Consider the following 57671-nt stretch of genomic DNA (forward strand, 5'->3'; position numbering starts at 1 on the left):
AAGATCGTATTCAACTGTTTTTAAAGCAATTATCACAAGGCGTTCAGTCGAGAGAGTATAGGGGTGGCTGTCCATTTATTACTCTTTATATTCAAAGTCCTGCAAAGGCCACACAAATAAAAGAAAAAATAGGACTTTTTTTCACAGGATTACAAGAGAAAGTTTCTCTATTACTGAAACAAGGGGTAGAGAATGGGGAATTCAGAGATACGATTCAGATTGATGAGGTGGCATCCCTTTTTATGACAAATCTTGAAGGAGCGTTATTTATTTCAGAAACATTGAAGGATGCAACTGTCATCACAAAAACAGCAGATCATTTATTTAACTTGCTTCGATAAAGAAGCATTTTTTTTACAACAAATTAGTACTGATTAGTACTAAAAAGGAGACCTCAGATGAAAACAGTATTTTTAATTGGTGGAACGGGCTTTATTGGGAAGCAATTAGTCGAGGAATTAGCGAAAGAGGATGTGAACATTCTTCTTTTAGTAAGGTCAAAAAGTAAAGCAACACGCATTTTTCAAGAAAGAGGCATTTTAAAAGAGGGAGTGATGCACTTTGTTGAAGGTGATTTGACGAAAGTCGATTTGGGTCTAAGTCCTGAAGATCAGGAGAGGGTATTGAAAACGGATGTGATCATTCACGCAGGAGGCCCGATGGATATTCAAGCAACCAGTAAAGAGGCAGCTTCTGTTTTTTTAAATGGCGCCAAACACATTAGTGAGTTAGCTAAAAGTATTCATCAATCGAAGGGTTTGCAGCAATTTATTCATGTTGTCGGTTATATGAGTCCCTTTGATGATCAAAATAGCAAGATTGCCATCGACGTGTTTGAAGAAGGAAACGATTACTTGAAAATAAAAAATCCTTATGAGAGAACAAAGTTTTTAGCAGATCTTTATATTCGTCAACAGGCATCTTCAGTAGGTTATCCGCTTTCTGTCATTAATCCGCCAACTGTCGTTGGTAGTAGTCAAACAGGGAGTACAGAGCAAATTGCAGGATTGGGTTTGCTTGTAAAGAGTATGCGAAGAGGGCTCATGCCGGTGATTCCTGGAGGTAAGGACTATCGGTTACCACTTATTTCAAACGATGAGTTTGCGAAGTTTATTGTACAGGTTTTCAAGTTGGAGCAGCCGGCTATTCAAACATATACACTTGTTGAAGACAAAGAGCACGATCAGAGCGTTGCTGGACTATTAAGTATGATGTCAGAAAGTATGAATATGAAGGCACCTAGCATCTCTGTCCCAATGCCACTGATGAAAGCTGTCATGAATAGTGGTGTAAGTAAACTCACAAACATTCCTTCTGACGGATTGAATTTTATGACAAAACGAACGTTTTCAAATATTTCAGCGAAAAAAATAATGGGAGAAGATTGGTTTAAGAAGACGAGTGTCATGACATTTTTCCCTGCTGTAGTAGCTGATCTAGATTATCGAATGATGGCTCAAAATGGTGAGCACCAACATTTATTTAAACGAACATTATGCGATAATAACACCCTTTACCAATTACAAGGAGAAGGGAAGCCGTTTATTTTATTACATGGTTTATTGAGTGATGGAGAAGATTTATTCCCTTTAGCACAAGAGCTTCATGAGAAAACAGGTCAACCTGTATGGATTTTGGACCTTCCTGGTTTGGGGCGTTCTCCATTTAAACGAGAGAAACATCTTCTAGATATCTATTTAAATGTAGTGAAAAAAGTAATAGAAAAAGCGACGAATGGTGCACATCTAATCGGCCATTCATTCGGTGCGTATATTCTTCTAGAAGCTTTGACACAAAAGTACATAGATAAGAAGTATTCCATCACTTTACTTCAGCCGCCTGTTGCTAAACAAAAGGCAAAATCACTTCATGTTCCTCAATTTCTGAACAAATGGACATTAAGATTGGCAACGACTCATTTGATAGAGCGTTATGTGTTAAGAAATGGTTTGTTTGAAAGCACGGAGAGCATCCCTAAACATTATATTGAAAAAATCAGAAACAGCTTTACTTCTCCTAGAATTTTAAATACGACGGTTCAGCTTAACCATTTATTACTGAAAACCGATCAAGGTGACTTTAAAGAAGTCACAAAGGATCATCTTCACATGATTTGGGGGGAGTATGACAGAGGCTATTCTGCGCCATCGCATCTTGGGAAGGTTGATTTTGTTCCGTATGGCCACCATTTCCCTCTTAGCCATCCGAGTGAAACGGCAGCATTAGTCATCAATAATATTTGTACTAGCAGATAGGAGTCACCCCAAAACGAAAAAATAAGATTGATGACAAGTGAGCAAAATTTTTCGTTCTGGGTCTTGAAAAATAGAGGTTAACGAGGTGCATAAAACGCATCTAAGGTTTTCGTCATATCATCAGATGCAGATTTTAAGATAGTCCTTTGATCTAAAATCGCTGTTCCTTGTGCCCGGACTATATGAAATTGTTGAAAACCCATCAAGTTTTGGAATATTTCCTTTAGATAATAATATGAAAATTCCAGTGGTGTGTACCGATCGTTATTTGTGAAAATTGAGCCACTTGCTTGAAGCAAAAGTACACGAAAATCGTCAGTCATCAGACCAACTGACCCATTTTCTGTATACTTGAACGTTTCTCTAGCAATGAAGATATTATCTATATAATCTTTCATACGTGACGTCACATTGAAATTATGAACAGGTGATACAATCACAATTCGATGATGTGCTTTGAATTGAGCCAATAGAGCAGATGAAGCAGCGGCGATTTTTTCTTCGGTAGCCGTTAATGCTTGTTCGGATGCTTGCTTATCCCAAATTCCTAGCAGTTGTTCTTTTTCGATACGAGGAATTTCAGTTTCATGTAAATATAAAATTGTTGGTTCTTCATGAGGGAATCTTTCTTTAAACTGTTTTAAAAAAAGTGTTTGCAGTTTGTTTGAATAACTTTCTCGATGAGTGAAATCTGGGTGCGCGTTAATGATTAATGTTTGCATATACATGCTCCTTTTCTTTTGATAAGCTGAGTATAAATGATAAAGGTGACAAAAGAAGTCACCTTTTTAAGAGGGAAGGCAAATGAAAAAATCAGAACGATTAAACCAAGAACTTATTTTTTTAAGCGATAAACACTCTTTTCAGTTAAAGGACTTACAATCCGAATTTGGCATTTCTAAACGTACAGCTTTAAGAGATATAGAAGAGCTAGAGTCCATGGGCTTAGCTTTTTATGTTGAAAATGGCAGACATGGAGGATATCGGCTCGTGAATCAATCCTCATTGGTTCCGATCTATTTTCAAATAGATGAAGTTCAAGCCATTTTTTTCGCTCTTAAAGCCTTAGATCTGTTGTCAGCAACACCATTTAAAAAGTCTTACTCACAGATTCGCCAAAAACTGTTTGCTACAATGTCTGATGAGAGAAAACATCGGATCACGGAGATTTTGGATGTGATTCATTACTATCATGTCGCGCCAGTGAGTGAACAAAATCATTTGGATTTGATATTGCAGGCAATGATGGAAGATCAAATCGTGAAGATGACATACACTCAATATGAACATAAAAGGATCAGGCTACAATTTCTTGAGTTGTTTTATCGAAATGGGATTTGGTTTACCGAAGCATATGATGTTCAGAATAAAAAGTGGGGCATCTACAGATGTGATTGTATGACGGACATGATGATCGAAGAAGAAACGAAAGACACTTTTACGAAGGAAGAATTAAAAGCACTGCAGCTCAAATACGAAAAAACCTATCATGATATCTCTTTTAAATGTCGATTAACGGAACAAGGGAAAGAGAAGTTTTTGAAGAATCATTATCCGAATATGAGATTGGAGACCATTGATGATACGCCTTATATAGTGGGTGGGTACAACCAAGAAGAATTATCGTATATGACTCACTATTTGATCTCATTTGGGAAACATGTGAAAATTGAATACCCCGATGAATTAAAAGAAAGTTATCTGACTCAATTGCAAGAAATGATGGATCAATATATAAAATGAACGGATTGTATCTGAATCACAAAAACTCAACACATGAAAAAAGGCGAACTGTCGTAATTCGCCCTTTTTCTATTACTTCTACTTCGCTGCCTGAAATGTATTTGTTTTCGATTGGTCATTGACCTTCCCATACGTCAGCTGACGCCAGATAAATTCCATCGGTCCAGACTTAAATCGCTTTAACCATAACGTACTGAAAAGGACAAGGAAGGCATACACGCCAATTGCCATGAAGAACGTGCCAGCCGGTGAAAGATGATCGGCAAGTCCAGCTCCGTACTTGAGAAATAGCATTGTTCCAATAATGGAGTGAAGCAAATAACAGGTCAGGGACATTCGTCCGACTTTGGTGAACACCATTAAAGCACCTCGCAGCTGAGGAATGTGCAGAAACAGCATCGCAAGTGAACTCATATAAAACATACTGCCAGTCAATCCCCCATTTTGCTCAAGTGCAGAGACAATGTTCATCCATGGCGTATTTCCAAAAGAGTTGACCGCCGTCATAATCGTACTGGCTAGTGTGATAAGAAAAGCAATTGTACAAATCATCCAGATCCGATTCCAAATCGCTTTTTTCGTCTCCATGTTTTTGAAAAACGACATTTTCACAAAATACACACCAAGTAAAAACATGAAGAACATGGAATAGACGGTGGAAAATGAGCTCGAAGCCATCGTGAACATATCCGTCCACCGGTCACCTATCGATGCTAAATAAGTCAGACTGTTGTGACTGTTCAATTCAAAATCGGCAAAATCCGGCTTGCCTGATGATCCTGTACTGATGGTATTGAGCAGCATGGTGAAAAGAGGCGTGAGCAATTGAATCACAAAGAGTGTGATGAGCCAGTACTGGATGGTTTTGGCTGTGCGTTTGTAAAAGAAAAGCAGTAAAAAGCCCGCGACAGCATAATAGGTTAAAATATCTCCAATCCATACAAACGTGACATGCAGAAGACCAATCCCTAAGAGAATGGTTAATCTGCGAGCAAACAACTTGTTCGGGCTGTCCACCTTTTGAGCGGCTCGATCCATAAATATCATAAAACCAACCCCGAATAGAAAAGAAAATAACGTAATGAATTTCCCCGAGGCAAACCAATTCACAATGTGGTGAAAACCATCATTAGACTTCATCTCAAATCCCTTGACCGAATCCACAATCAAAAAATAGTTGACCAAAATAATCCCCATTAAGGCGAATCCTCGTACGATGTCCAAGAAATGCACCCGTTCTTTGAGACTCATTGGTTGTCCGTGTTCTACCTTGTTTACATTCATATCTATGCTCCTTTTCGTGTATTGGATCTAAAGATAAATCCTTCAATGAATCAATATACAGGTCAATTCTTAATCATTTATGAAGATCCAATTTTTTGAAAATAAATGTGACAACTTGATGGCAATTGATCATATTCATAAACACTTAAGATTTATGGTGTATCTTTTCACATAGCTAGATGATATATAGTAATAACATATAAGAATGAACATCATGAAGGATGAGGTGATTGAGACATGACCCATCGAATATTAGTTGTAGAGGATGATCAGGAGATCGGTGATCTTTTGCAGGAATCTCTGACACGTGCAGGGTATGAGGTGCTGAGAGCCATGAATGGCAAGCAGGCATTGTATGTTGTAGATGATTCGCTTGATTTGGTGATTTTGGATGTTATGATGCCAGGTATCTCTGGGATCGAAACGTGCCAGCAAATAAGAGCCACCTCAAATGTGCCAATTTTATTTTTGACCGCCAGATCTAGTACATGGGATAAAACCGAAGGATTACTCGCTGGCGGAGATGATTATATGACAAAACCTTTTTCAGAAGAGGAGCTTCACGCTAGGGTCATGGCGCAATTGCGCAGATATACCATCTATCAGGAAAAAAAGGAACAGGAAGAAACCTATTTAGTTGGCGGTAGCCTGAAGGTGAGTGAAGAATTTAATGAAGTGTGGAAAAATGGGCAGCAAATCAAGTTATCTGATTTAGAATATCGGATATTAAAACTGCTCATGAACAAACGAAACAAAATATTTTCTGCTCAAAATATTTATGAAAGCGTGTGGGGCCAGCCTTATTTTTATTGTTCAAACAATACGGTCATGGTGCATATCCGAAAGCTGCGTGCCAAAATTGAAGATGACCCGGCTCGTCCCGTGTATATCAAAACAGAATGGGGGAGAGGATACCGGTTTGGCACATCGTAAATATACGCTGACCAAAAAGCTGTCACTGCTCATTTTGGTCGCTGCTATCGTAAGTGGTGTTGTCTTTTTGACACTGCAAAAGATCACAGATCACCTGATTGAAGGATATTTGAGTTCGGATGAGTACTATAAGGAAGAATCTGCCAGATACATTCAAACATTCAGCCGTTACGTTTCAGAACATGAGCTGACTTCAACGGATCGAAAAGCATTCGGTGAGTGGGTGAAAAAAGAAGATTATATTAATCTCACTGTTTACAAGGATGAAGTGCTTCAATATGACTCGATTTACTCTGCCGCTGACGAATCGGCCTATGGGAAAGAAAAGGTGACCGACTACGCAAAGCGTCATTCTTACCCGGTTCAATTTAGCGATGGAGAAGGTAGGGTTATGGTAGACGGGTTTTACTCCTCTCGATATCACGATCTCGCCTTTACACTAGAACTGCTTGGTGCAACACTCATTTTTCTCCTGATTGTGCTTGTTGGCATTCGCCGAAGTCTGCGTTACTTGCAAACGATCCGTGAAGAGATTCATATTCTTGAAGGCGGTGAGCTCGATTATGAGATGACAGTGAAGGGGCATGATGAATTGGCCATGATTGCAAAGAGCATTGAGGATTTAAGAACAGCCTTTTTGGACAAGCTTCACGCCATTGATGATCTGCAGGAAGAGAGCCGCAGTTTGGTGACCGAAATGTCGCATGATATGAGGACCCCGCTGACATCACTCATCATGAATCTGGAATTTGCGAAAAAAGAGGAGGCTCTAGCGGATACCCGCAAGGAGCAATATATAGCGAGTGCGTATGGAAAAGCCCTGCAATTAAAGAATCTGTCTGACAATCTATTTGCCTATTTCCTGCTAGATAAAGAGCACGAGTCAGAGCTTGAAACCGTTGCAGTGAAAGAAGTGATTTATGATCTTCTATCAGATCAGGTCGCCCTGCTGCATCAGGAGAATTTCACGGTCCATATTGTAGGCGAAATGCCGGATAGCTATATGAACGTAAACGTCGAGGAACTTGGCAGAGTGTTTGATAATGTGATGTCAAATTTACGTAAATACGCAGATCCTGAAAAGAACATTCAGATCACTTTTTTATCCGACCAAGATGTCTTTGAAATCCATGTGAACAATGCGATAAAAAAGACAGACATCATACCGGAAAGCAATGGACTCGGAGAACGAAGCATCAAGCGGATGATGTCCCGAATGCATGGACAGTTTGAAAGTGGAGAAAAGAACGATACCTACTACATCGTGCTGCGATTTTGGAATACCAAAATGTAGAGAGCAAAAACAACATCATGGAATGGGGAACAATCTGATGAAACGATTCAAGAATTTCCAAAAGGTACCTGATCTTCTGCAAGCCCTTCTGAATATCTGCCTGTTCTTTCTAGCGATTGCGCTAAGCGTACTCTTAATTAGTGAAACATGGTACATCGTACAATTCGTCTATAAAACAGTGTTTAACAAAGGAGAAAGCTATTATGGAATGCTTGGCGAGCTGCTGATCTTCTTTATGTATTTTGAGTTTATCGCCTTAATTATTAAATACTTTAAATCCAACTTTCATTTTCCGCTACGTTATTTTATTTATATTGGCATCACAGCTGTCATCCGTTTGATTATCATTGATCATGAACAGGCCGTATCGACATTCTGGTGGGCACTGGCCATTCTTGCGATGACCTGTGCACTCTTTATCGCGAGCAAAAGAGATACTGCTCATGAGCATGAGGAAGTGAAGTGAGGAAGAAGAAGGACGAGTGGTCAACACCCGTCTTTTTTGTGTTTAAATGAACAGTTTTTGAATATGTGTTGATTAATGAACAATGATTGAAAGATTGACAATTGATGATGATGGATCTAGAAAATATAATATAAATAGACAGGTGTTCATAAATGAATAGATGTATAGAAAAAGTATTCTGTCCAAAGCAGTTAACGGATTCACAAGTTCTTATGTTATGCTTTAGAAAAAGAGAAACCATTCTTTTCCTAGACATTGATTGTCATCATTCTATCTATAGGGGTCGATCGTATGCGAAGTATTCAAAGTTTGTTTGTTGAATGGTTACTTGTACTTACAAAGAAGAAACTGAATGTTGAGGGGTATTTAGAAGAACGAAGAATGGCGAATCAATTACCTTATGTGCTGCCTGAGAAGTTGAAAAAGAAATATCGCATCACCAAAAGCAGCACGTTTTCAGTCGATACGTACATGTTGAAATCAGATGTGCAGCCAGATGATCATCAGGTGCTATTTTTACATGGAGGAGGCTATATTGAGCAGCCGCTCGTATGGCATTGGCGTTTCTTGGATCGATTGACGAAGCAATTAAATAGTACGGTGTATGTGCCAGTTTATCCTAAAGCACCGAATCATCAGTATATGGATGCAATCGAGAGTGTTCTCCCAGTTTACCAAGCTCTTTTAGAAAAAGGAACGCCAGAAAAAATCGTCATCATGGGTGATTCTGCTGGCGGCGGTTTATCGTTGGCCTTTGCTCAATACTTAGCAAAAAAAGGTCTTCCGCAGCCTGGAAACATGATTCTATTATCACCATGGCTTGATGTGACATTAAGTAATCCTGATATCGCTAAAATGGTTCCAAAAGAGCCAATGCTCAACCTAGATTTACTAATCGAATCGGGCAAAGCCTATGCAGGTGATACAGATGAAACACATCATTTGATCAGCCCGATCTATGGAGAAATCAAATCGTTAGGACGAATTTCTGTTTTTATTGGCACTCATGAATTCTTTCTCCCAGATGCCCGGAAATTCAAAGAGATGGCAGACAAGCAGGGTGTTCCCATCAACTATATCGAATACCCAAAAATGAATCACGTCTTTCCTGTCTTCCCTATTCCCGAAGCGAACCAAGCGTTAAAACAAATTGTCGCTATTATTGAGAGTAAGACGTTCCCTTTGAGGGATATGACAAAATAGGATGCGAACATGAGGATGGCCAGCAATGCTCTAGCCATTCTCGTGTCTAATTGGAGGATCAAAAGTTAATTATGAACGAAACAGAACCGTTCTCATTTACAAGTATGCAGGAAGCAGCTCCTGTAGCTATTCCAGATAGACAGTTCATTCAATCACATGACGGCATACGTCTTGCTTATTATCCGTTTTTATCAGAAACAAACACGCAGACCAATGTGATCATCATTCATGGTGGAGGCGCTCACAGCTTGGCTGGTTATGAGCATATCGCCTATACATTGCAACATGATTTTCACGTGAATGTGTTTTTGCTGGATTTGAGAGGCCACGGATATTCTGAAGGAAAGAAGGGGGATACACCCAAAGTCACTGACGTGTGGCAAGATATTTCGCAAGTTGTGGATGTCATCAAACAGCAGCACGAAGGAGCACTTTATCTTTGTGGTCATTCCTCTGGAGCTGGATTGCTGCTTCAATATCTATCTTGGGATGAAAAAAGAAAAGTAGACGGTTACTTTTTTATTGCTCCTGAATTTGGCTACAAATCTGACACAGCGAAGTCTAATCAAGTCCCTTTTGCCACAGTTCAAGTTTGGAAATTCATGCTATCTGCGATGACAAAAGGAAGGCTGATGGGGCATTCAGAAGCTGTACGATTTCACTACCCAGCATGGGTGATTGCACAAGATCCACTTCTTTTAACAGGCATTACCATCAATATGTCTCTTGCCTTAACGCCATCTGCACCTCAAAAACAATTTGCAAGGCTGGACCAGCCTTATGGCATGTTTGTTGGAAGCGAGGATGAGTTATACGACGTAGACAAATTTCATCCATATCTGGCGCTTCCAAATCAGCAGGTGAAAAATCAATCTGTTTACCAAGTGATAGAAAACCATACTCATTTGTCCATTTTACTAGAATCGGGAAAAAAGATTGGGCGTACCATCCAAATGTGGAAAAGTTCCAATTAACCTGAACAACTAGTCAACACTCTACCTTTTTCTTAAAAATTTACATTGACACCATCCTTTTCTATGATAAAATCATAGTGTGATAATGAGAATCGTTATCAAACGATATGACTACATATAGAATGGATAGGTGAGGTACATGTTCAAAAAATCTTTTTGGTCGCTATTAGTTGTGCTCTCCATCGTATTACTTGCGGCTTGTGGCAGTAATAGCAGTGAAGGCAAGTCAGATAGTAATGAGAAAACAAGAACCGTTGAAAGCGCTATCGGTTCAACTGAAATTAAAGGATCGCCTAAACGTGTGGTGACGTTGTATCAAGGAGCAACAGATGCAGCCGTCGCTATGGGCATTAAACCAGTGGGTGTTGTAGAATCTTGGCTTGAAGCACCTACGTATAAATATTTAAGAGATGATTTAAAGGGTGTCAAAATTGTTGGGCAGGAAACACAACCAAACTTAGAAGAAATTGAAAAGCTGAAGCCAGATTTGATCATTGCATCAAAAATCCGTCACGAGCAAATTTTTGATCAGCTGAAAGAAATCGCTCCAACTGTTGCAACAGAAACAGTGTTCACTTTTAAAGACACAGTGAATTTAATGGGTGAAGCGTTAAACAAGCAAGACAAATCAAAAGAATTGCTGACGAAGTGGGATGACCGCGTCGCTGACTTCAAAGAAAAAGCAAAGAAAGACATTAAAAACTGGCCAATGAGTGTGTCTGTGGTGAACTTCCGTGCAGATCATGCAAGAATCTATCAAACTGGGTTTGCAGGTTCAATTTTAACAGAGCTAGGCTTTGAAGGTCCTAAAAATGTCAAAGATAAAAAGCAAGATATCATTACACTTACAGACAAAGAGAGCATTCCACAAATGGATGCAGATGTGATCTATTACTTCATGGATGATCAGGATAAAGCAGTTGAAAAAGCATATAAAGAGTGGACAAGTCATCCTTTATGGAAGCAGCTTGATGCAGTGAAAGCGAAACAAGTGCATAAAGTTGATGAAATCACTTGGAACATGGCTGGCGGTATCACCGCTGCAAACATGATGCTTGATGATATTTATGATCGTCTAGGGCTTGATAAATAAGTGTAGCAGAGGAGAAAATGTGAAAAACCATTTTCTCCTTTTTCCATAACAGATTGAAAGCGGGAATCAGATGAGAAGTTTATTAAAAAAGGATTCGAGCAAGGCACTGCTATTTGCTGGATTCATCGTGTTGATGTTGGTCTTTTTTATGCTCAGTATTTCTCTTGGGCAAACCTCAATTTCCCTCAAAGCCACCATCCATGCGTTTCTTCAGTTTGATGAGTCAGATCCAAACAGTGTGATTGTCATGACATCCAGATTATCAAGAGCTTTAATTGCGACGGTTGTTGGATCAAGTCTAGCGATTTCAGGTGCACTCATGCAGGCATTGACGAGAAATCCGCTGGCTGCACCAGATCTTTTAGGTATTAATGCAGGTGGACTCTTTTTTATTGTGATTTCGATTGTTTTCTTTTCTACCGAGTCGTTAACAGGATATATGTGGACGGCCTTTTTAGGCGCTGCCATTGCAGGTATGCTTGTCTTTCTTCTAGGCTCCATTGGAAGAGACGGACTGACACCGGTCAAAATTGTACTCGCAGGTGCTGCGATATCTGCTCTGTTTGCGTCCTTTACTCAAGGACTTTTAATCGTGAATGAACAGTCCATTCAAAGCATCCTGTTCTGGATGGCTGGTTCAGTGTCAGGAAGAAGTATAGATATGCTGCTGCCTGTGCTGCCTTATATTCTTGGGGCGACTGTGGTGGCGCTGCTTCTTGGCCGCTCGATCAATGTCCTTTTATCGGGTGATGATATTGCGAAAGGGCTTGGCCAGCGTACGTTGCTTTTGAAGATGACGATGGGGGTACTTGTCGTCTTTTTAGCAGGAGGTTCCGTCGCTGTCGCAGGATCCATTGGATTTGTTGGTTTTCTTGTGCCGCATATTGTGAAAAAGCTTGTTGGACCTGACCACCGCTGGGTACTGCCGTATTGTGCCGTTGTAGGGGCGTCGCTTTTACTTGTCGCAGATCTTGCCGCTCGTTTTCTGATCATGCCGCAGGAAGTACCGATTGGTGTCATGACGGCAATTGCAGGAGCGCCTCTATTTGTTTATCTCGTGCGCAAGGGGTTGAAGACAGGTGGCTAAAACATATACAGTGCGTTCAAAGGGCGGGCGCATTTCATTTCAATTTTCAAAGCGGACGTTTTTGATTTTACTATTATTGACAGGCGTTGCCTTTGGTTTATTTATTCTGAGCCTTTGTATGGGCAGCCGCTTTATTCCGCCTACTGATGTGCTGCTGCATATCTTCGGACAAGGCGAGGGAAATACGTTTGTATTAAATACGTTGAGGATTCCAAGGACCCTGCTTGCGGTTTTAGTGGGAGCGGCACTTGCGGTATCGGGGCTTATTTTACAAGGTCTCATTCGAAATCCGCTTGCATCGCCTGACATCATAGGAATTACGAGCGGTGCGTCGTTTGGCGCCATTATGTTCATCGTCTTTTGGATGGGCACTGTGCCTATTGCTTATCAGTCGTTGTGGGCCATTGCAGGCGCTTTTGCGGTATCATGCCTCATTTATTTGCTTTCATGGAAAAAAGGCGTCAAGCCGATCACGCTCGTCTTGATGGGGATTGGGATTTCCGCCATTATGAAGGCGTGTGTGACGTTTACTCTTGTGCTCAGCGATACGATGACCACGACCAAGTCATACATCTGGCTGACGGGCAGTTTATATGGTTCTACAATGAAGGACGTCATCGCAATGCTTCCTTGGGTATTAATTATTTTACCGATTGTCATGGTGCTGGCAAGAACGATGAATGTGAAGGAGCTTGGAGATGATCTTGCAACAGGTCTCGGGGTCAAGGTTCAGGCGAAGCGGTTATTCTTTCTACTGATGAGTGTGACATTAGCCGGTATTGCCGTTGCATTCGCAGGTGGTATTGAATTTGTCGGACTGATGGCGCCACATGTGGCACGGATGATCATCGGTCGTTCCTTTATTGCGCTTGTTCCAGCATCTGCGCTTGTTGGAAGTATTCTCGTGATGCTGGCAGACTTAGTTGCGAGAACGGCTTTTCTCCCGTTAGATGTCCCGGCAGGTGTTTTTACGGCGGCAATTGGTGCACCGTTCTTTATTTATTTGTTATATCAACAACGAAATCGTTAAACGAAAGATGGGGGTTTTGATATGAAGCCAGAGTGGGTTGAGAGAGAATTACTTGATTTCGGGGTACACATCACAAATGGACCAATGACATCTGATCGCACACTGGCTGCGCTTTTTTCAGAAGCATCTATCAGACGTTTATTAGAAGCTGAAAAGGAAGCGATGCATGCACCGAATATAGCAGTGGCGGCGTCCATGTTTTCAAAACGCTATGCCTATTTAGCTGTTAGTTCTACTTTGTACTTGATGACGATGTATGACAGCATCTATCGGTTTTCACCAGAGGCGTGTGTCTTTAGAGAAGATCGTAAAATTGAGCTAGATGAAACGCTCTGTTCATATGTTCAGTTAGAAGGAGATCGTCATGAGTGGAGAGAGCAGGTCGTCCGCATGCTATTTACGCAGTGTGTCACACCTCTTTTAGATGTATTGAAACGTACTTCAAGACTTCCGTATTCAATTTTATGGGAAAATGTAGCGGTACGTATCAATTCTCTTTACCGTAGCATGATGCGAGAAACGGAAGAGCCTAAAATGAAAGAGCGCGTACGGGAGGATTATTTGTTTCTGAAGAAGGCATCGGGTGATCTTTTCGGAGTGAAGCAAAATCCTTTTCAGCACAGCTTAAATTTAGATGAAAGTTTGCTAGACACATCAAATCGAAAGACTTGCTGTATGTATTATAAGCTTGAGAAGAAATCGGAAAGTCTTGATTATTGTCTCGTCTGTCCGCTTGAAAAAAAGAAAGGCACTGCTTGTTCATAGCAGTGCCTCTCTTTTTTATTCCCAAATATCGCTTACCCATTCAGGGTGATCAATAAAAGGATTGCGATTGTGCTGGTACGTTTGATAGATGATTTCGTTACGATTCCGTTCGATTTGATCGACTGGATCTTGCTTGTGCCATTTCAATAGGACAGACATTTTGCCGTGGAGAGGGGCGCTTCCATTATTCACTTTGTTGTTCAATTCTAAATCTGGGAAGTGGTCATCGCCTTCATATCGGACGGCCATATAAAAGAGCATTCTTGCTACATCTCCTTTCACCCGGCTATGAGGTTCAAATGAGTCGCTGTCGTAGAAGTTGCCCGGCGCTCCCTTGTATTCATTTCCGCCTATATCAAAATCTAAATTTCCTCGTGTGCTATTCGTTTGTACGTCTGTTGCCCGAAGGTGATGGAGATCTGTACCAGGTCCCTGGCTCGTCCCAAAATTGCCGTGAGATTTAGCCCACACATGCTCCCGGTTCCACTGTCCCACGTTTCCTCCATTTGCTTGCTTTGACCTGGAGATACCGCTATAGAGCAAGAGCACATTGCTTGGATTTTTTGGATCTTCATCCGTTTTCTTTAATGCATCCCAAACCTGGCTGTAGGATAGCTGCGTATGATCATCAATAATATCGTGTAATGCTTTCTTAAGAGCAGGCCCAGATTTGCCAGCAGCAGATTGGTAATAGGAATCAATTTGACTTGAAGCAGTTGTTTTCGCATGTTGAGCAGATGTTTCGGTTTGTAGCTGTAACGGGGAAAAGGTGATGGTTTGACTCGGTTCATTCAGAGTAAAGCCTTGAGCATTTGCAGCGGGAGGCAGCGGAGCGGCAAATGTACCGAAAATCATAATTCCGGCGGCCACAGTTCCAAATAAAGATCTTTTCATTCTATTTCCTCCTTCATAGGGAATGTATACTCTTTAGTTCTATCATATTGCCATAAAGAAATAAATGGATTTATCGTAAATTTTATGTAACCAATTCGTAAGAAAAGAGATTGCTATTTTATCAGCATTGCTGTATAAGTGGGCATATAAGGATGGACACAGCAAGGGAGAGGATGGATAACGTGAAAGAACTACACACACCTACTAGAACCATTATGACACCAGGACCTGTCGAAGTAGATCCGAGAGTCCTTCGAGTGATGAGTACACCAATTCTTGGTCAATTTGATCCTGCATTTACAGAGATCATGAATGAAACGATGACCTTATTACGATCACTTTTTCAAACAGAAAATGAATGGGCTTATCCAATTGATGGAACGTCGCGCTCAGGACTTGAAGCTGTGCTTGCCAGTGTGATCGAGCCCGGAGATGTGATGCTTGTTCCGGTCTTTGGACGCTTCGGTCATTTGCTGATTGAAATTGGACAGCGCTATGGTGCTGAGGTACATACAATGGAATGTGAATGGGGAACGGTTTTTAAGCAAGACGACATCATCGCAGAGATGTATCAAGTCAAGCCGAAAATTGTTGCGATGGTTCATGGTGAAACATCTACCGGAAGATTACAGCCGCTTGAGAAAATTGGTGAAGCATGCCGAGCGCTTGATGCGCTTTTTATTGTAGACGCTGTGGCGACAATTGGTGGTGTCGAGGTCAAGGTAGACGAATGGAAAATCGATGCGGCAATTGGGGGCTCGCAGAAATGCTTGTCTGTTCCATCAGGGATGTCACCGATCACATATAATGAACGAGTGGCTGACGTCGTACAATCGAGAAAGAAAGTAGAAAAAGGGATTGCAACACAGGACGAACTGCAAAAACAGGTAGACATTTCTCCAATCAAAAGCAATTACTTTGATCTAAGCCAGCTGCAAGATTATTGGAGCCCGAGGCGGTTAAATCATCATACAGAAGCGACAACGATGCTTTATGCACTGAGAGAAGGGGTTCGACTTGTGCTAGAGGAAGGTCTGGAGGAACGTTTTCAGCGCCACTTGTTTCATGAAAAGGCTTTAATGGCAGGACTTGAAGCGATGGGGCTTGAATTATTTGGTGATCCAGACTGCAAAATGCCGGTCGTGACGTGTATCGTCATTCCAAGTGATATCGACGGAGAAACGGTCCGGGCTGATCTTCTTCATCATTTTGGAATTGAAATTGCGAGTTCATTTGGGCCTCTTGCAGGACGGATATGGAGAATTGGCTCAATGGGCTATAGCTGCCGAAAGGAAAATATTCTATTTGTTTTAGCAGGCCTTGAAGCCATCTTGATGAAATACGGCGCAGCCATCAATTGTGGCGCTGGGTTACAGGCGGCTCTTTCCATCTATGAACAAGCTGAATAAAAAAGGGATTCTCAAAATACTCGCCACCAGCGGGTATTTTTTATTTGGGAAAAAACGCTGTTTTTTGAAAAACTAGACTTATAGAGAGCGATATCGCTATACTGAAGAAGTTCTTATCATTTTTGTCATCATTTTCATTTATTTTGAAGAAAGAGGTTTTAATATGAAAAAAATGGGCAGATTGTACATTTTGATGCTCAATATTTTTATTGCCATGCTTGGATTTGGTCTGATCGTTCCTGTCATGCCAAGTTATATTGAAGCCTTTGGCGCAACTGGGAAAACACTTGGTTTCCTCGTTGCTGCAACTGGCCTCACACAATTTGCTTTATCACCCGTCGCTGGAGCGCTGACTGATCGATTTGGACGCAGAAAATTGATTATTGCTGGGATTGCCGGCTTTACGATTGCCCAGTTTATTTTTGCATTTGCGGATCAGCTTTGGATGCTGTTTGTGTCTCGGTTTTTTGGTGGTGCTGCCGGAGCTTTACTCATGCCCGCCATGTTTGCATACATCGCTGATATCACAAGTGAGAAGGATCGAGGGAAAGGAATGGGGCTATTTAGTGCAGCAATGACGTTAGGCTTTGTCATTGGACCGGGTGTTGGGGGTTATTTGGTTGAGTTTGGGATTGCTTTTCCTTTCCTCATCGCTGGTTCCTTTGCAGCCCTGTCGACGCTGTTGTCTTTCTTGTTCTTACCTGAAACTTTAACAAAGGAAAAGCAGGAAGAAGCACGATTGAATAAAGAGCTTCATTTCAATCCTTTTACGCAGATGATTCAGGCTTTAAAAACACCATACGGTTTTTTGTTTATCTTGGCCTTTGTTTTGAATTTCGGAATCATTCATTTTGAATCGATCTTTGGCTTATATGTGGACCAAAAACATGGCTTTACACCGAAGGATATTGCATTTGTCATTACGGTAGCTGGACTTGCGGGTGTCATCGTTCAAGGTGCTTTAGTGAATACCTTTGTGAAACGATTTGGCGAAATGCGTGTCGTCCGGTATGCCCTTTTAGCTGCGGCGTTTATGCTGATCGCCTGCCGCTTTGCCCCTTCCTTTTGGCTGATTTTTACGGGCTCCATTTTGTTTTTATCGGCCACCTCGTTTGTTCGCCCAGCCCTCAATACATTACTATCTAAAATGGCAGGGAATCAGCAGGGGGTAGCAGGCGGCCTCAATACCTCCTTTATGAGCCTTGCGAATATCGTCGGGCCAAGTCTTGCGGGTATTTTATTTGATGTGAATATTGAGCTGCCATTTATGTTTGGAACGCTGGTGCTTTGTATGAGTTTCATTGCTTCTATTTTATGGGCGAAAAAAGCGCAGCAACATTCCCATGCCGTATCGTAAAGACAGCATAGAAAAAACCGATCAGCACAAATGGATCGGTTTTTTTCGTCATCGCTCATACTTCACGACTGGTGATTTTTCTTTATGCAGCGCATGAATCAATGCATCGTCTACATGCAAATGCTCCTTCACTAATTGAGGAGGGGTTAAGGCCATCCATTGGTTCAATGAAATATCAGCAAATCGATCGCTTTTAAACATTTCTAGAAACCAAAGGCTCGTTTGCCCGATATTTTGTATGTAATGCCCCATCCCGAAAGGAACATAACCAACATCACCTGCTCTGTAATTAAAGGTGCGAGCTGTCCCGCCTGCTCCAAAAACCGTCATTTTGGCTGTACCGGTTAAATAGTATTGCCACTCATCATTATTCGGGTGCCAGTGCATTTCTCTCATCCCGCCAGGTTTTACCTCCACAAGTGCAGCAGCAATGGTTTTAGATACTGGAAAATTGCGTGAGTCGACGATTCGCACGGTTCCACCAGAGGTCACGATTGGTTTTTGACGAAGGAGCTGGTGGGTAAATGGCGGTTTGATGCCGCCGTATGGATCAGAGACTGTTTGGCTTTCAATGGATGCCGGTTAAGAGCCTTGAAACATATAGCGCTGTTTATGTGGAATGCGGTCAAACAGCTTGATTGGCACGCCGAAATTAGCAGAAAGAATGTCTTTTGGTGTATGAGCAAACCAGTCTGTGATGGTGAACGTATCAAATTCAGAAAAAGCACCATCATCAAACACAAGGAGAAACTCACAGCCATCCTCAAGACCTTGAATGGAGTGCGGAATACCGGGCGGGAAATACCACAAGTCTCCTTCTTCTACATCAGCGATCATATTCCGTCCTTCTGCATCTACAGATGTGATCCGGGCTTTGCCTAAAATCATATATGCCCATTCCGCCTGCTTATGCCAATGAAGCTCACGAACACCTCCGCGCGTAAGCCGCATGTTCACACCAGCAATCGTTGTTGAAACAGGCAGCTCTCGCTCGGTAATTTCCCTCGACCAGCCGCCATGATTCAAGTGCATATGTGTATCAGAATATGAAAATTTTAAATTAGGAATCGTCCCCGCATCCGTTTTAGGGGGAACGAACATATCTAGGTTCTCCATATCGCGCAGAACGTCTCGCGGGCCTAAATCGGTTGCGCCGGCCCCATCGTCTCGAATCGGTTGCGGGATGTGACGAATCTCATCATCCATTTGACACCACTCCTTGTCATTCACACTTCTCCTCCAAAATATATGAGGCGTAAGAAAAAAAGATTCAATTGGAATCGGGTGAAAGGTGCTTTTGAATCCGCAAAGCTAATCGCAAGCGCAATGTTGCGTCAGGATCTTTTAGGCTGATCTGGAGCAGTTCTTCACATTTCTCCATTCGATATATCACGGTGTTGCGATGAACAGATAAACGTTTGGCTGTTTCTGAAATATGGCAATGTGTTTCGATATAAACAGATAAGGTGTGGAGAAGGTTCGGATCGACTTGTGATTGTTCATATAATGGGTGGAGGTACCGCTCATAGAATGTTGTTAAATCTTTTGATGGGATGAGCTTCAGTAAATCTGACACATCTTTTGCTTGATAGAACTGAATATATTCAGCTCGTAATGAGAGCTGGCCTGATTGCAGAGCATGGGCAGCTTCACTGAATCCTTTTGGCAGATCGGTGATGAGATAACCGCTTAAGCTTACACCAAAGGAAATGGTGGCATTCACATGCTGTTTAATAAGGATCTGCATTTGTTTTAAAAAAGAGCAGATCGATTTGTTCATTGCCTGCCAGCCGCCAGTCTCTTCTATAAGGAAGATGCCGATATCTCCTTTGACAAAAAGAAAGGCGGGAAATGGACAGTGCGAAAGGGTGCTTTCAAGTAAAGCAAACACATCATCTACAAGGGTTTGCTGCTTAAGGAAACAAGTGAAATGACTGCTCTGATCAAGTTGACAGACGATACATAAATAGGGAATCGTTGTGTTTAATCCAAACATGCGTGCCAGACAGGCAACATCTTGTTCTGAGGAAATCGTGCCCTCCACCCATTTGCGAAACCATTCATTTTTGGCTCGCTCTGTCGATTGCTTGATGGCATGTTGTTTGATGCGTGAAATGGACATGGCATGTACAGCTTGTTCAATTATCAAATGCAGCCCCATGTCGTCTTGAGGATGAATGAAGGCGGGAACGACTAAATAATCATAAGCTTGTTCGTTTATATAGATAGGAAAAACAGAAACGCTTTCTTTTGAATGAACCATAGAAAAATAATGCTGCTGCGTACTGTGAAACAAGCGGAGCATTTGTATCCAATCTGGATTTGTCATACCTTGGGGTGAGGTGAAAAGAATACGTCCATACTGATTGATCAAATAGACAGGCTGATGAATTCTTTGGGCCACTTTTTGCAATGCTTCAACATGATGATCGACAATGTTCATATCCACTCATTCTCCTTTTTTTAGAGCTGAAGCCTTTGGTGAAGATGAATAAAAAAATGGACAATCGCTGTCAAAGTCTCTGATATCAATTTTATGTTATCAGCTCCATTCAATTTAGATAGAAAGTTGTGATGTAATATCACAAAAAAGATGGCAGGGCAAAATCACGTCACATCAGTCATCTTCATTCAGAAAAATGGGTAAATATGATATGTTGTAGACAGAAGAATTTCTTTCAGAAAGATGGGTATCCCAAGAAACAAAGACTTTCAATGGGAAAATCCGTTTAGACAAGCAAGTGGCAAGAGGTGAGATAGATGATTTATATCGGATTAACTGGCTGGGGAGATCATGACAGTCTGTACCCGCCGAGAATCGGCAGCTCTCAAAAGCTGTTTCACTACGCATCAACGTTTCCCATTGTGGAACTGGATGCAAGCTTTTATGCTGTTCAGCCTGAGCGGAACCATGAAAAATGGATAAAAGATACGCCAGACGCCTTTCAATTTGTTGTGAAAGCATATCAAGGAATGACCGGGCATCAAAGAGGCGAGATCCCGTTTGCTTCAAAGGAAGAAATGTTTGATGCCTTTATTCTTTCACTGAATCCTCTCATTCGAGCAGGGAAACTGGCGATGGTTCTGTTTCAATTTCCACCATGGTTTGATTGCAAAAAGGAGCACGTCCACTATTTAAGATGGTGTAAGGAGAAGATGGGGGACATTCCTTGTGCACTCGAATTCCGAAACCGAACTTGGTTTTCAGACGAGTTTTATGAACAAACCTTATCCTTTATGGAGAAAGAAGGGTGGATTCATTCCGTCTGTGATGAACCGCAAGTCGGAGAAGGGTCTATACCGCCAGTCATAAAAGCCACACACCGTGACAAAACATTGGTCCGTTTCCACGGAAGAAATAAACAAGGTTGGCTTCACCCGGCAGATCATGAGAACTGGCGTGAAGTTCGTTACTTATATTTATATAATGAAGCTGAACTAAAGGAATGGAAAAAGAACCTCGACATCCTGCATCAACAATCGAAAGATGTATATGTCGTATTTAATAATAACTCAGGCGGAGATGCGGCAGCGAATGGCCAGCAAATGATTGATTTGCTGGATTTGACGTATTCAAGCTTATCCCCGAAGCAGTTAGATTTATTTAGTTAAACGAGAGCTGTGGCTTTCAATTTGAACGAGACGGTTCAGTGACAACTTGAGGGAGAGATCAACATGCTGCAGAAGCTATGGTTATATCATACAAACGACTTGCACAGCCACTTTGAAAACTGGCCAAAAATCGCAGCTTATATTGAAGAAAAGCGTCAAGTTCACGATCAGATGCTCTTATTTGATATTGGCGATCATATGGATCGAGTAAACCTTGTATCAGAAGCGGATTATGGAAAAGTGAATGTCAAACTTCTCAATCAGCTTGGCTATGATGGAGTCACAATTGGTAATAATGAAGGCATTACGTTGCCTCATGAGCAGCTCGACCAATTGTACAAAGACGCGCAATTCCCGGTGATTTTATCTAATTTATTTGAAAAAGGCAAAAGACCATCGTGGGCAAAGCCTTATGAAGTGATCACGTTGAAAAATGGACTGAAGATCGCCGTCTTAGGGGTGACCATTGCGTATACACCTGTCTATGAAAAGCTGGGCTGGGACATTACAGACCCATTTGAGAGCATACGGGAGATGCTACAAGAAGTGAAAGGACAAGCCGATGTCATTGTTCTTCTTTCCCATCTAGGCATCATCCATGATCGAGAGGTAGCCCATGACTTCCCAGAAATCGACATCATCTTAGGCTCACATACGCATCATCTTTTAGAACAGGGCGAGATGGATAATGGCGTTCTTCTTGCATGTGCTGAAAAGTATGGGCATTATATTGGCTGTGTCGAGCTGACCATTGACACAGCGAGTAGCGAGCTCATCGAGAAAAAAGCGACGGTGCAATCAGTGGACCAGCTGATCAGTGAATCCGATGAAGCGATCACGACTTTACAGAAAGCAGAAAGACGAGCGAAGTCACTCATGCAGGAAAAAGTGACATCCATTAAATCAAAGCTCGAAACAAAGTGGTTTGATGACTCTCAGCTTCCGCAACTTTTAACAGATGCCATTAAAGAATGGTGCGAGGCAGATATCGGCATGATGAATGCTGGGATGGTGCTTGATTCATTAGAGGCTGGCATCGTCACAAGAGAAGACATTCACCGGATATGCCCGCATCCCATTAATCCAATCAGGGTGACACTTACTGGGAAGCAATTGGTCGAAACAGTGTCTCGTGGCTGTGAAGAAAAAATGGAACAGCTACGCATCAAAGGCTTTGGCTTTAGAGGCGAACTGATGGGGAAAATGCTATACAGCGGTTTGACTTATTCATTAGAAGAGGGCGAAGCCAAACGAGTAAAAGAGGTCTATGTAAACGGCGAGCTGATCCAAGAGGACGTGTCCTATACAGTTGGCACAGTGGATATGTATACACTTGGCTCTCTTTTTCCTCATATACGTGACCATGAACACATTGAATATTTTATGCCGGAATTTTTACGTGATGTCCTGAGCTGGCGATTGAAGGATGCAAAGTGAAATCCGCTCCAGCCTAACAACACTTGCCCTCCCTTCACATAGATTGTGTTGAAGGGAGTGAAGGGATATGGTGAATTTAACACCTATTACAATTGATGGCCATTCCTTTACAGCCGTCACCGTCAAACTGCCAAAGACCAATTTCATGGCAGTGACAAATGAGCATGGTTATATTATGTGCGGTGCACTTGATGTCGGGCTCCTAAATGAAAAGCTTGCAGATAGAGGAATCATCGCAGGAAGAGCAGTCGGTGTAAGAACCATCGAGCAATTGCTAGATGCACCTTTAGAATCTGTGACATATGCCGCTGAGTCGCTCGGCATTCATGCTGGCACAATTGGAAGAGATGCATTATTAAAAATGGTGAAATAAAATGAACAGATGATTCCTATCCCCCCGCCTGTCTGCATACACTTGTAATGGAGAAGGGGGGATTTTTTATTGAGATTGAACCGCCGTTATCGCCCCTATAAAAAGGGCCCTCTGCCATTTCGTTATGTCATGCTGCTTGCCATATTATTTTTTGTGCTCTCAACTGTCATTAGCCTATTCTTCATCAATCGTTCCATTAAACCAACGTTGATTCACATTGCTGAGCTAGAAACAGAACGAATCGCCAATCATCTTATCCAATATTCTGTTCAGGATTTTGCAGATGATCAGGAGAATATGAAGGATATGGTTGTGATGAATACCAGTGAGAACGGAAAAGTGACAACTATCGACTTCAATGCGCAAGCAACATCGAAAGCAATGGCTGACCTGTCACGTCACCTTCAAAAAAATCTAGAGGACATTGAAAAGGGGAATTTTCAAAAAGAGGCAAAAGAAGCATTAAAGGATCAAACAGATGGACATGACGGCATTATATATAACATTCCGCTTGGGCAAGCGTCCGGAAATGCACTTATCGCCAACCTAGGACCAAAAGTGCCTGTACGATTCAGTGTCATTGGTGACCCGCATACGGACGTTGAAAAAAACATTAAGCCTTATGGCATCAACAATGCCTTGATTGATATTAGTGTGCTCATTGAGGTGAAGGTGAGAGTCATCATCCCATTCGCCTCAGAAACCATCGTCGTCAAAAACTCCGTGCCTGTCTCCATTCAAGCCGTTCAAGGAGATGTCCCAGATTATTATAATGGCAGCGGAACAAATTCAGGCGCTCCATCGATTGTTCTGCCAGAAAAAAAGGAGAAGAAAGAATAACAGCCCAATGGACGAATTGGGCTGTTTTTTTCATATGCTGTGATTGCATATAGTGTTTTTGTGATGCACGTTTTATTGTTACGAAACAGACAGTCTTGTCCTTGCATCATTTTCATCGGTGATATAGGTCACGTCTTCAAATCCACATTCAACTGCATTCTTGTATAGCCATTCGAGTGTTCCCTTATTTTTGCAATAGATCGTGACATAGGAGCAATCGGCCACTAAAAGAACAAGCTCGCATTGGCTTTCAATAAATTCTTCATAGGTCTTAATATGAGTCAATGTCCCTTTTGGATATGCTTGTAAATCGGCGAAAATCATATAATACGTCTTGTTTTCAATGAGGTGTTTGAGTTCTATACCGTCCATTTCTGTTTTACCTTCAGGAAAAAGTTCTTCATCTTTTTGGCCATCAACAGTATATTCGAGTCTTCGGTATCGATTCGCCAGCTGAATTTGGTGATGTCGATCGGTTTTAGCACTTCTCCAAGGAAGACTCCGTATTCATTTGGAATGGTAAAAGTCATTCCTCTTTTCAAAAAACAACCCCCTAACTCTTTGTGAAGTAATCTTTCATTGGCTGCCATGCTTAGACTTTTTTTCATGTGATCTGTTCATCTTATCCTAATTAACCACTTGATTCCATACGGATCACGTGCCATGATAAATGTTCATTGTTTTCCTTTTCTGAATAGTGGAAGCTATCCTGAAGACTGATTTTTCACGATCGTCTGTTATGAAAGTGAGAGGAGGATTTGATTGATATGAAGAAAATTCATGTAAGCGGGTTTTGTTTTTTGGTATTTGCCATTGTATTTAGTGCTAAGTATATGTCAGCATCGATATTATTAGCTGGGAGTGACAGTTTGAGTGTCGACTTATTTAGAGGGATGTTTGACATGATTCCACTTGAAGTAACAGTTGTGTATCTCCTTTTTTTCCTCATGGGTATTCTTTTTTTAGTTTTAGGATTGAAAGAGAAGCATAAGCAGTAACAGTAGACAAGTGATGACCGGGGAAATGTTGATACATATCAAAAGGAGAAGCAAGCGGTATCGCTAAACTTCTCCTTTTATTTATCGACGTTTCCGCTCGGCTCTTTCCCATGCCCTTAAATGAGGATAAGGATCAAACGACCATTCAGTTCGTCCATTGTCTTTATACATGCCGTAATGAAGGTGCGGCGGGAATTTTCCTGCTGTGCCAGGTGGACCGTAACCGGAGCTTCCGACTGATCCGATGACTTGACCAGGTTCTACAATCTGCCCAGCTTTGAGTCCTTTTGCAAAGCCATTTAAGTGGGCAAAATAATGATAATGATTGTGAATATCTCGAATGCCGATCCGCCAGCCGCCAAAGCGATTCCAGCCTTTCATTTCAATCACGCCGTACGATGTCGCACGAACAGGAAGACCGTAATGAGCAAAAAGATCAGTGCCCTCATGAATTCTTCTGCCTCCAAAGCCTCTCGCATCACCCCATGTACTCCTGTAGCTGTAGTCAGCGCCAACCGGAAGAGGAAATGCATGCTTTCCAAGGTCAAGATGGCCGTAATGCTTATAGAGCTTCATAAAAGATGAAATGATTCCAACGGTTTGATCGCGTCCGTAATAATCCCACAGCGCAATTTTTAATTGATCGATGCTGCTGCCGTAATGGAGCAAGTATTGAGCAAACGTGAACAGGACATCTTCATCGTTATCGATTTCCGCTTTTCCATCCCCATTACCATCAAGCCCAATACCGTCGAACACTTTAATGCTTAATGGAGAGGTATCCTGCTTATTGGGATTTTCTGGTCCCATCCACATTTCCCGGGGAATGTAGATGCCAATCACACCTGTTTGTTTTGGTAAATCTCTTCTGCTTTTGCGTATATTGTGTTCATACTGATCAACCGCAGCAAGTACATACCACGGGACCTGTGTGGTGATGGCGATCTTTTCATACAGTGCCATTCGCTGTTTTAATTCATCGGGCTGCTTGTTTGCCCCTTGTGCATGGACTGATGCGGGAATCATTGAAAGAGCGATGATGATCGCTAAAACCACCTTCACAAACGTCCATCTCCTTTCTTCGAACATACCTTCTACCGTTTAGTGTGGTTTGATCACGTTATTTCATAAGAAGAAAATGTTAGTAATTTTCTTCTGTTATTTTAGGAGGCTTTTGGGTATTTTTGCAGCTCATTCCCTTGTTGTTCAATCTGTACTATGTTAAAGTGTCTAAAGAAAAGGCCTTAGGCCGAAGATTCATTTTTTTGCGGCAACAGCTGCATCCATCGTATATAGCAGGAAGATGATTGTATATGCACCTTTAACGAATTCATATGGAGATGATGGAATTGGCAAAGAAGGAAGAGCACGTAAGAAAACCGGACTGGCTTAAAATTAAGCTGAATACGAATGAAAACTATACCGGTTTGAAAAAAATGATGCGGGAAAACAACCTGCATACCGTTTGTGAGGAAGCGAAATGTCCGAATATTCACGAATGCTGGGCAGTGAGAAGAACTGCTACATTTATGATCCTCGGATCTGTTTGTACGCGCGCATGCCGTTTCTGTGCGGTGAAAACCGGACTTCCTACTGAGTTAGACTTGCAAGAGCCAGAACGCGTGGCAGATTCAGTGGCTTTGATGAATTTAAAGCACGCTGTGATAACAGCGGTTGCAAGGGATGATCAAAAAGATGGCGGAGCAGGCGTATTTGCTGAAACTGTTCGTGCCATTAGAAGAAAAAGTCCATTCACAACAATTGAAGTTCTCCCTTCAGACATGGGTGGCAATTATGATAATTTGAAAACGTTAATGGATACACGCCCTGATATTTTAAATCACAATATTGAAACAGTTCGCAGGTTAACACCAAGAGTTCGTGCACGGGCTACATACGATCGTTCATTGGAATTCTTGCGTCGTGCAAAAGAAATGCAGCCTGACATTCCAACGAAATCAAGCATTATGATTGGACTTGGTGAAACGAAGGAAGAAATCATTGAAGTCATGGATGATCTTCTTGCCAATAACGTCGACATCATGGCAATTGGTCAGTATTTACAGCCTTCGAAAAAGCATTTGAAAGTGCAAAAATACTACCATCCAGATGAGTTTGCAGAGCTGAAGGAAATTGCCATGTCAAAAGGCTTTAGCCACTGTGAAGCTGGACCGCTTGTCCGTTCTTCTTATCATGCAGACGAACAAGTAAACGAAGCGTCTAAGAAGCGTCAGGCGCAAGCATAACAAAGAAAACGCCAGAGCTCTCTGGCGTTTTTTCTCGTATTAATTTTGGCCGTAAGGTGCGTTTCGTCTCATGGTCCGATCGGAATTCGTCATGCCATTGGCATCTTCTTTCGTTGAAATATCTCCGCCTTGAGGAGAGTATTTCATTTGTTGAATCGTTTTCGTTAAAATTTGATCAAAATCACGTGAGTTGGTTTGAAGACGTGAAAAATTGGCAATGGATTGAAAGTGCTCTGGGTTATCAGAGACGTACACATGATAATAACGAGGGAGAACAGAAACCGCTGTTTTTTTCACTTGATCGGCTGATTCATCTCGTTTTTTGTTGCCTGTTCGATACACAATGAGGGCATCCTCGTCTGTGACAAGTGTTGCTGCATCCTTTATATTTGGCAGCTGAATGGCTAAACTTGTAATCACGTGGGCAAGATGCTCACGATTTAAAGCAGGGGTTCTTTCCTTCTGATCGGTTACTTGCTGGCGCTGATAACGAACATAGCCTGCTCGATTCGTATCTGCTTCTGGCATGTTGGAATTATTTCCTTCATGACGATCAGACAGGCGAATTGTCTTACTGGAAGAATCTTCATCCACTTGCCGGTTCATGCCGGATTGAAAGCCGCACCCGCCTAAAAGCATGCATAGGAGAATAGTGGCTGTCAGTTGTTTCATCATAAATGTGACCTCCTTTTTTCTTTAGCTTCGGCTAAATCGGAAAAAACATGCTTTAGCAATTGATGGAGTTGTTCCAATGAATTATCATTAAAGGTGGATCGTTTAAAAAGAGGTGAGAAGATGATCGTCATTCAGAATGCTACCTTTGATCTTGTCAGAGAAATCAAAGACGGCTTTGATGAGGAAGCGTTTAAAGCAAGGTACTCAGATATTTTAAATAAGTATGATTATATTGTGGGGGATTGGGGCTATAACCAGCTTAGGCTGAAGGGGTTCTTTGATGACCAAAACCAAAAGGCCACATTCGATACAAAAATCAGTACACTCGATGAATACATTTATGAATACTGTAATTTTGGCTGTGCCTATTTTGTCTTAAAGCGGATTAGAAAATAACGCAAAGGGGAGCGTCATGATGTATTTCGTAGACAGAAAGAAGATTGAAGAGACATTACGTTTTTTTGAGGAGCAATATAATTTGATGCGCAGTCATCAAACATGGTCAAGCCCTTTAGAAAAAAAAGCGCTGGAACGAATTGTTCATTTGCTCGTCGAATGTATTCTTGATACAGGAAATGATATGATTGACGGCTTTATCATGCGGGACCCAGGAAGCTATGACGACATCATGGATATTCTTGTGGACGAAAAAGTTGTACCAACAGAAGAAGGCACTCACCTGAAAAAACTGGTCTCGTGCCGTAAAACACTTGTTCAGCAATACCAAGAAGTGGTTCATCACGATTTGTTGCAGGTCATCAGTGAGGTAGAACAGGCGCTGCAAGTCTTCCCGAATCGAATTCGCACTTACTTGGAGCAGGAGCTTGGACCAGTATCAGCGTTTAAATAAACCATTGGAGTTGTATGCAGCATGAAATACAAAGGCTATTTAATTGATTTAGACGGGACGATGTATAAAGGAACAGAAAAGATCGAAGAGGCGGGGCAATTTGTTCACAAGTTAAATGAGTTGAACATCCCTTATTTGTTTGTCACGAATAACTCTTCACGCACGCCGAAGCAAGTAGCAGAAAAACTGGTTTCATTCGATATTCCAGCAACGGAAGAACAAGTCTTTACAACCAGTATGGCGACGGCAAACTATATCGCAGAACAAAAGAAAGATGCCTCGGTGTATGTGATCGGAGAAGAAGGCATTCAGCAGGCCATCGAAGAAAAAGGACTGTCGTTTGGTCAAGAAGACGCTGATTTCGTTGTCGTTGGAATAGACCGCAGTATTACATATGAAAAACTAGCGGTAGGAGCCATTGCGATCCGTCAAGGTGCACAATTTGTTTCAACAAATGGAGATATTGCCATTCCGACAGAAAGAGGGCTGTTACCTGGAAATGGATCGTTAACATCTGTGCTGACGGTTACGACAACAGTGCAGCCAACATTTATCGGGAAGCCAGAGTCTATCATTATGGAACAGGCCATGCGGGTGCTCGGGACAGATGTGTCAGAGGCGCTCATGGTGGGCGATAACTATGATACCGATATTATGGCAGGGATGAATGCAGGGATGGATACACTGCTTGTCCATACAGGCGTCACGACAAAAGAGCTGCTTCAGAAATATGACAAACAGCCAACCTATGTCATTGATTCATTATCTGAGTGGATTGAACGATTATCTTAATGAAAAGAGGACAAGCGTCAGACGCACGTCCTCTTTTGTGTTTTATTCTGCATTTCTTGCACTATGTGCCAGTCTACTTGATGCTGCCGCAGCAATAGCACCGACAATGTCATCTAAAAAGGTGTGGCATTCGCCTGAGGATTTATCGTTGAGTTTCCCAAGAATCCCTGGTTTTTCTTTATCGATATATCCGTAATTCGTAAAGCCGATGGAGCCATAAATATTAACGATGGCAAAGGATAAAATTTCATCCACACCATATAGACTTTCATCTGTTTCAAGAATGGATTGCAGCGGTTCTGTCAGCTTTTTTTGCTCAGCGAGAACATCTAGTTCAACGCCTGTTAAGATGGCATTTTGGACTTCACGTTTTGCGATGACACGTTCCACATTGTGGATGCACTCTGTCATGTCTAAGCCAGGATGATATTTTTCCTGTAAAAAGAAGACAAGGTCTGCTATATCTTGAATGGTTACGCCTCGTTCTTGTAAACGGCGTCTTGCTGTTTTTTCTACTTCGTTCATCTCATGATGATGCGGCATGTTCCTCACCCAATCCTCGTAATTTGTCCACAACGTGTGAAATAGCTTCGGATAGTAAATAGTATTCATAAATCCCTCAACCTGCGACTACGATATGATAAGAGACTGATTTTATGAACGCAGGTGAAATCATGAAAGAAACCATTTATCACACATTTGGTATTGATGTGCGTCAATTTATGCCATATGGCAGTTATCAGAGCTTTCAAACGGCGAAAGCTCTCTTCATCATTGTTCCCGTGTCTCATTTGCGAGAAGAAGAACTCACAGAGCTTTATCATATCAGTCAGTATTTACTGAATGACGGTGACCCATACGTTGCCGTGTTTGAATTAACAAACGAAGAGAAACCGACTTTTACCCATGGAAAAGAACTGTACGCTCTATTAAAGGCAGCACCGCGGGTCACAAGCCGCTCATTTCAGCACGCATCAGAGCTGGCGGCCTTTCATGTCAGGGGGAGAGGGTTTCCTTATGAGGTGTCTGAAACAAAACGTGTCGGAGCTTGGAAGGAATTATGGGCAAAACGGTTAGACCAGCTGGAAGGCTTTTGGATGCAGCAAATGCATCAAAAACCACTTGAACGATTTGAAAAGAAATTTATTGAATCCTTTCCGTATTATCTCGGATTAACGGAAAATGCCATTCAATATTTAGTGGATACAGAGCTTGATGATGAACCGAAAGAATGTGATTCAGGTACTGTTTGTCATCAGCGCTTTTCACGTATGACCTGGCCACATGAGCAGCCGCTTCGTTTACCTGTAGATTGGGTATTTGATCATCCAACAAGGGACATCGCAGAATATTTAAGAGAAACCTTTGTCCAGCATAAGGAGGATTTAATTGAAGAGGGATTTTCCTTTTTGCAGCAATATGAGCAGGTTACGCCTCTTTCATCATTTTCAAAGCGTCTGCTGTACAGCCGTCTTCTGTTTCCGCTTCATTATTTTGAAATTGTCGAAGGTTATTATATGTCAGGAGAAAATGAAAAATCTTATTATGAAGAACGATTAGATTACGTTTTAAATGATGCGAACCGCTACGAATATTTTCTCAAGGTGTTTCAAGAATTGAGTGCTATGCGCAGCGGTGGGCATCTCATTCCTCCTGTTGGATGGATTCATCAATCCGCTGATTTGAAGTTTCAGTGAACAGACGAAACGTCTCTTTTCTCTTGAGGCGTTTTTCGTTATGCTTAAAGAAATCAACCAAAGGAGTGTTCTTCTTGACGAAACCTTATGTTTATATCACAAGAAAGCTTGATGAAACAACACTTACACCATTAAAAGAAGTCGCTCATATTGATATGTGGACGAGCGAGGATGAGCCGTGTCCAAGAGAAGAGTTAGAAAAACAAGCGGCTCAAGCAGATGGGCTGCTCACGATGCTGTCAGATCAAGTAGATGAGGCACTTTTATCAAATGCTCCAAATCTAAAAGTGGTCGCGAATCTCGCGGTCGGCTATGACAATATTGATCTAAAGGCAGCTAAAAAGCACGGGATCACGGTATGTCATACACCGGACGTCTTAACAGAATCGACGGCTGATTTAGCCTTTGCGCTTTTGATGGCGTCAGCAAGACGAATTGTCGAAGCGAGTGATTGGATTAAGGATGGGAACTGGACAGGCTGGGGACCGCTTCTTCTAGCCGGTGCTGATGTGCATCATAAAACGTTAGGGATTGTCGGAATGGGCAGTATTGGAACCGCACTGGCCAAGCGGGCAAAAGGTTTTGATATGAATGTTCTGTATCATAATCGTTCAAGAAAGCCAGAAGCAGAAGCGCAGCTAGGTGTGACCTATGCCGCATTTGATGAGCTGCTTACGCAGTCTGATTTCATCGTTTGTTTGACGCCTTTAACGCCTGAAACGAAAGAAATGTTTAATAAGAAAGCATTTGAGCAGATGAAGAACACGGCTTACTTCATCAACGTTTCCAGAGGGCAGACGGTAGATGAAGATGCTTTATATGATGCTGTCACGACAGGAAAAATTGCAGGAGCAGGTCTGGATGTATTTAGCAAGGAACCAGTCAGCCCAGATCACCCGTTAACGACATTACCAAATGTGACAGTGCTTCCTCATATCGGAAGTGCAAGTGTTGAAACGAGAAAAAACATGATGCATTTATGTGCTGAAAATATTGCGCTTGTCCTGCAAAATCAGCAAGCCAAAACGCCAGTTCAGGCGTAATCTCAAGCTTCCCGGCTTCGGGAGCTTTTCTCACAAAAATATTTTGAAAATATAGAATCTTGATATAAATAGCTGTTAAGCGGTTTCATTCTCATATTCTCTTATTTTATTACCTTGTCAAAATGAGGATACCCCTTTATAATGTGTGTACATTGAATGTCTGTGTTAGGTTAACAAATGTCTTTTTAGAGAGGACATTTACGGAGAAAGGTGGAATTTCAGGTGAAGGCAATTCGAGTTGGACTACTAGGATTAGGAACAGTGGGGAGCGGTGTCGTTAAGATTATTCAAGATCATCAGGATAAATTAATGCACCAGATCGGCTGTCCGGTATTAATACAAAAAGTGCTTGTGAGCAATCCCGATAAAAAAAGAGATGTGGATGTGGCAAGAGAGGTCTTCACAACTGAAGTATACGATGTGATTCGAGATCCAGAGATCGACGTCATTATTGAAGTGATGGGCGGCATTGAAGAGACAAAACAATATTTAATAGATGCACTAAATGAGAAGAAGCATGTCATTACAGCCAATAAGGATTTAATGGCGCTATATGGCACAGAGCTTTTACATGTAGCAAAAGAAAACGGCTGTGACCTTTACTATGAAGCGAGTGTCGCAGGTGGGATTCCAATTTTGCGTACACTAGAGGAAGGTTTAGCCTCTGACCGCATCACAAAAATGATGGGAATCGTGAACGGGACAACGAACTTTATTTTAACAAAAATGAATGTCGATAAAAGCGCGTATGAAGATGTATTAAAAGAAGCGCAGGATCTTGGCTTTGCAGAAGCAGATCCGACGGCGGATGTAGAAGGACTGGATGCGGCAAGAAAGATGGCCATCCTGGCAAGACTCGGCTTTTCCATGAATGTAGACTTAGAGGATGTGAAAGTGAAAGGCATCTCTGACATCTCGGACGAGGACATTAATTTCAGTAAACGTTTTGGCTATACAATGAAGCTGATTGGAATTGCTCAAAGGGATGGAGAGAAAGTGGAGGTCAGCGTACAGCCAACTTTACTTCCTGATCATCACCCGTTATCTTCCGTCAACAATGAATTTAATGCTGTCTATGTTTACGGAAGTGCTGTCGGAGAAACGATGTTTTACGGACCTGGAGCAGGCAGCCTGCCAACGGCAACAGCTGTAGTCTCAGATTTAGTCGCTGTTATGAAAAACATGCGTCTTGGTGTGAATGGCAGTGGATTTATTGCACCGCAATTTGAGAAGAAAATCAAATCATCATCCGAAGTATTTGCTCAGCAATTTTTAAGAATACATGTGAGAGATCAAGTCGGAGCTTTCTCCCGCATTACATCGATTTTTTCTGAAAGAGGCATCAGCTTTGAAAAGATCCTTCAGCTTCCTGTCAAAGGGCATGATGAGCTTGCTGAAATTGTGATTATTACACATCAGACATCAGAAGAAGATTTCTCAAATATCCTGCAAACATTAAACGATCTCGACGTGGTGGTTCAAGTGAAGAGCACATATCGAGTAGAAGGGAACGGTTTAAGCTGATGAAGTGGAATGGACTCATTGAAGAATTTCAAGAATTCTTACCAGTAAACGAACACACACCTAAACTAACATTAAATGAAGGAAACACACCGCTGATTCATCTCGCAAAGCTATCTGAAAAGCTTGGGATTGAACTTCATGTGAAAACAGAAGGCGTCAACCCTACAGGTTCTTTTAAGGATCGCGGGATGGTCATGGCCGTCGCAAAGGCAAAAGAAGAAGGCAATGATACGATCATGTGTGCATCGACAGGGAATACGTCTGCAGCAGCAGCAGCTTATGCGGCGCGCGCTGATATGAAATGTATTGTCATCATTCCAGATGGAAAAATTGCCTTCGGTAAGCTGGCGCAGGCTGTCATGTACGGAGCAGAGATTATTGCCATTGACGGCAACTTTGATGATGCGCTGAAAATTGTCCGCAGCATCTGTGAAAAAGCACCGATTGCACTTGTTAACTCCGTCAATCCATACCGAATTGAAGGACAAAAAACAGCGGCATTTGAAATCTGTGAGCAGCTAGGCTCCGCACCGGACGTACTGGCGATTCCTGTTGGAAATGCGGGGAATATTACAGCGTACTGGAAAGGCTTCAAAGAATATCATGAGAAAAAAGGCACGGGACTACCAGTCATGCGTGGTTTTGAAGCAGAAGGAGCTGCAGCCATCGTTAGAAATGAAGTCATTGAGCAGCCAGAAACAGTCGCAACAGCCATTCGCATCGGAAACCCTGCAAGCTGGAAGCAAGCTGTAGCAGCGGCAGATGAATCAAACGGGAAAATTGATGAAGTGACAGATGAAGAAATTCTTCATGCCTATCAATTGATCGCACGTGAAGAAGGTGTGTTTGCAGAGCCAGGCTCTTGTGCATCAATTGCAGGTGTACTCAAACAAGTGAAATCTGGAGAAATTAAGCCAGGCAGTAAAGTCGTCGCTGTACTAACAGGAAACGGATTAAAAGATCCGAATACGGCGATTGATATTTCACACATCAAACCGGTCACGCTGGATGCAGATGAAGATCAAATTCTGGAACATTTAGAAAAGGCCGCACGCGTATGAGTAACGCCTCCATGCTTTTTTCAATCACAGTACCGGGAAGCACTGCCAACTTAGGACCAGGCTTTGACTCAGTCGGAATGGCGCTCAGCCGCTATTTAAAGCTATCGGTCTATGACCATGATAGCTGGCTGTTTGAAGCAGAAACAGATGTCGTGTCTGGTATTCCATCAGGCACCGATAACCTGATCTACCAAACAGCTAAAAAGGTCGCAGATGACTTTGGAAAAACACTCCCGCCTGTTCATGTCAAAGTGTGGAGTGATATTCCATTAGCAAGGGGGCTGGGCAGCAGCGCTGCTGCTATTGTCGCCGCTATTGAGCTCGCCAATCAGTTGCTTGAATTAAAGATGACCGATGATCAGAAGCTCTTTTTTGCAAGTGAGGTAGAAGGTCATCCAGATAATGCGGGTGCCTCTTTATTCGGTGGTTTACTCATCGGTCTTCATGAAGAAGACAAGACACATGCCGTTAAAGTACAGCATGTGGATGTAGATGTCGTCGTCGTGATTCCTTTTTATGAAGTGCTCACAAAGGATGCCCGTGATGTCCTGCCAGAGGATTTTTCCTATAAACAGGCAGTGAGTGCGAGTGCAGTGAGTAACGTCCTTGTCGCCGCCTTAATGACGCAGAACTGGCCGCTTGTAGGGGAAATGATGAATAAAGATTTATTTCATCAGCCATACCGCACAATGCTTGTCCCAGAGCTGTCCAAGGTGGAGCACGTTGCTTCATTAAAAGGCGCTTATGGAACGGCATTAAGCGGTGCTGGGCCGACTATTTTGACCTTAGTGGAAAAAGGGAAGGGAGAAGCGCTGAAAAAGCAGCTTGCCCAAAATTTCCCGCATTGTGAAGTGGATGTACTGACGGTGCCGGTAGAAGGTGTCGTCGTCGAGCATCATTCTGTGAATCAAATGAAGAACGTGCTGTGAAGACGCACGTTCTTTTTTTATCCTTGTTTTTCATAACAAAAGCAGGGATTATTATTTAGAGAAGCGAACTATTTTTTGATACATAAAAGGAGGCGATCTATTGATGAAGAAATTGATAACAGCAGAGGATTTAACACAAATCGTGTCTGTTTCTCATCCAGTTTATTCACCAGATGGAAAAAAGGCTGTTTTTACAAAAGTAACGGTGAATGAAAAAAAGGATGATTACAATATTCATTTATGGGTTCGAGATGAAGAGACAGGGGAGCTGTCTCGATGGACATTTGATGATGGAAAGCATCATCAACCAACATGGTCAAAAGACGGAAAGCAGCTTGCGTTTATTTTGCAGAAGCCAAAGGAAGTCCCCCAGCTCGCACTTATTCAGAGCGATGGCGGCGGAATTCGTACCTTAACGAATATTCCTTACGGCGTCTCTCAACCTGTATTTTCACCGGATGGAGCGTTCATTTATGCAGCGGTCTCATTAAAACAAGATGAATCTGTTCATGATGAAAAAAAAGAAGAGCGTGATGACTTTGCTCCGGCCGTATATGATGATTTGACTTATAAAGCAGATGGCAGAGGCTTTTTAGACGGGCGTCTGACGCAAATTGTAAAAATCGATGTCCGTTCCGGCGAGGTAGAGATGGTTACGAGTGAGCCGCATCATCATGTGAATCATGTCATCTCTCCTTGCGGGAAGTGGCTTGCGTATATTCAATCAAATCCTCAGACGTTTTACATAAGTGATATCTGTCTCCTTTCCTTAGAGGACGGTACATCCAAGAAAATCACCCAATCAACAGGCGCTTACACGACTGTATCATTTTCTCCAAATGGAGAAAGCCTTTTGTACATTGGACACGAACGTGAATTTGAAAATGCGACCATCCTGTCATTGTGGCTGCATGACCTGAAGGAGAAAAAGACCGTTCAATTGTCAGAAATGCTCGATATGTATGTAGGAAACTGTATGGCAGGGGATAGTGCTATGGGTGAGGCCAATCAGCTTCCACAATGGACAAAGGATAGTCAGGGGTTTTATGCGCTTGTTTCTGATCAAGGGAGTACCGGAATTTATTATTTCTCTATTGAAGGTTTAGCCTATCCCGTTCGTTTAGAGGCAGAACATGTGACGAATTTCAGTCTTCATCCAGACGAATCAAAAATACTGATCAGCCGTCTTTCACCTGTCTCGCCTAGTGAGCTGTATGAGCTGACTTTAGGGGAATCCTCACTCAAGCAAATCACGTTTGAGCATGATGACTTTCTAAAGGAACATGTCATATCCGAACCTGAACCAATTTCTTTCCAGTCAAAAGAAGGAGACGTTGTACATGGCTGGTTTATGAAGCCTGCTCAGATGGAAGAGGGGAAGACATATCCACTAATCTTAGAAATTCATGGAGGGCCGCATGCGATGTACGGTCATACGTATTTTCATGAATTTCAAATGCTCGCCGCTGAAGGGTATGCGATTGTGTACATCAATCCTCATGGCAGTCATGGGTACGGACAGATGTTTACAAACCGTGTAAGAGGCAGCTATGGTGATGTTGATTATGAGGATGTCATGCTGGCTGTTGATCATGTGCTCGAAGCCTATGATTTTATTGATGAAACAAGGCTTGGCGTAACGGGCGGAAGCTATGGCGGTTTTATGACCAACTGGATTGTCGGACAGACAGACCGTTTCCGTGCAGCTGTTACACAGCGTTCCATCTCGAACTGGATTAGCTTTTATGGCATCAGTGATATCGGTTATTTCTTTACAAAATGGCAGATTGATGGGGATATTTATGACTCTGTTGATAAGCTATGGGATCGTTCGCCGCTAAAGTATGTAAAACAGGTGAAGACACCGCTTCTCATCCTGCACAGTGATGAAGACTACCGCTGCCCAGTTGATCAAGGAGAACAGCTTTTTGTGGCATTAAAGGAGCTTGGAAAAGACACGAGATTAGTCAAATTCCCGAAGGCCTCTCATGATTTATCGAGAAGCGGCCACCCTGGGCAGCGTATTCAAAGACTGACCTTTATTCAAGAATGGTTTAGAGAGAAGTTATCCTAATTAAAAAACGACCCAGTAAGGGTCGTTTTCATGTCATATATGAATTAGAAAACCTGTTCAACTTCTACAACGCCAGGTACTTCTTCTAATAATGCGCGCTCAATACCGGCTTTCAATGTAATGGTTGAACTTGGGCAGCTGCCGCATGCACCAAGAAGGCGTAATTTCACAATGCCATCTTCAATGTCTACAAGCTCACAGTCTCCACCATCACGTAATAGAAATGGACGAAGTTTGTCCAGTACTTCCTGTACTTGGTCTTTCATTTCGACTTCAGTCATTAGATATAATCGCTCCTTTCACAACATATCACCATTATATTCATCTGGACGATAAAAATCTATTGATTGGTTTCAAAGTTTCCTTCTCATTATAGCACAATCTCATCTTGAAACAAAAAGTGATTTTGACTTTTTTCATACAGAAAATTCAGCTAAAATAAAGAAAGAATGGGGGGCTTGTCAAATGAACAAAACCGTTGACCTTTATGTATATGGAAGAGATGTCCTGTGCGCTAGTTGCGTGAATCTGCCTTCTTCAAAAGATACATTTGAGTGGCTAGATGCAGCATTAAAACGAAAATATCCAAATCAGCCGTTTCGCATCACATATATCGATATTGAGCACCCGCCTGAAAACGAACGCCAAAAAGAATTATCTGAACGAATTCTTGATGATGAATTCTTTTATCCGCTTGTCCTTGTTGAGGATCAAATTGTAGGAGAGGGCAATCCGAAATTAAAAGATATTTATCAAGAAATGGAGAAATACGGGTACGAAGAGAGCAGTGAATGAGCTGTTCTTTTTTTAGAAAAATAAATCGAACAAACGTTCCTTTTTTTGGTTGATTTAGAACGTTTGTTCGTATATAATGAGATGAAAGGAGCGTGAGCATCATGAATTATTTACTAAAACAATCTCTTCATCAACAAATACCGATTGATATGATTTATATGAAGAAAAATGGAGAGTGCTCGAAACGAAAAATCATTGTACATCGTCAAACTGAACAGTTCATACAAGCGTATTGTTTATCGAAGAAGACGATCAGAACGTTTCGTAAAGACTGCATCCTTGCGCTTGCTCCTATCAAAGTGAACCATCCATCGGCACATGCCGTTTCATAATAAAAGCTCCTTCATTAGAAGGAGCTTTGAGAAAAAATTCACATCATTTTATCCATTGTGATGCTTGTACATCCAAAGAAGTCCAGATTTTAAGAGTCTTGGAACACGACCAACAAGCGGGCGATCCGCTACTAAGCCAAAGCCGGCTTTCTTCCCTAAAGAGCCGAGTACGCCTTTTAACTTAAACTGCGGGTAAGTCTCAGGAAGCGGCTCGTTCTTCCAGCGTTTCTGTAGAGATTGCACAATTTGCTCTGCCTGTGCCTCGGCAAGCTGTGCACTTGGTGCGTGCGGCAAGCTTGCGCAGTCACCTACGACATAGACATGCTCATCTCCAGGGAGATTGTGATGAGGAGTTAAGACGACACGGCCTTGGGCGTCTTTTTCAACATCCATATCTCGCACGACTTTACTTGGCTGAATTCCTGCTGTCCACACGATGACATCTGCTTCAATGGCATCGTCATGGTTGTACACAACTCCTTCTTCAACCTTCGTAATATTGGCGCAATTAATGATCTTTACATCATTTTCTTCAAACCATTTTTGTACATATAAACTTAATCTTTTTGGGAAACTGGAAAGAATCAGTTCTCCGCGGTCAAAAAGAATGATGTTTAAATCAGAACGGCTTTCACGCAGTTCACTGGCCAGCTCTACCCCGCTAAGTCCAGCACCGACGATACCAACCGTTGCACCTGCACTCAAATTGTTTAATTTGTTATACGTATGTCTTGACTGATCAATGGTTTGAATGCTGTATGTATGTTCTTTCGCACCAGGGACATTGTGATACTTGTCCTCACAGCCGAGTCCGATTACCGTATCATCATATGGAATCGGTTCACGGTCGCTAAATAAGATCTGTTTGTTTTCAATATCAATTTTTTCTACTTCCCCGTATTGAATATCCAGCTTCGGATGCTCTGGAAAAGATACTCGAATGTGATGATCAGAGATCGTTCCAGCAGCAAGTGCATAATATTCTGTTTTTAAACAGTGGTAAGGATTTCGATCAATTAATGTGATAGTAACATCATCAGGTAATTGATTTGGCAATAAGCGGTGGAGAACCCGCATATTCCCGTAACCTCCGCCGATCAAGACTAAATTTTTCATGACGATTCTCCTTTTCCCCCTAGACATTGAAAAACACTTATACTAAAAAACTTTAAGTTAAAATACCAAATAAAATTATATCGAATTTACTGTGAAACCACAATAATTGTTTCAAAATAACCTACATATTCATTACTTAGTCCTAAATAGTAAAACATTTTACGGGGAATAGGCGTAACGATTTATTGAAGCTCATGTTTTGACTAATAGAAGGAATTTCGGTAGGATAGTAAGGCAAATGTGAGGTGAAGCACAGTGTTTCCACTGATCGAATTTTGTGTAAGTAATCTTGCACAAGGGTCTCAAGAAGCAAAAGAGAAACTTGAAAAAGACCCAAACTTAGATGTAATGGAATACGGTTGTTTAAGCTACTGCGGCAAATGTATGGACTCCCCATTTGCCCTTGTGAATGGAGAATTTGTTTCTGGAGAAAATGCAGAGCAGCTAGTTGAGCGTATTTATGCTTTTATAGAGGAAAACGACATGTTTTAAATGCACCACATGGGTCATGAGGTGCATTTTTTTCATATATTCAGTTTCCGTTTTTTAGGAAAAAATGTAGAAAGCGTATCCAATATGTTATGCTAATAAAATATCATCAAAATGAAGCATCACACGAGAGAAAAAGAGGCATATGCATAATAAAAGCCCTTTGCCATGGCAGCAAAGAGCTTCTATGTATGAAAAACGGGGGATGATAAGATTGTCTCCTGAATCGACTCCTTTTATACTATAAAGAAACAACATTTTTGGAGGACGCTCATGACATCATTTCAATTCACGAAAATGCACGGACTAGGAAACAATTATATATACGTCAATCAGATGCAGGAACAGCTTCCAGAAGAGCAGTTATCAGAGATAGCAATTCAGGTTTCTTCTGTTTACACAGGAATCGGTTCAGACGGAATGATCCTTATTTGTCCATCAGATGTTGCACCTGTGAAGATGCGCATTTTCAACAATGATGGATCAGAGGGCAAAAACTGCGGTAACGGTCTGCGTTGCGTTGCAAAATATGTGTATGAGCATCAAATCTTAACAGACACAACGTTCCAGATTGAGACATTGTCAGGACTCGTTGAGGCGACCGTTCATGTGCAGGATGGTCACGTTCAGTTAGTGACAGTAGATATGGGGAAACCTCGTTTTGAAAAAGAAGCGATGCCAATGCTTGGTGAACCGGCCAGTACAACGATTAATGAACCGCTTGATTTTGGCACGACGACCTTAAATGGAACAGCTGTTTCAATGGGGAATCCCCATATCGTTTTCTATTTAAAAGACATTGAACAGGCGCCCCTCGATTCGCTTGGGCCAATCATTGAAAAGCATGACATGTTTCCAGAAGGCGTCAATGTAGAATTTGTGGAACGTGTCAGTGAAACGGAACTGCATTTCCGCGTGTGGGAAAGAGGATCAGGGATTACGCAAGCGTGCGGAACAGGAGCATGTGCTGCGGCTGTATCAACGATTGTCAATGGACATGCGAAAAAAGAAACGGATATGACCGTTCATCTAGCTGGCGGAGACCTCATCATTCGCTGGAAAGACAATGACCATGTGCTGATGACAGGACCTGCTGAAACAATTTGTGACGGCACATTCTATCTCTAAACCATTTATTTGAGAAAAGGCAACATCACGTTTATAATTGAAAAGAAACATCCAGTCAAAAGGAGGGATGATCGTGAGTACACCAGTAACGATTACAGAAGCTGCTGCATTGCAGATTAAAGATATGATGAAAGAACATGAAGAAGAAAATGCGTTCCTACGAGTGGGCGTAAAAGGCGGCGGCTGCAGCGGTCTTTCATACGGGATGGGCTTTGACCATGAAGTCTCAGAAAAAGACACGCAGTTCGAACAGCAAGGCATCAAGGTTCTTGTCGACTCCGAAAGCCTTGACATCATGAACGGAACCATCATTGATTTCAAACAATCACTAATGGGCGGCGGTTTCACGATTGACAATCCGAACGCGATTGCGTCATGCGGATGCGGTTCTTCTTTTAGAACAGCGACGAATACCGGTACGCCTGAGGAATGCTAAGATTTTATGAATTACATGTCTTCTCGGTAGTTAATGTCTAAAACATTACTATTTGAGGAGGCTTTTTTATGTCTTTGAACAAGCGAGCTAGGAAAAAATCGGTTGGGAAAATGTCCAACCAAAAGGAATATCCAAAATTAACAATGGATCAAGCAATTGACCTGGTTATAGTGGGAAGAGTGCAGAAGGATTCTCGGAGGGATTGGCTATATTTTGTTGCTTGGCTTCAAAAGAACTATGAAATTGAGTGTCCCAAACGATGATATGGTGTCAGGCAAAGCCAAACTTTTCGATAGGTACGTGATTTTGAGAAAATGCCACTTTTGAGTCACCTAATAAATAGATTAGTAAAATTTAAAGCCTATATGATTTTATTTCCTTTACCTTTCCAGACTTTGCAGCACTACTAAAAATATATACATCACAAAAATCAATTTTTAAACCATTCGTTAATAACATCACACCATTTATAGAGGCGAGTTTCCCATGTGTTATTACCTGATAAATTTCAAGAACGTTAACCATTTTTCTGTCCACTTTGTACAAAGTGGAGATTAATTCATGTCGCCCTTCAAGCTTTGTATTATCCTTTAACAGATACCAAATAATCGATTCATCTGCATATTCCTTGATGATTTCAGTTTGCCGCATTAGTACAGCTACTGTAAAATCAATGACTATTTGTTTCCTAGGAGCATTGTCACACCCTTTTGGAATAATAAGCTTCATTTCACCCGAGGAACTGTCCATCTAATTTTAACCTCCTGAAAATTCGTTTTATAAAAACTTCCTGTGAGATAATCTCAATCATTTGTTAAAGATCGAAAGAGACATTTTTAAACTGGTATTGAATTATATCATAAATAACTTATATTCCATTCCATTTCCTAAGATGGGAGAGCTTAAATTGGAAAAACAATGATTAATCAACATCCATATTCAATCCTGCAGCGAATTGAGCATAATGTTTGTTAAAGTCTTTTGCAAACACTTCAACTGAACCGCCAATCATCAGTAACAAGCTCAAACTAATCATGAAACGCTTTATCATCTTTCCACCTATCCTTCATGACGATCTTCTACTTCCTATATCGGCTGAACCAATCAAACCTTCATTGATTCCATTTCTTCTTAAACAATTTGTAAATCGCTCAATTTTGTTACAGCTTGTCCTCACAACTGGCTATTTCCACTCGAAAAGAGTATCATGAGAACCAAACATAAACTGTCATCAGAAAAGAGGTTGCTGAGGTTTGAGTGAACAAATCAATTGCAGGAACTGTCATGAACTGATTCCGTATCGTTCAAAAACATGTCCATCTTGCGGGATAGACAAGCCGCTTCCGAAAAAGGAACGTGTGAAGGATCGGGTGATTTTGGTTGTGGCAGGAATTGTTGTGGTGTTACTTGCTGCAATGGTACTTGGAATGGCGAATGCCTATATTGGGATTTTTAAATAAACAAAAAAGGAGTTCCGCAGATGGGACTCCTTTTTTTGATCCGTTCTTATTTATTTTCAAATAAGCTTGTGGAATGAAGCGGCTGTACACGAGCTTTCGGGTCCATGTAAGCTTTGGCGTTGTTCACAGCAGTTGGTGCTTCACCAAATCCGCTTGCGATTAATTTGACTTTTCCTTCATACGTACAGATGTCTCCTGCCGCATAGAAGCCTTCGATATTGGTTTCCATTGTGGATTTGACCACGATAGAGTTCTTTTCGATTTCAAGGCCCCATTGTTTGATTGGTCCAAGGGATGAAACAAAACCGAAGTTGACGATCACGTCGTCCACATCTAGTACTTGCTTTTTATCGCCTTTCACTTCTTCAAGCACAATTTGTTCAATGCGGTCTTCCCCAATGAGCTCAGTTGGCACAAATGGTGTCAGCACATTGACTTTCGAGTTGTGCAAGTTTTCTACACTGTGCTCATGTGCACGAAATTTATCACGACGGTGAATAATCGATACTTCTTTTGCGATTGGCTCAAGCATCAGTGCCCAGTCAACCGCAGAGTCTCCACCGCCAAGAACAGCAACACGTCTGCCAGCGAATTGGTTCAAGTCATTGATGAAGTAATGCAGGTTGCTTCCTTCAAATGATTCTGCTGCACTTAGCTCAAGCTTTCTCGGTTGGAATGCACCGTTACCAGCTGTAATGATGATCGTTTTTGAATAATGAACCTCTTGATTCGTAACGAGTTTGAAGATACCGTCTGCTTGTTTTTCAACCGTTTCCACAGCTTGCTCTAAGCAAATGGTTTGATCAAATTTATCCATTTGTTCCTTTAGATTATCAATTAATTCTTGTGCGCGGATTTTTGGGAAACCAGCCACATCATAAATGTATTTTTCAGGGTAAAGAGCGGATAGTTGACCGCCGAGCTGAGGAAGGCTTTCAATGATTTTAACACTTGCCTGTCTCATGCCCCCGTAAAACGCAGTAAACAATCCGACTGGGCCGCCCCCGATAACGGTAATGTCATATACCTTAGAATCTTCTTGCATTCCTTAATCCTCCCAAATGAAAATTGTTATCACTATATCATATCATACCACATATCGTCGTTTGACTTGTTTTGAAAAACTTGTCGTTTTTTGATGCCGATGCTGTGAAAAGGGGAAAAAAGAGAGAAAGACCGTTTATCCTAAGGATTTTCAGTTTAAAGCCTTGAAAAAAGGAGCAGAACTCGCTATTATTGTTAAGGGAACTAAATATTAATTTTTTATGAATTTTTGTCGGATACGGTCAAATGCTTTCGTTTTTTGTAGGTGAAAGTTCAGATTTTCACATACTTATTTTTTTGTTTAAATTTCATAAAATGCCGCAAAGCGGTTGAGAATAACGATATGTAATTCTTTATCCGTTTTACAGCAAATTTAAAAAAGGTGGATGTGATTCCAGTGAATAAACCGAAAATCGTTGTATTAGGTGCAGGTTATGGCGGATTAATGACTGTAACAAGATTAACAAAACAGCTTGGCACAAATGATGCGGACATTACTCTTGTGAACAAGCATAATTATCATTACGAAACAACATGGTTACATGAAGCAAGTGCAGGTACTCTTCATCATGACCGTTGTCGTTATCAAATCAAAGATGTGATTAACAGTTCCCGTGTCAACTTTGTACAAGCAACAGTTGAAAGCATTAATAAGGAAGAGAAGAAAGTTGTGACATCAGATGGCGAACTTTCTTATGACTACCTTGTTGTTGCGCTTGGTGCTGTTCCTGAAACATTTGGTATTGCAGGACTGAAAGAATATGCATTCTCAATCTCTAACATCAACTCTGCTCGTCAGCTTCGTGAGCACATTGAACTTCAATTTGCGACATATAATACAGAAGCTGAAAAGCGTCCAGAGCGTCTGACAATCGTTGTCGGCGGTGCAGGCTTCACAGGTATTGAGTTCCTTGGTGAGCTTGGAAACCGTGTGCCTGAGCTTTGCAAAGAGTATGATATTGATCAAAAAGACGTGCGTATTATCTGTGTAGAAGCTGCACCAACAGCTCTTCCAGGATTTGATCCTGAATTGATCGACTATGCGATGAACTACCTTCAAGGTAAGGGTGTTGAGTTCAAAATCGGTACAGCGATCAAAGAATGTACGCCTGAAGGCATCATTGTTGGAAAAGACGATGATACAGAAGAAATCAAAGCTGAAACTGTTGTATGGGCTGCTGGTGTACGTGGTAACCCAATCGTTGAAGAAGCTGGATTTGAAAACATGCGCGGCCGCGTAAAAGTGTCTCCAGATCTTCGTGTACCAGAAAATGAAGATGTATTCATCATCGGTGACTGCTCATTAATCATCAATGAAGAAATTAATCGTCCATACCCACCTACTGCACAAATTGCGATGCAACAAGGTGAAACAGTAGCGAAAAACCTTGCAGCACTAGTAAAAGGTGGCACGCTTGAAAGCTTTAAGCCAGACATCAAAGGAACAGTTGCTTCTCTTGGTGAACACGACGCTGTAGGTGTTGCGTTTGGTAAAAAACTTCAAGGAACAAAAGCTTCTGCAATGAAAAAAATCATCGACAACCGTTCATTATTCATGGTTGGCGGACCAGGACTTGTTCTGAAAAAAGGAAAATTCAAGTTCTTCTAAACCGATATAGACAAAAACGTGTATCCCTGTGGTACACGTTTTTTAATGTTTGACGGAATATTTTCTCACTTGGTGCTGGACAGAAAAATATGTTATGATGAATTATCAGAAAATTTAGATTAAGGAGTGAGCAATATGAATGCACAAACGAAAGAAAAAAAGTCAACTTGTCAGTATTGTTCAGGAAAAGGATATTTTCAGTTATTGCTCGGCGGATCAGAAACATGTGAGGAATGTAAAGGGACAGGAAAGAAGCATTAATCTTACGGCTTTTTCCATTGATTGACTTCATCTCTATTTCCAAGTTAAACTAATGATGGGATATTTGGGGGTGGAGATGAAGTGATCAGTTTACCAGTCGTTATCATTTCAGTTATTTTATTTTTCGTGTTATTCTTCGGCATTGGCTTTTTGCTGAATATGCTGCTGAGAATGTCATGGATTATGGCAATTTTATATCCAATTGTATGCCTTTTCATTATCAATAATCAAAAGATGATCGCTTATGTAAGAGAACCAGGCATTGCTTTTTCCGGGATAGGAGACCGCATCGTTTCTCTTGCTGCGGCAGATATCATTATTTTATTAAGTGGTCTGATTGGTGCCATTGCCTCAGGTTTTGTCATCAATGCTCTTCGTAAAAGAGGCTATCAAATGTTTTAACTCACTTGTCTACACGCAAGTGGGTTTTTTTGTTTCTCCTTTGCATAGTTTCCATTTTGTTTGGAAACAAATAGATGGGTAGAGGAGTGACAAATAGAAATGAAAACATGGATGAAACGATTGTTCATGACAGTTCTGTTTATGCTTGCCTTGATGACAAGCTTTACGGGCATATCTGGCGTAGAACCAAGTGATTTAGCTGCATGGGTGAAAGAGACCGATGCCGGTAAGCACGTATCTTCTTTTTTAAAGCATCCAAAAAGGCAGACGATGGCGGTGAAAAGTGACGATTTGCGTGCTGTTTCTCTCGAAGAAGCATTTAATTGGAACGATTATCCGAAGCAAAAGGTTGTCGCCACAGGTTATACAGCAGGTGTAGAATCAACAGGTAAGACGAAAGAACATCATGCATATGGCATTACATATTCAGGCGTCAAAGTAAAACGTGATTTATATTCAACCGTGGCAGCGGACCCATCTGTCTTTCCGATTGGAACTGTCCTGTTTATCCCCAATTATGGCTATGGTGTAGTCGCAGATACTGGGAAAGCGATTAAAGGTCATAAGCTTGATTTATATTATGAAACGGTTGATGATGTGTATAGAGAATGGGGTAAAAAAGTGCTGGACGTTTATGTGATTAAAAAGGGTGAAGGAACGCTGACAGAAAAAGACTTAAATCAGTTGAATGAAGCAGAATCGATGCAAGTGTTCCGGCAGCAGTTTCAAGCCAATAAAGAATAAAAAAGCTTTGGATCTCAAAAGGTCCAAAGCTTTTTCGTTTCTACATGAAGTAATAATCTAAGATGAGTGTGAGCAAAATTCCTGTTAAGCCGCCGAAGAAGACTTCAATCGGCTTATGCCCAAGAAGCTCTTTCAATTTCTTTTGCTTCTCTTTTTCTTCCGCACTTGGGAAGTTCTTTGCCTCGGCAACAAACCGGTTAAAATCTGTGACCAGTTTGTTCAGGACAGTTGCCTGTTCTCCTGCCTGTCTGCGAACACCTGTCGCATCAAACATCGTAATAATGGCAAAGATGGCGGAAATGGCAAAAATAGATGTTCCTAGCCCGTGCTCTAAAGCAACTGCTGTTGAGAGTGCTGTTACTGCTGCGGAGTGTGAACTTGGCATTCCGCCTGTGCTTGTAATGAGCGACCAATCTAGTCGTCTAGAAATGATAAATTGAATCGGTACTTTTACAAATTGTGCAAAAAAGATGGCTGCAAGGCTGGCAAGCAGCGGAAAATTCGTCAGTACGCTCATGAACAAGAAACATCCTCTCTTTAAGAAAAAATAACGTGCGAAATGATAAAGTATTTACCCTAGTAAGATAAAAAAATGATGGCAGTAAGAACTGTTGCCAAGTCCATGTTCATTATAACATTAAAGAAAGTAGATGTGGAACGAGGAGACCATGGACAGGTTGCTATTGATCGCTGCCGCTTTTTCATGATGCCCTTCCGCGTGCCAAAATATAAATGTTCTTCAAGGGAAGACAGGCTGGCAATGATCGTATCAGCACATAAATTTTGATATAATAGAAGTTCCAATGTGAAATATGGAGTTCATTGAAGGAGCGTGTGATAAATATGTTTTTCTCGACAAATGAGTTGCAACATAAAGATACACTGGCCATCGGACTTTTTCAAAAGAGCCAATTATCAGGAAAAGCAAAAGAAATGGATGAGTTACATGGAGGAAGAATCACTGAATTATTAAAAGAAGGCGATATTTCGTCCAAGCGAAATCAGCTTTCGAAATTTTTCCCATCCCCTGAAACCGGCATTAAACGCATTTATTTTGTCGGGCTTGGGAAGGAGTCAGATTACACGTTTGAAGAGGCAAAGGAAGTGTTTGCGCATTTATTTAAAAAGCTTCATCAAGATAAAAAGCAAGCAGTTTCGGTTTTGCTTGATACATTCACAGGAAAGGATCTGCCTGTTCAAGATGCAGCCCATGCCCTTTCTGAAAGCTGCCTTTTAGCTACATATGAATTACAAGATTTTAAACATAAAACGAATGAACCGGATCGCTTTATCGAATTTGTTTATGCAACAACGGATCATGATGCAGCTGAAATTCAGGCAAGTCTGAAAGTGGGCGAAGTCTACGGACAATCGGTCAATTCGGCTCGTACACTTGTGAATATGCCGCCGAACATGCTCACGTCCTCTGATCTTGCATCCTATGCGGCAGAGCTTGCTTATAAATATGAATTCGAGATTGAAATTTTAGATAAAGAACAAATGGAAGAGCTCGGAATGGGCGGTATTCTAGCCGTTAATAGAGGCTCAACAGAACCACCGAAGCTGATTGTATTGAAATATCAAGGCAAGGAAGAATGGACAGACGTCATCGGCCTTGTCGGTAAAGGGATTACGTATGATACAGGTGGGTATTCCTTAAAGCCAAGAGCAAGTATGGTGGGGATGAAAACTGATATGGGCGGCTCAGCCTCTGTTTTAGGCGCAATGGAAATCATCGGTGAACTTCGTCCAGAGCAGAATGTCATTGCGGTCATCGCCTCAACAGATAATATGGTCTCAGCAGATGCGATGAAGCCAGATGACGTCATTGTCTCACTAAGCGGCAAAACAATTGAAGTGCTTAACACGGATGCAGAAGGCCGTCTTGTTTTAGCAGATGGTGTGACCTATGCGAAGCAGCATGGTGCCTCTGTGCTTGTGGATGTTGCGACACTAACAGGCGGTGTCATTGTGGCACTCGGGAATGAGACAACAGGCGTGATGACAAATAACGATGAACTGTATGCCCAGTTTAAAGAGGCATCAGAAGAATGCGGGGAAATGATTTGGCAGCTGCCAATCACCGAAAAAGATAAAAAACGAGTAAGAAACAGCAAAATGGCTGATCTGAATAACTCACCAGGCCGTGATGGCCATGCGATCATGGCAGGTGCATTTATCGGAGAATTCGCTGAAGACACCCCTTGGGTGCACTTAGATATTGCAGGAACAGCCACGACAGAAAAGCCTTCATGCTTTGGACCAACAGGAGCAACAGGTGTGATGGTCAGATCATTAGCAACATTTGTGGAACGATTTGAACCGAAGAAATAAAGACAGAAGCTCTGCCAGTTGGCAGAGCTTTTTATGTAGGACATACGCCATTTGACGAAGTAAATTTTCTATGGTAACATACGTTGGTACTTTAATTATCTACTACATTAGTAAACTAAAGGATTTCGGAGGTTTCACCATGAATGCAGTTGTTTTAGCGGTTGTTTTAATGTTGATATTAAGCTTGTTGCGGGTCAATGTCGTGATTGCGTTGGCACTTGGCGCTTTAGCGGGCGGACTTGCAGGTGGATTAGGTCTAGGGGGAACAGTTCAAGCGTTCACTGACGGTCTTGGCGGAAATGCGACAGTGGCGATTAGTTACGCACTATTAGGTGCATTCGCAGCCGCACTGACGAAAACGGGTCTTCCTGATGCCATGGTCGAAGGAGCTGTGAAGCTTCTTGGAAAAGAAGGCGATTCAAGAAGAAAAACATTATCAAAAGTGCTCATTATTCTGGTCATTTTGATTGTATCTTGTTTTTCTCAAAACGTTGTTCCTGTTCATATTGCCTTTATTCCGGTCTTAATCCCGCCATTATTAAAGGTGTTTAACGAGCTTCAAATTGACCGCAGACTGCTAGCATGTGTGATGACTTTCGGACTTACTGCACCATATATTTTACTTCCGGTCGGTTTTGGACAGATTTTTCACGGAATGCTTCGTGACAACATGAAAGATGCAGGTTTAACAGTGAATTTAGCAGACATTCCGTATGCGATGCTGATTCCTGTAGGCGGCATGGTTGTTGGCTTGATCGTTTCACTCTTTGTCTATCGTAAGCCAAAAACATATGAGAATCGTGACATTACGGATGTAGAAAAATCAGCATATACAAAAAAGAGCTTATTCTTTGCTGGACTTGCGATCCTTGTATCACTTATTGTTCAGTTATATCTCTCTCAAAGTCTTGGAGTCGAAGGGATGATCTTCGGTGCGCTTGCAGGCTTGCTTGTCTTGTTTGTAACTGGAATGATGAAACGTGATGAAGCAGATGCGCTGATTACATCTGGCATGAACATGATGGCATTTATCGGATTTGTCATGCTTGTTGCAGCTGGATTTGCCAATGTTTTAACGAAAACAGGAGATATTGAATCTCTCGTCAAGGCGTCTTCTCAATTTATCGGAAACAGCCAAAGCTTAGCGGCTATTTTAATGCTATTGGTGGGTCTGCTAGTGACAATGGGCATTGGCTCATCATTTGCAACGATTCCGATTATTACGACGATCTTTGTCCCGCTTTGTTTACACTTAGGATTCAGCCCGATGGCGACTATTGCGATTATTGGTTCAGCTGCGGCGGTAGGAGATGCAGGTTCACCTGCAAGCGACAGTACACTTGGACCAACATCTGGACTGAATATGGATGGACAGCATCACCACATTTGGGGTACATGTGTCCCAACATTCGCCTTTTATAATATCCCGCTCGTCTTGTTCGGCTGGCTTGCGGCAATTATGCTATAAATGAAAAAAGGTTCCTTACTCATATAGAGTAAAGGAACCTTTTTTGATATTAGGAAGCTGTTTGTTCTTTTCGAAAGGATGTGGCTTTTGAAACTGATCGATAAATTTTAGGTGCCAGCATCGCAAGGAGGATGGTCAGCGCGTAGTCTTTTACCATAAACCACATCATGAAGAACCATGTGGTTTGATAAGAGATTGGTGCGTTTAGCCATACATTTAATGCGATGTACGTATAAGTTGTCCCGATCACATACATCACGGTCGTTCCTGCAATGGCTGCAAATAAAAAGCGGCCAAAACCAGGGTTTTGTCTTTTTTCAAGAATGAATCCGGCAAGCCATGCAGCAGGAATGTATGATAACACAAAGCCACCGCTTTTTCCTAAAATAACGCCGAGACCCGCCGAGAACTGTGCGAATACAGGTGCACCAGCGATCCCAACAAGAGCATAGACAATCATGGCCAATGCGCCAAGTCGTCTGCCCAGCAAAAGACCAGCAAGCACACAAAAAAACGGCTGCATCGTAAGTGGGATTCCGCCGACCTGTAAAAATGGCACAATGGATGTGATATTGGCTCCGATAGCCATGAGCGCAGCAAACATCCCGACGAGCACAAAGTCAGCTGTTCTTGTCTTCTTTTGCATGATATTTCCCCCTGTCTTATCTGTACAAATAGATTAAGGGGAAGAGGGTCTTTTGTCAACTCATTTTTATTTTAGGTTAACAATAAAACCCGCCCCTGAAAAGGGCGGGCTAGATATTAAGCTTCGGTCATGGAAGAGGTTTCAAGGGCTTTACTAACAGGCACATAATCATAGCCGAGATCACGAGCGACAGCTTCATAGGTGATATGTCCATTCATCACATTGACGCCTTCAGCAATCGCCTTGTTTTCTTTGATCGCTTTTGCAGCGCCTTTATTTGCAATCTGCAGTGCGTATGGGACCGTGACATTTGTTAAAGCAACTGTCGATGTTCTCGGAACCGCTCCTGGCATATTGGCAACAGCATAATGTAAAATGCCGTGCTTTTCATAAGTAGGCTGATCATGTGTTGTGATATGATCGATTGTTTCCACAATCCCGCCTTGGTCAATGGCTACATCGACAATGACAGAACCAGGCTTCATTTGTTTCACCATTTCTTCTGTGACAAGGGTTGGAGCTTTAGCACCTGGGATGAGAACTGCACAAATGAGCAGGTCTGCCTCGCTCACTGAATCTGCAATGTTAACAGGATTAGACATTAACGTTTTCATTTGATGACCAAACTGATCGTCCAGCTGACGTAATCGTTCCGCATTTACATCAATAAGGGTGACATCTGCGCCAAGTCCGATCGCCATTTTCGCTGCATTTGTTCCAACGACACCGCCGCCAATAATGGTGACTTTCCCTCTCGATACTCCTGGCACGCCGGCGAGCAAAATGCCTTTTCCGCCTTTTGGCTTTTCTAAAAATTGAGCACCAATCTGAGCAGCCATTCTACCTGCTACTTCAGACATTGGCGTTAATAGAGGGAGTGATTTTCCGTCCGTTACCGTTTCATAAGCAATGGCTGTTACACCTTTTTGTTTTAATGCTTCAGCCAAGGAGGGCTCTGCTGCAAGGTGCAAGTACGTAAATAAGATCAGACCTTCTCTGAAATAAGCATATTCTTCAGGTAATGGTTCTTTTACCTTCATAATCATATCAGAAGATGCCCACACATTTTTCGCTTGATCAAGAATCTCTGCACCAACAGATACATAATCGTCATCAGTGAAACCGCTTCCAAAACCAGCGTTCGTTTCAATTAAAATCTGGTGTCCAGCTGAAAGCAATTGAGATGCTGCTCCTGGTGTTAATGCGACCCGGTTTTCATTGTTCTTAATCTCTTTCGGAATGCCGATGATCATATCAATTCCTCCTATGCTTATCTATTGATATTGTATGTCTAGTGTATCCTGAAAGTTTAGAAAATTCTTCGGTTGAATGAAAAAATTAAAAAACGCCTCTTTGTGAAATTTCACAAAGGGACGTTTTTTAGCTTCATATCAAGATAAATGGTCATTTTCTCATTCATGTTTTTTAAATCAATTTCTGCAATGTCCGTAATCCGCTTCAGTCTGTAATTCAGTGTGTTGATATGAATATTTAACTGCTTTGCGGCGATATTGGCGTTGCTGTCACAATCAATAAATCGTTCAAGGGTCTCGACGAGGTTGGAATGATGCCTGAGATCGTAATCCTCAAGCTTTGATAAAGAGTAACTGGAATAAGACGATCCCTTTCGTTTTTCAGCAAGCACATCTAAGTATTGATAAATACCCAGTTCAGAAAAGCTGTTTAATTGTTCTGTTTCCACAGGAAAGCGTTCTTTTGTTTTTAAGACGGCCAGTGCTTCTTTATAGGATGGCTGAATATGAGTAATGTGATCGTAAATTCCACCAATGGCCGCTTGAACGTCATGGAGCTGATACCGATCAGACAACTGCTTTAGCATGCCGCTTGTGAATTGTTTAATATCTTGAAGCGGATGTTCTGTTTTTGGCGAGACAAGAATAATGAATTCGTTAAAATCAACAGTCGTTAAAAGCACCTGCACTTGCTGCGTTGTTTCAAGCAGATAGGAGAGCTTCTTTTCCGTATCTTCTGTGAGTTCATCACGAAGGCGAAAAATAATAATCGCATACGTGTCTGGACACCTCATCCCAAGTCTCAAGAAGAGATCAAGCATCTCATCCTTTTCATGAATATGTCCTGTGAGCATCTTCCAAAATAGCTCCTGATTGCGTTCTTCTGTTTTCGTTTTTCGAATTTGTAAATTGAGTAATTTGTTTTTCACGGCATGTGCTGCCATCTTGAGAAGGTCCATTTCTTCATCTGAAAAAGGCTGCGTGGATTCAATTGCCCAGATAAAGCCGAGCACCTCTTTGTCTTTCCATATGGAAATGGCAACCCTGCTGGATAGACCGACTTCTGCAATTTGAGGTACGCGAAGCGGTTCATCTGTTTTAAGGAGTGTAGGAATGATACCGTCTTTCCAAAGCCGATTAATGACTTTTTCCGGTACACGGCGGGAGATAATGGTTGAAGTTCTGGCGGGATCAGTGAAATCATTATGTGTGCTATAGGCTAATAATCGATGATGAGTATCTTCTATAGTAATAGGGCAATTGAGCACATCACTAATTTGGTCTGCCACATCCTCTAAACGATCAAGGCTATACTTAAATGGATCTGTCTTTTTTGTCATAAAAAACCCCTGCTTTTTCGAATATTTCACGTACTTACATTATGAAGAGAATCAGGTACGTAAATCAACAAAAAAATGCCATAATCATTAAAAAAACAAAAAGCTTGAGAAATGAGCACATTGGTCATGCGTTGATCACAAAAAGAAATAGTACAATAATAATGTAGTAAAAAATCAATAGGCGGAAAGATTCATGGAAGTGCACGCCCTTTTATTAAGAATATATGACCAAAAAACTGTTAAATACTAGATAAAGAGCGAAAAAACAGTAATTCCATAGACTCATTTTGTAAAATAAAAACAGATTTGTTTGACTGTGTATCATTTCTGTTTTTATAATAATAACGTCAAAAAATAAGTGGATTAGCCCATTATATGGCGGCTATGCACGGGAGGTAATGAGGAATATGTCAGGAATTATTCGCGTAACCCCAGAAGAACTAAGAGCGACCGCTAAGCAATATGGTGTTGAAAGTCAAGAAGTGTTAAACCAAGTTGATCGTCTAAATAGAATGATCTCTGACCTAAAAGGAATGTGGGAAGGTGCTTCTAGTGAAGCATTCGCTGATCAATACGAACAGCTTAAACCTTCATTCATCAAAATGTCTGATCTATTAACAGATGTCAGCAATCAGCTTGATCAAACTGCAAATACACTTGAAAGCACTGACCAAGACATCGCTAGCCAAATCCGCGGCTAATCAAAGGGATTTCCTTTCTAAGTGTGAAAAGCAGAAAAAGCGCCGAGTCTGTCAGTTGATGCCGGCGCTCTTTCTATTTTGTGAGGTGGAAATTTGTGTATATCGATATTACCATCGACTTAAAAAACTATGATGGCAGTGTGTTTGATTTGAGACTATCAAATTATTTACATATTAAACAAGTCATCCATATCGCCTGGCAGGCAAAACAAATCTCACTACCTAAACGAGATGGCGGATGGGTGCGTGTAGTCAATAAGAAAGCTGTGTTTTCAGGCGAATATAAGCTGTCAGACTGTGGAATCACCACAGGAGACAGGCTGGAAATACTATGAAAGGACTTTTGTAAATGGCAGATAAAAAGAGTTCCTATTTAGAAGAACAATTAGAAGCAGTCATGAAAAAAGAGGAAGGCACTTACACCTTCATTTTTCAAAGAGAGACAATTAAACTCTTAGACGGTTTAGAAGCGGCACCGATTAAAGACATCAATCCTTCATTTAAAAAAGAGATCCAATTAACCGAAGGTGAGGTCATCATTTCGATTCAACCGCCTCCTGCCTATCAGGAATTTCGTTTCATCCATGCAAAGGATGAAAAAAGCAAATGGATTTTTTCATACCAGCTTGTCGATGCAGTGTGCAAACACGACGTGAAGCGGCTGCATCCTATTGTTTCTCCTGAAAACATTGTTTTTCATCAAGGCTTAGCGCCTGCATTTTTGCATTACGGGGTTAAAGAAAGCATCCCGCCATATGAAACCGACCAACATCGTCTGTTAAAAGAGGTCAAAGCCGTCATTCTTCGAGTGGTGGACCATGAATATCAGTTTCAAGAATATTTGGCTTATCATGATACGTTGAAATTATCTGAGCTGGCAAAGGAAATAAGTGATACACAGTCACTGGAAGAATTGTCTGCTTTGATTCAACAAAAAATAGAAGCCATCGAAGCAAAAGAAAAGACGCTCTTAACCATTCCAAAAAAGAAATGGAAGATCGAACGATACATTGGACTTGGTCTCCTTGTTCTTTTGATTCCTGCATTGGTGTATACCATTTACACGTTCTTTTTCGCCATGCCGAAACAAGAAGCGTATGTGGAAGCGAACAAGTATTATCTCAACAAACAGTACAGCCAAGTGGTGGATACGCTCGAAAAATACAAAGCCGATCAAATGCCAGTCTCTCTTCAATATGAACTGGCCATTTCGTATGTGCAAACGAATCAAGGGAATCTATTGCTTGACCAGCACAAAAAAGAAATCACGGATACGTACACATTGCAGACAGACCCGCAATACTTCCTGTTCTGGATTCATATTGGACAAGGCAATAGCAAGGAAGCTCTGGATATTGCAAGGGTGCTCGGGGACGACCGATACATATTCACAGCACTCGTCGCCTACCGCAATGAAATTCAAAATGACGACAGCCTATCTGCTGAAGAAAAACAAAAACAGCTAGATCCAATCATTAAGGAAATGGCGAAGTATGAAGAAAAAGAAACAACGGAGACGAGCACCAATGACTCCTCAGATGCAAGTCAAACAGATGAAACAGCTGAACAAAAAGAGCAGTCAAAAGCCGATCAGGAGAAAAAAGAGAAAGAATCTGATGCAAAAAAGAAAACCTCTCAGACGAAAAAAGATGAGAAAAAATAATTCTTTCGATACAACTGACAGTTGGTGCTGTCCGATGAGGAGGTGGAGCGTTTGAGTCTTCTATGGGTTTTTTATGAGGAAGATTATCAAACCGTCCGTTTAGATGAGCAGTTCAACCGAGAAGCTGTGATTGGACCTGAAATAGAGCATACAGTAACGATTCCTTCCCTTTCGTTTGATGAAGGGTTGATTCGTTTATCTCCAGATGAAACGAATGACGGCTTTTCTCTTTATCAGGGCGAAAAAAAGAAAGGTCACTTACTTCCACATGAACCATATCAGGTTGGTTCACTCACACTCATGTTGATGGATTCACATCATGATCAATCCATTTATTACCTAGGAAATAGAGTCGAAGTGACTATTTCAAGTGAAGAAATAGATGAAGCGGATGTGTGGAAGGAACAAGCTCATTCAATGTTTCAAGATGCCAAATCCTTCACGTTGGAAAAAATAGAAGGCACTTGGTATGTCATTCCCCAAGATGAAACGATCTATGTGAACGGGAAACA

Annotated in this window: 60 protein-coding genes and 3 pseudogenes (2 of these 63 only partly in view); 46 read left to right on the top strand and 17 right to left on the bottom strand. The window is 41.6% G+C overall.

The window, feature by feature from the left end; genetic code table 11:
- On the top strand, positions 1-341 hold the 3' portion of the coding sequence (locus MHH23_RS05320) for a TetR/AcrR family transcriptional regulator (protein WP_340959034.1). It extends 226 nt beyond the left edge of the window; the window shows 341 of its 567 coding nt (coding positions 227-567); its start codon lies off the left edge, out of view; the stop codon is at positions 339-341.
- A gap of 57 nt (positions 342-398) precedes the next feature.
- Positions 399-2255, top strand: a complete 1857-nt coding sequence (locus MHH23_RS05325; protein WP_340959035.1) for an alpha/beta fold hydrolase — start codon at positions 399-401, stop codon at positions 2253-2255.
- 77 nt (positions 2256-2332) lie between these two features.
- On the opposite strand, the gene MHH23_RS05330 is transcribed toward MHH23_RS05325, so the two are convergent.
- Positions 2333-2977, bottom strand: coding sequence for an FMN-dependent NADH-azoreductase (locus MHH23_RS05330; protein WP_340959036.1), 645 nt, complete (start codon positions 2975-2977; stop codon positions 2333-2335).
- Positions 2978-3059: 82 nt separating this feature from the next.
- Between MHH23_RS05330 and MHH23_RS05335 the strand changes: the two genes are divergently transcribed.
- The gene (locus MHH23_RS05335) at positions 3060-3998 is read left to right on the top strand and encodes a helix-turn-helix transcriptional regulator (protein ID WP_340959037.1); all 939 of its coding nucleotides are present in this window, start codon (positions 3060-3062) and stop codon (positions 3996-3998) included.
- 78 nt (positions 3999-4076) lie between these two features.
- Here the strand turns inward: MHH23_RS05335 and MHH23_RS05340 are convergent, their stop codons facing one another.
- Positions 4077-5282 (bottom strand): DUF418 domain-containing protein, encoded by a 1206-nt coding sequence (locus MHH23_RS05340; RefSeq protein ID WP_335352254.1) that lies wholly within the window; start codon positions 5280-5282, stop codon positions 4077-4079.
- Between the two features lie 237 nt (positions 5283-5519).
- Here MHH23_RS05340 and MHH23_RS05345 point away from each other — a divergent pair, with 237 nt between their 5' ends.
- The 9 genes from MHH23_RS05345 (at position 5520) to MHH23_RS05385 (ending at position 14127) form a co-directional block, all read left to right on the top strand.
- Positions 5520-6215, top strand: a complete 696-nt coding sequence (locus MHH23_RS05345; protein WP_024719771.1) for a response regulator transcription factor — start codon at positions 5520-5522, stop codon at positions 6213-6215.
- Complete coding sequence (locus MHH23_RS05350) at positions 6202-7509, top strand: HAMP domain-containing sensor histidine kinase (RefSeq protein ID WP_340959039.1); 1308 nt, start codon at positions 6202-6204, stop codon at positions 7507-7509. The genes MHH23_RS05345 and MHH23_RS05350 overlap by 14 nt, the downstream gene beginning before the upstream one ends.
- Before the next feature lie 37 nt (positions 7510-7546).
- Positions 7547-7975 carry a phosphate-starvation-inducible protein PsiE gene (gene psiE, locus MHH23_RS05355; protein WP_340959040.1) on the top strand — a complete coding sequence of 143 codons (429 nt, stop codon included), beginning with the start codon at positions 7547-7549 and terminating at the stop codon, positions 7973-7975.
- A 291-nt stretch (positions 7976-8266) separates the two neighbouring features.
- Positions 8267-9178, top strand: coding sequence for an alpha/beta hydrolase (locus MHH23_RS05360; RefSeq protein ID WP_249855601.1), 912 nt, complete (start codon positions 8267-8269; stop codon positions 9176-9178).
- 71 nt (positions 9179-9249) lie between these two features.
- The gene (locus MHH23_RS05365) at positions 9250-10152 is read left to right on the top strand and encodes an alpha/beta hydrolase (RefSeq protein ID WP_340959041.1); all 903 of its coding nucleotides are present in this window, start codon (positions 9250-9252) and stop codon (positions 10150-10152) included.
- Between the two features lie 139 nt (positions 10153-10291).
- On the top strand, positions 10292-11245 hold the full coding sequence (locus MHH23_RS05370) for an ABC transporter substrate-binding protein (protein WP_007500381.1): 954 nt from the start codon (positions 10292-10294) through the stop codon (positions 11243-11245).
- Positions 11246-11315: 70 nt separating this feature from the next.
- On the top strand, positions 11316-12332 hold the full coding sequence (locus MHH23_RS05375; protein WP_008346988.1) for a FecCD family ABC transporter permease: 1017 nt from the start codon (positions 11316-11318) through the stop codon (positions 12330-12332).
- Positions 12325-13362 (top strand): FecCD family ABC transporter permease, encoded by a 1038-nt coding sequence (locus tag MHH23_RS05380; RefSeq protein ID WP_039168968.1) that lies wholly within the window; start codon positions 12325-12327, stop codon positions 13360-13362. The genes MHH23_RS05375 and MHH23_RS05380 overlap by 8 nt, the downstream gene beginning before the upstream one ends.
- A gap of 21 nt (positions 13363-13383) precedes the next feature.
- Entirely contained in the window at positions 13384-14127 is a 744-nt protein-coding gene (locus MHH23_RS05385) for an IucA/IucC family C-terminal-domain containing protein (protein WP_340959043.1), read from the top strand.
- Positions 14128-14142: 15 nt separating this feature from the next.
- Here the strand turns inward: MHH23_RS05385 and MHH23_RS05390 are convergent, their stop codons facing one another.
- Complete coding sequence (locus tag MHH23_RS05390; RefSeq protein ID WP_035701278.1) at positions 14143-15021, bottom strand: endonuclease I family protein; 879 nt, start codon at positions 15019-15021, stop codon at positions 14143-14145.
- A 173-nt stretch (positions 15022-15194) separates the two neighbouring features.
- Between MHH23_RS05390 and MHH23_RS05395 the strand changes: the two genes are divergently transcribed.
- Positions 15195-16430: a pyridoxal-phosphate-dependent aminotransferase family protein gene (locus MHH23_RS05395; protein ID WP_340959044.1), complete on the top strand. Its 1236-nt coding sequence runs from the start codon at positions 15195-15197 to the stop codon at positions 16428-16430.
- Positions 16431-16593: 163 nt separating this feature from the next.
- On the top strand, positions 16594-17787 hold the full coding sequence (locus MHH23_RS05400; RefSeq protein ID WP_008346860.1) for an MFS transporter: 1194 nt from the start codon (positions 16594-16596) through the stop codon (positions 17785-17787).
- A gap of 48 nt (positions 17788-17835) precedes the next feature.
- On the opposite strand, the pseudogene MHH23_RS05405 reads toward MHH23_RS05400, so the two are convergent.
- Positions 17836-18993: pseudogene (locus MHH23_RS05405) on the bottom strand (oxalate decarboxylase family bicupin).
- A 64-nt stretch (positions 18994-19057) separates the two neighbouring features.
- The gene (locus tag MHH23_RS05410; RefSeq protein ID WP_340959046.1) at positions 19058-20230 is read right to left on the bottom strand and encodes a PucR family transcriptional regulator; all 1173 of its coding nucleotides are present in this window, start codon (positions 20228-20230) and stop codon (positions 19058-19060) included.
- Positions 20231-20547: 317 nt separating this feature from the next.
- On the opposite strand from MHH23_RS05410, the gene MHH23_RS05415 reads away from it, so the two are divergent.
- The 4 genes from MHH23_RS05415 to yunB all read left to right on the top strand — a co-directional run bounded on the left by MHH23_RS05415 (position 20548) and on the right by yunB (position 24049).
- Positions 20548-21399, top strand: coding sequence for a DUF72 domain-containing protein (locus MHH23_RS05415; RefSeq protein ID WP_144665922.1), 852 nt, complete (start codon positions 20548-20550; stop codon positions 21397-21399).
- A 63-nt stretch (positions 21400-21462) separates the two neighbouring features.
- Positions 21463-22836: a bifunctional metallophosphatase/5'-nucleotidase gene (locus tag MHH23_RS05420; RefSeq protein WP_056702661.1), complete on the top strand. Its 1374-nt coding sequence runs from the start codon at positions 21463-21465 to the stop codon at positions 22834-22836.
- 67 nt (positions 22837-22903) lie between these two features.
- Positions 22904-23209 (top strand): YunC family protein, encoded by a 306-nt coding sequence (locus MHH23_RS05425; RefSeq protein WP_007500404.1) that lies wholly within the window; start codon positions 22904-22906, stop codon positions 23207-23209.
- A gap of 69 nt (positions 23210-23278) precedes the next feature.
- Positions 23279-24049 (top strand): sporulation protein YunB, encoded by a 771-nt coding sequence (gene yunB / locus MHH23_RS05430; RefSeq protein ID WP_007500406.1) that lies wholly within the window; start codon positions 23279-23281, stop codon positions 24047-24049.
- Positions 24050-24127: 78 nt separating this feature from the next.
- On the opposite strand, the pseudogene MHH23_RS05435 reads toward yunB, so the two are convergent.
- Positions 24128-24657: pseudogene (locus MHH23_RS05435) on the bottom strand (DUF2691 family protein).
- Positions 24658-24816: 159 nt separating this feature from the next.
- Here MHH23_RS05435 and MHH23_RS05440 point away from each other — a divergent pair.
- Entirely contained in the window at positions 24817-25047 is a 231-nt protein-coding gene (locus MHH23_RS05440) for a hypothetical protein (RefSeq protein ID WP_259253413.1), read from the top strand.
- An 81-nt stretch (positions 25048-25128) separates the two neighbouring features.
- On the opposite strand, the gene MHH23_RS05445 is transcribed toward MHH23_RS05440, so the two are convergent.
- Positions 25129-26073: a M23 family metallopeptidase gene (locus MHH23_RS05445; RefSeq protein ID WP_226650614.1), complete on the bottom strand. Its 945-nt coding sequence runs from the start codon at positions 26071-26073 to the stop codon at positions 25129-25131.
- A gap of 323 nt (positions 26074-26396) precedes the next feature.
- Between MHH23_RS05445 and lipA the strand changes: the two genes are divergently transcribed.
- Positions 26397-27293, top strand: coding sequence for a lipoyl synthase (gene lipA, locus MHH23_RS05450; protein ID WP_008360456.1), 897 nt, complete (start codon positions 26397-26399; stop codon positions 27291-27293).
- Between the two features lie 39 nt (positions 27294-27332).
- Here lipA and MHH23_RS05455 read toward each other — a convergent pair whose 3' ends face one another.
- Positions 27333-27968, bottom strand: a complete 636-nt coding sequence (locus MHH23_RS05455) for a YhcN/YlaJ family sporulation lipoprotein (RefSeq protein ID WP_259253412.1) — start codon at positions 27966-27968, stop codon at positions 27333-27335.
- Positions 27969-28088: 120 nt separating this feature from the next.
- On the opposite strand from MHH23_RS05455, the gene MHH23_RS05460 reads away from it, so the two are divergent.
- Genes MHH23_RS05460 through MHH23_RS05470 form a run of 3 tightly spaced genes read left to right on the top strand, consistent with a single transcriptional unit; the run spans position 28089 to position 29610 of the window.
- Positions 28089-28364, top strand: a complete 276-nt coding sequence (locus MHH23_RS05460) for a YutD family protein (RefSeq protein WP_008346837.1) — start codon at positions 28089-28091, stop codon at positions 28362-28364.
- 19 nt (positions 28365-28383) lie between these two features.
- Positions 28384-28818 carry a DUF86 domain-containing protein gene (locus MHH23_RS05465; protein ID WP_017367989.1) on the top strand — a complete coding sequence of 145 codons (435 nt, stop codon included), beginning with the start codon at positions 28384-28386 and terminating at the stop codon, positions 28816-28818.
- A 21-nt stretch (positions 28819-28839) separates the two neighbouring features.
- Positions 28840-29610 (top strand): TIGR01457 family HAD-type hydrolase, encoded by a 771-nt coding sequence (locus MHH23_RS05470; RefSeq protein ID WP_259253411.1) that lies wholly within the window; start codon positions 28840-28842, stop codon positions 29608-29610.
- Between the two features lie 42 nt (positions 29611-29652).
- Here the strand turns inward: MHH23_RS05470 and MHH23_RS05475 are convergent, their stop codons facing one another.
- Positions 29653-30153 (bottom strand): phosphatidylglycerophosphatase A family protein, encoded by a 501-nt coding sequence (locus tag MHH23_RS05475; RefSeq protein ID WP_024719755.1) that lies wholly within the window; start codon positions 30151-30153, stop codon positions 29653-29655.
- A 113-nt stretch (positions 30154-30266) separates the two neighbouring features.
- Between MHH23_RS05475 and yutH the strand changes: the two genes are divergently transcribed.
- The 6 genes from yutH (at position 30267) to MHH23_RS05505 (ending at position 37938) form a co-directional block, all read left to right on the top strand.
- Positions 30267-31307: a spore coat putative kinase YutH gene (gene yutH / locus MHH23_RS05480; protein ID WP_035389301.1), complete on the top strand. Its 1041-nt coding sequence runs from the start codon at positions 30267-30269 to the stop codon at positions 31305-31307.
- Between the two features lie 74 nt (positions 31308-31381).
- The gene (locus MHH23_RS05485; RefSeq protein ID WP_079920602.1) at positions 31382-32350 is read left to right on the top strand and encodes a 2-hydroxyacid dehydrogenase; all 969 of its coding nucleotides are present in this window, start codon (positions 31382-31384) and stop codon (positions 32348-32350) included.
- A gap of 222 nt (positions 32351-32572) precedes the next feature.
- A complete protein-coding gene (locus tag MHH23_RS05490; protein WP_024719752.1) occupies positions 32573-33874 on the top strand; it encodes a homoserine dehydrogenase in 1302 nt (433 codons plus the stop codon).
- Positions 33874-34935, top strand: a complete 1062-nt coding sequence (gene thrC / locus MHH23_RS05495; protein WP_048002236.1) for a threonine synthase — start codon at positions 33874-33876, stop codon at positions 34933-34935. Before MHH23_RS05490 ends, thrC begins: the two co-directional genes overlap by 1 nt.
- Positions 34932-35864 carry a homoserine kinase gene (gene thrB, locus MHH23_RS05500; protein ID WP_007500423.1) on the top strand — a complete coding sequence of 311 codons (933 nt, stop codon included), beginning with the start codon at positions 34932-34934 and terminating at the stop codon, positions 35862-35864. The genes thrC and thrB overlap by 4 nt, the downstream gene beginning before the upstream one ends.
- 103 nt (positions 35865-35967) lie before the next feature.
- The gene (locus tag MHH23_RS05505) at positions 35968-37938 is read left to right on the top strand and encodes a S9 family peptidase (RefSeq protein ID WP_340959051.1); all 1971 of its coding nucleotides are present in this window, start codon (positions 35968-35970) and stop codon (positions 37936-37938) included.
- Positions 37939-37982: 44 nt separating this feature from the next.
- Here MHH23_RS05505 and MHH23_RS05510 read toward each other — a convergent pair.
- Positions 37983-38282 (bottom strand): annotated as a pseudogene (locus MHH23_RS05510) (NifU family protein).
- Positions 38283-38403: 121 nt separating this feature from the next.
- Between MHH23_RS05510 and MHH23_RS05515 the strand changes: the two are divergent.
- Both MHH23_RS05515 and MHH23_RS05520 read left to right on the top strand, forming a co-directional pair.
- Positions 38404-38733 carry a YuzD family protein gene (locus tag MHH23_RS05515; protein WP_008346819.1) on the top strand — a complete coding sequence of 110 codons (330 nt, stop codon included), beginning with the start codon at positions 38404-38406 and terminating at the stop codon, positions 38731-38733.
- A 101-nt stretch (positions 38734-38834) separates the two neighbouring features.
- The gene (locus MHH23_RS05520; RefSeq protein ID WP_008346816.1) at positions 38835-39065 is read left to right on the top strand and encodes a WYL domain-containing protein; all 231 of its coding nucleotides are present in this window, start codon (positions 38835-38837) and stop codon (positions 39063-39065) included.
- A 48-nt stretch (positions 39066-39113) separates the two neighbouring features.
- Here the strand turns inward: MHH23_RS05520 and MHH23_RS05525 are convergent, their stop codons facing one another.
- Entirely contained in the window at positions 39114-40181 is a 1068-nt protein-coding gene (locus tag MHH23_RS05525; protein WP_047945358.1) for an NAD(P)/FAD-dependent oxidoreductase, read from the bottom strand.
- Positions 40182-40436: 255 nt separating this feature from the next.
- Here MHH23_RS05525 and MHH23_RS05530 point away from each other — a divergent pair, with 255 nt between their 5' ends.
- The 3 genes from MHH23_RS05530 (at position 40437) to erpA (ending at position 42234) form a co-directional block, all read left to right on the top strand.
- On the top strand, positions 40437-40673 hold the full coding sequence (locus tag MHH23_RS05530) for a YuzB family protein (protein WP_008346813.1): 237 nt from the start codon (positions 40437-40439) through the stop codon (positions 40671-40673).
- A gap of 270 nt (positions 40674-40943) precedes the next feature.
- A complete protein-coding gene (gene dapF, locus MHH23_RS05535) occupies positions 40944-41798 on the top strand; it encodes a diaminopimelate epimerase (protein ID WP_340959054.1) in 855 nt (284 codons plus the stop codon).
- 73 nt (positions 41799-41871) lie between these two features.
- Positions 41872-42234 (top strand): iron-sulfur cluster insertion protein ErpA, encoded by a 363-nt coding sequence (erpA, locus tag MHH23_RS05540; RefSeq protein WP_017358921.1) that lies wholly within the window; start codon positions 41872-41874, stop codon positions 42232-42234.
- A 354-nt stretch (positions 42235-42588) separates the two neighbouring features.
- On the opposite strand, the gene MHH23_RS05545 is transcribed toward erpA, so the two are convergent.
- Positions 42589-42984, bottom strand: a complete 396-nt coding sequence (locus tag MHH23_RS05545) for a hypothetical protein (RefSeq protein WP_268431623.1) — start codon at positions 42982-42984, stop codon at positions 42589-42591.
- A 503-nt stretch (positions 42985-43487) separates the two neighbouring features.
- On the opposite strand from MHH23_RS05545, the gene MHH23_RS05550 reads away from it, so the two are divergent.
- Positions 43488-43694: a hypothetical protein gene (locus MHH23_RS05550; RefSeq protein WP_008346803.1), complete on the top strand. Its 207-nt coding sequence runs from the start codon at positions 43488-43490 to the stop codon at positions 43692-43694.
- Positions 43695-43740: 46 nt separating this feature from the next.
- Here MHH23_RS05550 and yumC read toward each other — a convergent pair whose 3' ends face one another.
- On the bottom strand, positions 43741-44739 hold the full coding sequence (yumC, locus tag MHH23_RS05555) for a ferredoxin--NADP reductase 2 (RefSeq protein ID WP_039168937.1): 999 nt from the start codon (positions 44737-44739) through the stop codon (positions 43741-43743).
- 390 nt (positions 44740-45129) lie between these two features.
- On the opposite strand from yumC, the gene MHH23_RS05560 reads away from it, so the two are divergent.
- From MHH23_RS05560 to MHH23_RS05575, 4 genes are all read left to right on the top strand, one after another.
- The gene (locus MHH23_RS05560; RefSeq protein WP_160758061.1) at positions 45130-46347 is read left to right on the top strand and encodes an NAD(P)/FAD-dependent oxidoreductase; all 1218 of its coding nucleotides are present in this window, start codon (positions 45130-45132) and stop codon (positions 46345-46347) included.
- 135 nt (positions 46348-46482) lie between these two features.
- Complete coding sequence (locus MHH23_RS05565; protein ID WP_008346797.1) at positions 46483-46608, top strand: YuiA family protein; 126 nt, start codon at positions 46483-46485, stop codon at positions 46606-46608.
- An 81-nt stretch (positions 46609-46689) separates the two neighbouring features.
- Positions 46690-47010: a YuiB family protein gene (locus MHH23_RS05570; RefSeq protein WP_003212933.1), complete on the top strand. Its 321-nt coding sequence runs from the start codon at positions 46690-46692 to the stop codon at positions 47008-47010.
- Between the two features lie 99 nt (positions 47011-47109).
- Complete coding sequence (locus MHH23_RS05575; RefSeq protein ID WP_024719745.1) at positions 47110-47754, top strand: 3D domain-containing protein; 645 nt, start codon at positions 47110-47112, stop codon at positions 47752-47754.
- Positions 47755-47794: 40 nt separating this feature from the next.
- Here the strand turns inward: MHH23_RS05575 and MHH23_RS05580 are convergent, their stop codons facing one another.
- A complete protein-coding gene (locus MHH23_RS05580) occupies positions 47795-48271 on the bottom strand; it encodes a divergent PAP2 family protein (protein WP_024719744.1) in 477 nt (158 codons plus the stop codon).
- 78 nt (positions 48272-48349) lie between these two features.
- On the opposite strand from MHH23_RS05580, the gene MHH23_RS05585 reads away from it, so the two are divergent.
- The 3 genes from MHH23_RS05585 to MHH23_RS05595 all read left to right on the top strand — a co-directional run bounded on the left by MHH23_RS05585 (position 48350) and on the right by MHH23_RS05595 (position 51556).
- Positions 48350-48541, top strand: coding sequence for a hypothetical protein (locus tag MHH23_RS05585; protein ID WP_268432148.1), 192 nt, complete (start codon positions 48350-48352; stop codon positions 48539-48541).
- A gap of 56 nt (positions 48542-48597) precedes the next feature.
- The gene (locus MHH23_RS05590) at positions 48598-50088 is read left to right on the top strand and encodes a leucyl aminopeptidase (RefSeq protein ID WP_008346787.1); all 1491 of its coding nucleotides are present in this window, start codon (positions 48598-48600) and stop codon (positions 50086-50088) included.
- Between the two features lie 139 nt (positions 50089-50227).
- A complete protein-coding gene (locus MHH23_RS05595; RefSeq protein WP_024719743.1) occupies positions 50228-51556 on the top strand; it encodes a Na+/H+ antiporter family protein in 1329 nt (442 codons plus the stop codon).
- A gap of 49 nt (positions 51557-51605) precedes the next feature.
- On the opposite strand, the gene MHH23_RS05600 is transcribed toward MHH23_RS05595, so the two are convergent.
- The 3 genes from MHH23_RS05600 to MHH23_RS05610 form a co-directional block, all read right to left on the bottom strand.
- Complete coding sequence (locus MHH23_RS05600; RefSeq protein WP_041091835.1) at positions 51606-52202, bottom strand: biotin transporter BioY; 597 nt, start codon at positions 52200-52202, stop codon at positions 51606-51608.
- Positions 52203-52318: 116 nt separating this feature from the next.
- Complete coding sequence (gene ald / locus MHH23_RS05605; RefSeq protein ID WP_340959055.1) at positions 52319-53455, bottom strand: alanine dehydrogenase; 1137 nt, start codon at positions 53453-53455, stop codon at positions 52319-52321.
- Positions 53456-53565: 110 nt separating this feature from the next.
- Positions 53566-54795, bottom strand: a complete 1230-nt coding sequence (locus MHH23_RS05610) for a PucR family transcriptional regulator (RefSeq protein WP_008345900.1) — start codon at positions 54793-54795, stop codon at positions 53566-53568.
- Between the two features lie 407 nt (positions 54796-55202).
- On the opposite strand from MHH23_RS05610, the gene MHH23_RS05615 reads away from it, so the two are divergent.
- From MHH23_RS05615 to essC, 4 genes are all read left to right on the top strand, one after another.
- Positions 55203-55496: a WXG100 family type VII secretion target gene (locus MHH23_RS05615; RefSeq protein WP_003213769.1), complete on the top strand. Its 294-nt coding sequence runs from the start codon at positions 55203-55205 to the stop codon at positions 55494-55496.
- A 95-nt stretch (positions 55497-55591) separates the two neighbouring features.
- Positions 55592-55831 carry an EsaB/YukD family protein gene (locus MHH23_RS05620; protein WP_008345897.1) on the top strand — a complete coding sequence of 80 codons (240 nt, stop codon included), beginning with the start codon at positions 55592-55594 and terminating at the stop codon, positions 55829-55831.
- A gap of 14 nt (positions 55832-55845) precedes the next feature.
- Positions 55846-57159, top strand: coding sequence for a type VII secretion protein EssB (essB, locus tag MHH23_RS05625; protein WP_008345895.1), 1314 nt, complete (start codon positions 55846-55848; stop codon positions 57157-57159).
- A gap of 51 nt (positions 57160-57210) precedes the next feature.
- On the top strand, positions 57211-57671 hold the start of the coding sequence (gene essC / locus MHH23_RS05630) for a type VII secretion protein EssC (RefSeq protein WP_335364575.1). 4015 nt of this gene lie beyond the right edge of the window; 461 of the gene's 4476 nt are visible here — the first part of the coding sequence; it begins with the start codon at positions 57211-57213; the stop codon falls past the right edge of the window.

This window comes from Bacillus sp. FSL K6-3458, from assembly GCF_038005045.1.
In the GTDB taxonomy this organism is placed as follows: domain Bacteria; phylum Bacillota; class Bacilli; order Bacillales; family Bacillaceae; genus Bacillus; species Bacillus altitudinis.

Bases quoted from the DNA above. Each gene is read 5' to 3' on its own strand.
- MHH23_RS05325 (WP_340959035.1), top strand. From the start codon at position 399: ATGAAAACAGTATTTTTAATTGGTGGAACGGGCTTTATTGGGAAGCAA.
- MHH23_RS05330 (WP_340959036.1), bottom strand. From the start codon at position 2,977: ATGCAAACATTAATCATTAACGCGCACCCAGATTTCACTCATCGAGAA.
- MHH23_RS05335 (WP_340959037.1), top strand. From the start codon at position 3,060: ATGAAAAAATCAGAACGATTAAACCAAGAACTTATTTTTTTAAGCGAT.
- MHH23_RS05340 (WP_335352254.1), bottom strand. From the start codon at position 5,282: ATGAATGTAAACAAGGTAGAACACGGACAACCAATGAGTCTCAAAGAA.
- MHH23_RS05345 (WP_024719771.1), top strand. From the start codon at position 5,520: ATGACCCATCGAATATTAGTTGTAGAGGATGATCAGGAGATCGGTGAT.
- psiE (WP_340959040.1), top strand. From the start codon at position 7,547: ATGAAACGATTCAAGAATTTCCAAAAGGTACCTGATCTTCTGCAAGCC.
- MHH23_RS05360 (WP_249855601.1), top strand. From the start codon at position 8,267: ATGCGAAGTATTCAAAGTTTGTTTGTTGAATGGTTACTTGTACTTACA.
- MHH23_RS05365 (WP_340959041.1), top strand. From the start codon at position 9,250: ATGAACGAAACAGAACCGTTCTCATTTACAAGTATGCAGGAAGCAGCT.
- MHH23_RS05370 (WP_007500381.1), top strand. From the start codon at position 10,292: ATGTTCAAAAAATCTTTTTGGTCGCTATTAGTTGTGCTCTCCATCGTA.
- MHH23_RS05375 (WP_008346988.1), top strand. From the start codon at position 11,316: ATGAGAAGTTTATTAAAAAAGGATTCGAGCAAGGCACTGCTATTTGCT.
- MHH23_RS05385 (WP_340959043.1), top strand. From the start codon at position 13,384: ATGAAGCCAGAGTGGGTTGAGAGAGAATTACTTGATTTCGGGGTACAC.
- MHH23_RS05390 (WP_035701278.1), bottom strand. From the start codon at position 15,021: ATGAAAAGATCTTTATTTGGAACTGTGGCCGCCGGAATTATGATTTTC.
- MHH23_RS05395 (WP_340959044.1), top strand. From the start codon at position 15,195: ATGGATAACGTGAAAGAACTACACACACCTACTAGAACCATTATGACA.
- MHH23_RS05400 (WP_008346860.1), top strand. From the start codon at position 16,594: ATGAAAAAAATGGGCAGATTGTACATTTTGATGCTCAATATTTTTATT.
- MHH23_RS05410 (WP_340959046.1), bottom strand. From the start codon at position 20,230: ATGAACATTGTCGATCATCATGTTGAAGCATTGCAAAAAGTGGCCCAA.
- MHH23_RS05415 (WP_144665922.1), top strand. From the start codon at position 20,548: ATGATTTATATCGGATTAACTGGCTGGGGAGATCATGACAGTCTGTAC.
- MHH23_RS05420 (WP_056702661.1), top strand. From the start codon at position 21,463: ATGCTGCAGAAGCTATGGTTATATCATACAAACGACTTGCACAGCCAC.
- MHH23_RS05425 (WP_007500404.1), top strand. From the start codon at position 22,904: ATGGTGAATTTAACACCTATTACAATTGATGGCCATTCCTTTACAGCC.
- MHH23_RS05440 (WP_259253413.1), top strand. From the start codon at position 24,817: ATGAAGAAAATTCATGTAAGCGGGTTTTGTTTTTTGGTATTTGCCATT.
- MHH23_RS05445 (WP_226650614.1), bottom strand. From the start codon at position 26,073: ATGATTCCCGCATCAGTCCATGCACAAGGGGCAAACAAGCAGCCCGAT.
- MHH23_RS05455 (WP_259253412.1), bottom strand. From the start codon at position 27,968: ATGATGAAACAACTGACAGCCACTATTCTCCTATGCATGCTTTTAGGC.
- MHH23_RS05460 (WP_008346837.1), top strand. From the start codon at position 28,089: ATGATCGTCATTCAGAATGCTACCTTTGATCTTGTCAGAGAAATCAAA.
- MHH23_RS05465 (WP_017367989.1), top strand. From the start codon at position 28,384: ATGTATTTCGTAGACAGAAAGAAGATTGAAGAGACATTACGTTTTTTT.
- MHH23_RS05470 (WP_259253411.1), top strand. From the start codon at position 28,840: ATGAAATACAAAGGCTATTTAATTGATTTAGACGGGACGATGTATAAA.
- MHH23_RS05475 (WP_024719755.1), bottom strand. From the start codon at position 30,153: ATGCCGCATCATCATGAGATGAACGAAGTAGAAAAAACAGCAAGACGC.
- yutH (WP_035389301.1), top strand. From the start codon at position 30,267: ATGAACGCAGGTGAAATCATGAAAGAAACCATTTATCACACATTTGGT.
- thrC (WP_048002236.1), top strand. From the start codon at position 33,874: ATGAAGTGGAATGGACTCATTGAAGAATTTCAAGAATTCTTACCAGTA.
- thrB (WP_007500423.1), top strand. From the start codon at position 34,932: ATGAGTAACGCCTCCATGCTTTTTTCAATCACAGTACCGGGAAGCACT.
- MHH23_RS05505 (WP_340959051.1), top strand. From the start codon at position 35,968: ATGAAGAAATTGATAACAGCAGAGGATTTAACACAAATCGTGTCTGTT.
- MHH23_RS05515 (WP_008346819.1), top strand. From the start codon at position 38,404: ATGAACAAAACCGTTGACCTTTATGTATATGGAAGAGATGTCCTGTGC.
- MHH23_RS05520 (WP_008346816.1), top strand. From the start codon at position 38,835: ATGAATTATTTACTAAAACAATCTCTTCATCAACAAATACCGATTGAT.
- MHH23_RS05525 (WP_047945358.1), bottom strand. From the start codon at position 40,181: ATGAAAAATTTAGTCTTGATCGGCGGAGGTTACGGGAATATGCGGGTT.
- dapF (WP_340959054.1), top strand. From the start codon at position 40,944: ATGACATCATTTCAATTCACGAAAATGCACGGACTAGGAAACAATTAT.
- MHH23_RS05545 (WP_268431623.1), bottom strand. From the start codon at position 42,984: ATGGACAGTTCCTCGGGTGAAATGAAGCTTATTATTCCAAAAGGGTGT.
- yumC (WP_039168937.1), bottom strand. From the start codon at position 44,739: ATGCAAGAAGATTCTAAGGTATATGACATTACCGTTATCGGGGGCGGC.
- MHH23_RS05565 (WP_008346797.1), top strand. From the start codon at position 46,483: ATGAATGCACAAACGAAAGAAAAAAAGTCAACTTGTCAGTATTGTTCA.
- MHH23_RS05575 (WP_024719745.1), top strand. From the start codon at position 47,110: ATGAAAACATGGATGAAACGATTGTTCATGACAGTTCTGTTTATGCTT.
- MHH23_RS05580 (WP_024719744.1), bottom strand. From the start codon at position 48,271: ATGAGCGTACTGACGAATTTTCCGCTGCTTGCCAGCCTTGCAGCCATC.
- MHH23_RS05585 (WP_268432148.1), top strand. From the start codon at position 48,350: ATGGCAGTAAGAACTGTTGCCAAGTCCATGTTCATTATAACATTAAAG.
- MHH23_RS05590 (WP_008346787.1), top strand. From the start codon at position 48,598: ATGTTTTTCTCGACAAATGAGTTGCAACATAAAGATACACTGGCCATC.
- MHH23_RS05595 (WP_024719743.1), top strand. From the start codon at position 50,228: ATGAATGCAGTTGTTTTAGCGGTTGTTTTAATGTTGATATTAAGCTTG.
- MHH23_RS05600 (WP_041091835.1), bottom strand. From the start codon at position 52,202: ATGCAAAAGAAGACAAGAACAGCTGACTTTGTGCTCGTCGGGATGTTT.
- ald (WP_340959055.1), bottom strand. From the start codon at position 53,455: ATGATCATCGGCATTCCGAAAGAGATTAAGAACAATGAAAACCGGGTC.
- MHH23_RS05610 (WP_008345900.1), bottom strand. From the start codon at position 54,795: ATGACAAAAAAGACAGATCCATTTAAGTATAGCCTTGATCGTTTAGAG.
- MHH23_RS05615 (WP_003213769.1), top strand. From the start codon at position 55,203: ATGTCAGGAATTATTCGCGTAACCCCAGAAGAACTAAGAGCGACCGCT.
- essB (WP_008345895.1), top strand. From the start codon at position 55,846: ATGGCAGATAAAAAGAGTTCCTATTTAGAAGAACAATTAGAAGCAGTC.